Origin of the sequence: Hungatella hominis (assembly GCF_014288005.1) — a bacterium.
Taxonomy (GTDB): Bacteria; Bacillota; Clostridia; order Lachnospirales; family Lachnospiraceae; genus Hungatella; species Hungatella effluvii.
Window position 1 is genome coordinate 692057 of sequence record NZ_JACOPB010000001.1, and the last position, 57671, is coordinate 749727.

At 49.8% G+C, this 57671-nt stretch carries 52 protein-coding genes (2 of these 52 running past the window's edge); 43 read left to right on the plus strand and 9 right to left on the minus strand.

All coding sequences use genetic code 11. The features are described 5' to 3' along the window. Positions 1-489: the 5' end (the start) of an MATE family efflux transporter gene (locus H8S75_RS03215; protein ID WP_187019270.1), read on the minus strand. 1518 nt of this gene lie to the left of the window's left edge; 489 of the gene's 2007 nt are visible here — the first part of the coding sequence; it begins with the start codon at positions 487-489; the stop codon falls past the left edge of the window. Between the two features lie 1244 nt (positions 490-1733). Here H8S75_RS03215 and H8S75_RS03220 point away from each other — a divergent pair. Further along, the gene (locus H8S75_RS03220; RefSeq protein WP_187019271.1) at positions 1734-1961 is read left to right on the plus strand and encodes a hypothetical protein; all 228 of its coding nucleotides are present in this window, start codon (positions 1734-1736) and stop codon (positions 1959-1961) included. A gap of 18 nt (positions 1962-1979) precedes the next feature. Here the strand turns inward: H8S75_RS03220 and H8S75_RS03225 are convergent, their stop codons facing one another. The 4 genes from H8S75_RS03225 to H8S75_RS03240 form a co-directional block, all read right to left on the minus strand. Beyond that, positions 1980-3284, minus strand: a complete 1305-nt coding sequence (locus H8S75_RS03225; RefSeq protein WP_187019273.1) for a M56 family metallopeptidase — start codon at positions 3282-3284, stop codon at positions 1980-1982. Positions 3285-3307: 23 nt separating this feature from the next. Next, entirely contained in the window at positions 3308-3664 is a 357-nt protein-coding gene (locus H8S75_RS03230) for a BlaI/MecI/CopY family transcriptional regulator (RefSeq protein ID WP_002603570.1), read from the minus strand. Between the two features lie 357 nt (positions 3665-4021). After that, the gene (sigG, locus tag H8S75_RS03235) at positions 4022-4798 is read right to left on the minus strand and encodes an RNA polymerase sporulation sigma factor SigG (RefSeq protein WP_002603571.1); all 777 of its coding nucleotides are present in this window, start codon (positions 4796-4798) and stop codon (positions 4022-4024) included. A 199-nt stretch (positions 4799-4997) separates the two neighbouring features. Next, positions 4998-5762, minus strand: a complete 765-nt coding sequence (locus H8S75_RS03240) for a type III pantothenate kinase (protein ID WP_002603572.1) — start codon at positions 5760-5762, stop codon at positions 4998-5000. Between the two features lie 249 nt (positions 5763-6011). Between H8S75_RS03240 and coaBC the strand changes: the two genes are divergently transcribed. From coaBC to H8S75_RS03380, 28 genes are all read left to right on the plus strand, one after another. After that, a complete protein-coding gene (gene coaBC / locus H8S75_RS03245) occupies positions 6012-7211 on the plus strand; it encodes a bifunctional phosphopantothenoylcysteine decarboxylase/phosphopantothenate--cysteine ligase CoaBC (protein ID WP_187019275.1) in 1200 nt (399 codons plus the stop codon). Between the two features lie 28 nt (positions 7212-7239). Next, on the plus strand, positions 7240-8064 hold the full coding sequence (locus tag H8S75_RS03250; RefSeq protein ID WP_187019278.1) for an alpha/beta hydrolase: 825 nt from the start codon (positions 7240-7242) through the stop codon (positions 8062-8064). 93 nt (positions 8065-8157) lie between these two features. Continuing rightward, positions 8158-9750, plus strand: coding sequence for a peptide chain release factor 3 (locus H8S75_RS03255; RefSeq protein WP_117630829.1), 1593 nt, complete (start codon positions 8158-8160; stop codon positions 9748-9750). 27 nt (positions 9751-9777) lie between these two features. After that, a complete protein-coding gene (locus H8S75_RS03260) occupies positions 9778-10230 on the plus strand; it encodes a GatB/YqeY domain-containing protein (RefSeq protein ID WP_187019280.1) in 453 nt (150 codons plus the stop codon). Positions 10231-10264: 34 nt separating this feature from the next. Continuing rightward, on the plus strand, positions 10265-11668 hold the full coding sequence (locus tag H8S75_RS03265) for a Sapep family Mn(2+)-dependent dipeptidase (RefSeq protein WP_187019283.1): 1404 nt from the start codon (positions 10265-10267) through the stop codon (positions 11666-11668). A 458-nt stretch (positions 11669-12126) separates the two neighbouring features. After that, positions 12127-13149 carry a methionine ABC transporter ATP-binding protein gene (locus tag H8S75_RS03270; RefSeq protein ID WP_002603579.1) on the plus strand — a complete coding sequence of 341 codons (1023 nt, stop codon included), beginning with the start codon at positions 12127-12129 and terminating at the stop codon, positions 13147-13149. After that, on the plus strand, positions 13139-13804 hold the full coding sequence (locus H8S75_RS03275) for a methionine ABC transporter permease (RefSeq protein WP_002603580.1): 666 nt from the start codon (positions 13139-13141) through the stop codon (positions 13802-13804). The genes H8S75_RS03270 and H8S75_RS03275 overlap by 11 nt, the downstream gene beginning before the upstream one ends. Positions 13805-13934: 130 nt before the next feature. Next, on the plus strand, positions 13935-14837 hold the full coding sequence (locus H8S75_RS03280) for a MetQ/NlpA family ABC transporter substrate-binding protein (RefSeq protein WP_002603581.1): 903 nt from the start codon (positions 13935-13937) through the stop codon (positions 14835-14837). A 191-nt stretch (positions 14838-15028) separates the two neighbouring features. Continuing rightward, a complete protein-coding gene (locus H8S75_RS03285) occupies positions 15029-16918 on the plus strand; it encodes a sensor histidine kinase (RefSeq protein WP_110325271.1) in 1890 nt (629 codons plus the stop codon). Continuing rightward, entirely contained in the window at positions 16893-18389 is a 1497-nt protein-coding gene (locus tag H8S75_RS03290) for a response regulator transcription factor (protein ID WP_187019285.1), read from the plus strand. The genes H8S75_RS03285 and H8S75_RS03290 overlap by 26 nt, the downstream gene beginning before the upstream one ends. Positions 18390-18534: 145 nt before the next feature. After that, entirely contained in the window at positions 18535-19656 is a 1122-nt protein-coding gene (locus H8S75_RS03295) for a BMP family lipoprotein (protein ID WP_110325267.1), read from the plus strand. Positions 19657-19682: 26 nt separating this feature from the next. Beyond that, positions 19683-21197 (plus strand): ABC transporter ATP-binding protein, encoded by a 1515-nt coding sequence (locus tag H8S75_RS03300; RefSeq protein WP_187019287.1) that lies wholly within the window; start codon positions 19683-19685, stop codon positions 21195-21197. Continuing rightward, positions 21194-22264 carry an ABC transporter permease gene (locus tag H8S75_RS03305; protein ID WP_002603586.1) on the plus strand — a complete coding sequence of 357 codons (1071 nt, stop codon included), beginning with the start codon at positions 21194-21196 and terminating at the stop codon, positions 22262-22264. The genes H8S75_RS03300 and H8S75_RS03305 overlap by 4 nt, the downstream gene beginning before the upstream one ends. Further along, entirely contained in the window at positions 22261-23127 is an 867-nt protein-coding gene (locus H8S75_RS03310) for an ABC transporter permease (RefSeq protein WP_002603587.1), read from the plus strand. The genes H8S75_RS03305 and H8S75_RS03310 overlap by 4 nt, the downstream gene beginning before the upstream one ends. Positions 23128-23156: 29 nt before the next feature. Beyond that, positions 23157-24647: a sulfatase gene (locus H8S75_RS03315; RefSeq protein ID WP_187019290.1), complete on the plus strand. Its 1491-nt coding sequence runs from the start codon at positions 23157-23159 to the stop codon at positions 24645-24647. A gap of 22 nt (positions 24648-24669) precedes the next feature. Beyond that, a complete protein-coding gene (locus tag H8S75_RS03320; RefSeq protein WP_002603589.1) occupies positions 24670-25497 on the plus strand; it encodes a purine-nucleoside phosphorylase in 828 nt (275 codons plus the stop codon). Positions 25498-25510: 13 nt separating this feature from the next. Continuing rightward, entirely contained in the window at positions 25511-26179 is a 669-nt protein-coding gene (gene deoC, locus H8S75_RS03325) for a deoxyribose-phosphate aldolase (RefSeq protein WP_187019292.1), read from the plus strand. Positions 26180-26362: 183 nt separating this feature from the next. Continuing rightward, positions 26363-27268 (plus strand): hypothetical protein, encoded by a 906-nt coding sequence (locus tag H8S75_RS03330; protein ID WP_187019294.1) that lies wholly within the window; start codon positions 26363-26365, stop codon positions 27266-27268. Continuing rightward, positions 27268-28101: a DUF975 family protein gene (locus H8S75_RS03335; RefSeq protein ID WP_187019296.1), complete on the plus strand. Its 834-nt coding sequence runs from the start codon at positions 27268-27270 to the stop codon at positions 28099-28101. The genes H8S75_RS03330 and H8S75_RS03335 overlap by 1 nt, the downstream gene beginning before the upstream one ends. A gap of 63 nt (positions 28102-28164) precedes the next feature. Beyond that, on the plus strand, positions 28165-28425 hold the full coding sequence (locus H8S75_RS03340; protein WP_002603593.1) for a PRC-barrel domain-containing protein: 261 nt from the start codon (positions 28165-28167) through the stop codon (positions 28423-28425). A 185-nt stretch (positions 28426-28610) separates the two neighbouring features. Then, positions 28611-29063, plus strand: a complete 453-nt coding sequence (gene nrdR / locus H8S75_RS03345; protein ID WP_002603594.1) for a transcriptional regulator NrdR — start codon at positions 28611-28613, stop codon at positions 29061-29063. 8 nt (positions 29064-29071) lie between these two features. Continuing rightward, entirely contained in the window at positions 29072-29599 is a 528-nt protein-coding gene (locus H8S75_RS03350) for a YqeG family HAD IIIA-type phosphatase (protein ID WP_187019299.1), read from the plus strand. Next, positions 29580-30452 carry a shikimate dehydrogenase gene (gene aroE / locus H8S75_RS03355; protein ID WP_187019301.1) on the plus strand — a complete coding sequence of 291 codons (873 nt, stop codon included), beginning with the start codon at positions 29580-29582 and terminating at the stop codon, positions 30450-30452. Before H8S75_RS03350 ends, aroE begins: the two co-directional genes overlap by 20 nt. Continuing rightward, on the plus strand, positions 30449-30961 hold the full coding sequence (locus H8S75_RS03360; protein ID WP_187019303.1) for a shikimate kinase: 513 nt from the start codon (positions 30449-30451) through the stop codon (positions 30959-30961). The genes aroE and H8S75_RS03360 overlap by 4 nt, the downstream gene beginning before the upstream one ends. After that, positions 30958-31389 (plus strand): type II 3-dehydroquinate dehydratase, encoded by a 432-nt coding sequence (aroQ, locus tag H8S75_RS03365; RefSeq protein ID WP_055653093.1) that lies wholly within the window; start codon positions 30958-30960, stop codon positions 31387-31389. The genes H8S75_RS03360 and aroQ overlap by 4 nt, the downstream gene beginning before the upstream one ends. A 97-nt stretch (positions 31390-31486) precedes the next feature. After that, the gene (gene efp / locus H8S75_RS03370) at positions 31487-32044 is read left to right on the plus strand and encodes an elongation factor P (RefSeq protein WP_002603599.1); all 558 of its coding nucleotides are present in this window, start codon (positions 31487-31489) and stop codon (positions 32042-32044) included. A gap of 296 nt (positions 32045-32340) precedes the next feature. After that, positions 32341-37572 (plus strand): fibronectin type III domain-containing protein, encoded by a 5232-nt coding sequence (locus H8S75_RS03375; protein ID WP_187019305.1) that lies wholly within the window; start codon positions 32341-32343, stop codon positions 37570-37572. A gap of 19 nt (positions 37573-37591) precedes the next feature. After that, positions 37592-38782, plus strand: coding sequence for an N-acetylmuramoyl-L-alanine amidase family protein (locus H8S75_RS03380; RefSeq protein ID WP_187019306.1), 1191 nt, complete (start codon positions 37592-37594; stop codon positions 38780-38782). 98 nt (positions 38783-38880) lie between these two features. Here H8S75_RS03380 and H8S75_RS03385 read toward each other — a convergent pair whose 3' ends face one another. Then, positions 38881-39789, minus strand: a complete 909-nt coding sequence (locus H8S75_RS03385) for a phosphotransferase enzyme family protein (protein WP_187019308.1) — start codon at positions 39787-39789, stop codon at positions 38881-38883. A 410-nt stretch (positions 39790-40199) separates the two neighbouring features. On the opposite strand from H8S75_RS03385, the gene H8S75_RS03390 reads away from it, so the two are divergent. The 5 genes from H8S75_RS03390 to H8S75_RS03405 all read left to right on the plus strand — a co-directional run bounded on the left by H8S75_RS03390 (position 40200) and on the right by H8S75_RS03405 (position 42774). Continuing rightward, positions 40200-41522, plus strand: coding sequence for a replication-associated recombination protein A (locus H8S75_RS03390; RefSeq protein ID WP_187019631.1), 1323 nt, complete (start codon positions 40200-40202; stop codon positions 41520-41522). Between the two features lie 116 nt (positions 41523-41638). After that, positions 41639-41998 (plus strand): hypothetical protein, encoded by a 360-nt coding sequence (locus tag H8S75_RS03395; RefSeq protein ID WP_187019310.1) that lies wholly within the window; start codon positions 41639-41641, stop codon positions 41996-41998. A gap of 68 nt (positions 41999-42066) precedes the next feature. Next, the gene (locus tag H8S75_RS33040; protein WP_279288621.1) at positions 42067-42201 is read left to right on the plus strand and encodes a hypothetical protein; all 135 of its coding nucleotides are present in this window, start codon (positions 42067-42069) and stop codon (positions 42199-42201) included. After that, a complete protein-coding gene (locus tag H8S75_RS03400; protein WP_187019311.1) occupies positions 42198-42470 on the plus strand; it encodes a hypothetical protein in 273 nt (90 codons plus the stop codon). Before H8S75_RS33040 ends, H8S75_RS03400 begins: the two co-directional genes overlap by 4 nt. A 100-nt stretch (positions 42471-42570) precedes the next feature. Beyond that, on the plus strand, positions 42571-42774 hold the full coding sequence (locus H8S75_RS03405) for a hypothetical protein (RefSeq protein WP_187019313.1): 204 nt from the start codon (positions 42571-42573) through the stop codon (positions 42772-42774). 52 nt (positions 42775-42826) lie between these two features. Here H8S75_RS03405 and H8S75_RS03410 read toward each other — a convergent pair whose 3' ends face one another. Beyond that, positions 42827-43663 (minus strand): hypothetical protein, encoded by an 837-nt coding sequence (locus tag H8S75_RS03410; protein ID WP_187019315.1) that lies wholly within the window; start codon positions 43661-43663, stop codon positions 42827-42829. A 277-nt stretch (positions 43664-43940) separates the two neighbouring features. Between H8S75_RS03410 and argS the strand changes: the two genes are divergently transcribed. From argS to dcd, 9 genes are all read left to right on the plus strand, one after another. After that, on the plus strand, positions 43941-45710 hold the full coding sequence (argS, locus tag H8S75_RS03415) for an arginine--tRNA ligase (RefSeq protein ID WP_187019317.1): 1770 nt from the start codon (positions 43941-43943) through the stop codon (positions 45708-45710). A gap of 24 nt (positions 45711-45734) precedes the next feature. Further along, positions 45735-48878 (plus strand): DEAD/DEAH box helicase, encoded by a 3144-nt coding sequence (locus tag H8S75_RS03420; RefSeq protein ID WP_187019319.1) that lies wholly within the window; start codon positions 45735-45737, stop codon positions 48876-48878. 116 nt (positions 48879-48994) lie between these two features. Next, positions 48995-49615: a flavodoxin family protein gene (locus H8S75_RS03425; RefSeq protein WP_187019321.1), complete on the plus strand. Its 621-nt coding sequence runs from the start codon at positions 48995-48997 to the stop codon at positions 49613-49615. 65 nt (positions 49616-49680) lie between these two features. Continuing rightward, positions 49681-51225 carry an ATP-binding protein gene (locus H8S75_RS03430; protein ID WP_187019323.1) on the plus strand — a complete coding sequence of 515 codons (1545 nt, stop codon included), beginning with the start codon at positions 49681-49683 and terminating at the stop codon, positions 51223-51225. A gap of 169 nt (positions 51226-51394) precedes the next feature. Further along, entirely contained in the window at positions 51395-53524 is a 2130-nt protein-coding gene (gene nrdD / locus H8S75_RS03435) for an anaerobic ribonucleoside-triphosphate reductase (RefSeq protein WP_187019325.1), read from the plus strand. Positions 53525-53543: 19 nt separating this feature from the next. Continuing rightward, a complete protein-coding gene (nrdG, locus tag H8S75_RS03440) occupies positions 53544-54068 on the plus strand; it encodes an anaerobic ribonucleoside-triphosphate reductase activating protein (RefSeq protein ID WP_187019326.1) in 525 nt (174 codons plus the stop codon). Between the two features lie 16 nt (positions 54069-54084). After that, positions 54085-54816 carry a YkgJ family cysteine cluster protein gene (locus H8S75_RS03445; protein ID WP_187019328.1) on the plus strand — a complete coding sequence of 244 codons (732 nt, stop codon included), beginning with the start codon at positions 54085-54087 and terminating at the stop codon, positions 54814-54816. Positions 54817-54947: 131 nt separating this feature from the next. Further along, positions 54948-55181 (plus strand): hypothetical protein, encoded by a 234-nt coding sequence (locus H8S75_RS03450; RefSeq protein ID WP_002603638.1) that lies wholly within the window; start codon positions 54948-54950, stop codon positions 55179-55181. Between the two features lie 12 nt (positions 55182-55193). Further along, positions 55194-55712, plus strand: coding sequence for a dCTP deaminase (gene dcd, locus H8S75_RS03455; RefSeq protein ID WP_187019330.1), 519 nt, complete (start codon positions 55194-55196; stop codon positions 55710-55712). Between the two features lie 147 nt (positions 55713-55859). Here the strand turns inward: dcd and H8S75_RS03460 are convergent, their stop codons facing one another. Together H8S75_RS03460 and H8S75_RS03465 are read right to left on the minus strand one after the other, a co-directional pair. Beyond that, positions 55860-56756 (minus strand): DUF4261 domain-containing protein, encoded by an 897-nt coding sequence (locus H8S75_RS03460; protein WP_187019332.1) that lies wholly within the window; start codon positions 56754-56756, stop codon positions 55860-55862. A 94-nt stretch (positions 56757-56850) separates the two neighbouring features. Continuing rightward, a protein-coding gene (locus tag H8S75_RS03465) for an MATE family efflux transporter (protein ID WP_187019334.1) crosses the window boundary here: on the minus strand, positions 56851-57671 show its 3' portion. Its footprint extends 628 nt past the window's final position; only the last 821 of its 1449 coding nucleotides appear in the window; the start codon falls outside the window, past its right edge — the gene reads right to left on this strand; its stop codon occupies positions 56851-56853.

The window sequence follows — 57671 nt, forward strand, 5'->3', positions numbered from 1 at the left end:
AGCGCGGATCACGGCGTTCATCATGTTCATCAGCATAAAGGCCGGGAAGAAACAAAGCACGATGGTGAAGTATTCCATTGCCATACCAACCGTCTGGTCAGATGCGCCGAATAGACGGAGCAACGGCTCTTTCCATATCGCGCACAGAGCCAGCATAATTACACTGAGGATCAGCGTAATGGTGATGCCTGTGCCAATACAGCGGTGTGCATTTTGTGTGTCCTTTTTCCCTTGGCAAATGCTGAGATAGGCGGCGCAACCATCTCCGATACACCATGCGAATGCCTGTGCGATAATGAGGATGGGGAATACAATCCCCGTGGCGGCGTTGCCGAGATACCCTAACGCGCTGTTGCCGACAAAAATTTGGTCAACAATGTTATAAAGCGCACTGATGAGCAGCGAGAGGATGCAGGGGATTGAGAATTTTATTAGCAGTTTTGAAATCTTCTCCTCGCCCAGCATACGGTTTTGATTTGTTTGTTCCATGATTCTCCTCCTAATTCAGATATACTTTTGGAGTCTTTATCAGAGAAAAGCTACCTAAAAACTGCGGAGGACAAAAAAATAGTGCATAGAATCCGTTCGGAATTCTACGCACTTAGCTGTCCAACTAGTTTAGGATATCATATTTTTCTTATTAAAGTCAAGAAAGCTTTTTTAATTTTTTCATTATGGGGAAACAAACGCCCGCGAAAAGTACCCGTTTTCCGTGAGCGCACTATTGGCAAGCAGGGCAAGCGTTATACGCTTGCTATTTTTGCGGCCCCGCCGGGGCCGCAAAAATGCTTGTTGGGGTTGCTCCCCAAACCCGCCACTTCAGGACAAAATGTCCAGAAGTGATGACTGCGTCCCCGGCGCTATCGCGCCTGCTCCTTATCCCTGCCGGGGGCCGTGATTCCCAACAGATGGTTGATGTTCGTCCTGACGGCCAGAGCCTCCCGCATATCACGCTGGGCCGCGTGGTACTCGGCATAGAGGGCCTTTTTCTCCGCCGCAAGTAATCATAAGTGTGGACAGTATCAAGGCAAAACTGGGGCGGGACATAGAAACATACCGCTTTCCCCGAAACAGGCCCCGAAAAGGCTTAAAACAAGCAGGTTTTCAGGAGCCTAATTGTCCACGCTCCGGCTCTAAATGTTACGCCTTAAAGTCCAAAACAGGGGCAGTCCATAGAAAGATACCAGCCCCTCCAAACCGAGCCCCACAAAGCCTTGATACAAGCGGCTTTTTTAGGGCTAAAAGCTAACAGACCAGCCCTCGCGTTTTGTGTATTTTCCGTTTTCAACACTCCGCCTTTGATATGCGGGTTCAACCTTATCCCCCCGCCCTTTTCCAATCATGGAAAAGGGGGCGGCTCTGGAGGATATATCCCCCGCCGCGCCTCTGGTGGATAGCACAGCCAGGGCCGCCCGTCAAGGGTAAACCGCCGCAAGCGGCGGCGCTTTCGCGCCCTTGACAGACGACCCCGCCTATGCTTTTTGTGATGCGGCGACGGGGGATATATACCCACAGGAGCCATGTTGACGTATCTCGTCAACCTCTGGACAAAATGTCCAGAAGTAAGCGGGGTTAGTCAACAATAGGCCGCGTCTCGCCTCACGAAAAAACGCCGTCCATTGTCTCCAATGGCGGCATTTTATTGTAGGTTGGCCCCTGTGTTTTCAGTTGTTTTATTATGCCCTTGTCAAGAACCTTTACTGGAACTGCAGTATTATAATACAGAAGGCGAAATGAGAGAGAGTTTTCTTTCAGAAGCACGCAATTCCGTAATTGATGTAGAACTGGTACGGGGAAAGACAACTTGGGGAATTGGAAGTTCTTTCACTCCGTATGAAGACCCTGATGCGGCTGCGCCGAGAAAAACAACAAATATTTCATCTAAAAAGACGGGAAACCTAAAATATATAAAAACACAGGATCTTGTTGGGGAATGCAAGATCCTGTGTTTTTATATATAGAGCAAAAGTTAGATGTAATCAATGTGGACAAACTTCATGTGTTTCGGTATCAATTAATGATCCCAGTATTATCTTGCCACACTTGGAACAGCGCTGGGCGTCATAATATTTGGTGATACAGCCGCCATTGCTTTTCTTTGAGTGTTTGGATATCGTTCCTTCAACATAATCATGATTGCAGGCAGCATACTCGGAACGGTCGGAAGTATCAATTTTATATATGTTTCCGTCAGTATCGGTGAACTGGTAATCATAAAAAATGGGACTGGAACTATTTGTGAGCTTAAAATCTCCACTTTGAAAAACGATAGTGTCAGAGGAACGAATGTTTAATAGAGGATTATTCGAACTATTGCAAACCATATCCAGTTCCGTTGGGGATTGGTAAGCAAAAGCAGTAAAACTGCTGCACAAAACCATACAGGAAGCTAGTAATACAGATAATCTTTTTCCGTGTTTCTTTTGTTTATCAGGAATCATAATTAAATCCATCCTTTCTTTGAGACCATTGGTCGAGTTACTGAATGAAGATGCATAGGTGGTTCGATACTGCACGTCATTAGCTGCCATATCTATGATTAGCGAGGCATAATTTTTCCGATCCTTTTGATTCATTCCCAGTGTGATTATTTCATCACAGGAGGCCTCCACCGTTTTATTTAATTGAAGTTCAAGAAGATAGACCAACGGGTTAAACCAGTAGATGCAAGTGACAAGATGTCGTAGAAATAAAAATAATGTATCACAACGACGGATGTGAGTCAGCTCGTGTTTTAAAATAAGTCTTTGTTTTTCAGATGACAGGTTAGCAGGCAACACGATAAGAGGTGAAAGTATCCCCGCTGTAAATGGACTTATACAATTTGATTGATATAGGCGGACTTTTCTTTTGATTCTCACAGTTTGACGATAATGATCGACATAATCTATAATATCTAGATCAGTGATTTCCGTCATAGACAACTGAATCAGTTTTTTAAATCGAAAATATTTTAACTGTTGCCAGACAAATGCGGCAATGGCCATGACAATCCAAACAAGCACAATCGTGAGATTTATCTGATAAGCAGAGTTTGTATAGGTACTGTGAGGAGTGGATACCATAATTGGAATATTTCCGGCAAGTTTAAAATCGGTCTGAGTTGGTGCTTGGTGCAGAATCAGTTTTAGAAATCCTAACGGAGTCAGAAAAAAGAATAGCACGAGCTTCAATATGATATATTTCCAGCGATTGCTCAAACTATTTTTAAAAATTCTGACAGCAATTAAGTATAATAAAAATAAAATACTTCCAGTGAAGCACATTGTAAAAATAATATTCAATGTATTGTGTCCCTCCTTAAAAATTATAATTGATCCAGATATTCCTTTAATTCTTTAATATCTTCGGATTTTAAAGAGTGACTATCGGATAAGGCCGCTACAAATTTTTTTAAAGATCCACCGTAAAGAGCGTTAAGAACTTCAGAAGCCTTTTGTGCTTCATATTCTTCTTTCGTATACGCATAAATATATTTTCGCCCGTTTTTTACTACGAGACCTTTTTCAATCAGCCGGGTTAAATAAGTATTCACCGTCTGACGTTTCCATTCTTTGCCTAAGTGCTCAAAATATTCAATTAATTCATTGATAGTTATCCAGTGTTTACTTTCCCATAAGACGTTCATAATGGCCTGCTCAGCAGGTGTAATATCTTGCTTCATTCAACTCACTCCCAATGGTATGATATATACGACTAATGTTATTAGTCGTATATATCATACCATTTACACAGGTTTTTGTCAATAAAAGAGCTGAATTGAGCTGAAAATTATAATATAACAGCATCCGATGGCAATTTTGAAAAAATGATCAGCATCTTAGATATGACTACGCATAGTAGTCTAATTAAAAATGCGTTTTAAAAGCTAACGGCTGGCAACCTTTGAAGAAAAAATATTTCTATAGAATAAATAAAAGTAGGAAGGAAATTCATAATTATTGAATTTCCTTCCTATTTATAAGCTCATAACGGAAATGCAGTTCGATGCTTCTATCTGATTACGTATTTCTCTCTATTTTTACGAAAGGTATCCCTTCATGCTTTTGAGTGCGTTTTTTTCCAGACGGCTGACCTGGGCCTGGCTGATGTGAATCTCCTCGGCTACCTCAGTCTGGGTCTTTCCCTCGAAGAAGCGCATGTCGATAATGTGGCGTTCCCGTTCGGGAAGGCGTTTCATGGCTTCATTTAAGGAGATGTCCTCCACCCAGTTTTCCTCCAGATTCTTTTTGTCACTGATCTGGTCCATGACGAAGAGTGGATCGCCGCCGTCGGAATATACAGGCTCGTACAGGCTGACAGGGCTCTGAATGGCATCCAGAGCATAGGTGATGTCCTCCTTGCTGACGCCGATTTCATTGGCGATTTCCATGATGGTAGGCTCTTTTAAGTTTTTCTTCATGAGATTTTCTTTTGCATAGATGGCTTTATAGGCGGTGTCGCGTAAGGAACGGCTGACACGGATCGAATTGTTATCCCGAAGATAGCGGCGTACCTCGCCCAGTATCATGGGAACGGCATACGTTGAAAAGCGTACGTTCTGTGTAATGTCAAAATTGTCAATGGCTTTGATCAGGCCGATGCAGCCAATCTGGAACAAGTCGTCCACATTTTCGTTACTGCCTGAAAAACGCTGTATGACGCTGAGAACCAGTCTTAAGTTACCCTTAATATATTCCTCTCTGGCTTCCATATCGCCATCCAGGATCCTCTTAAATAAGGCTTCTTTTTCTTCGTTGTTTAAAAGGGGCAGCTTTGAAGTGTTAACGCCGCAGATCTCTACTTTGTATACAGGCATGTCTTTCCCTCCGCATCATTCTTTTTAGTCATAAAGGAATGATGTACTTATTCGGAGGCTTTTATACGATGCCAGATTTAAATTTTATTTCCATTTTCTGGCGGCGGTCCGCAAAGTGCCTGTTTATCGCATTGGCTCATACATCAGGTGCGCAGATGAGCCAGTGAATGTTTGCAGTCCGCCGCGTGAGCTGCGGATTTTATTTGTTTTTTTCGTAAAGAATGAGGAGACCTTTTAATAAAAGCGCCTCATCGTAATTGATTTTATGACGGCAGAGAGGGAGGACGGAAGGGGCAAGACCGCCCGTGGCTACGAGGCTTGCGGCCTGTCCCAGCTCTTCTTCCATGCGGTCGATGATGCCGTCAATCATGGCGGCATTGCCATAGAGAATACCGTTTTTCATGCAGTCGATGGTGTTCTTGCCGATGACCCGGGTCGGTCTGTTTAAACCGATGTAGGGAAGCTGGGCCGCGCGGCTGCTCAAAGAATCCAGAGAAACCCGGAGCCCCGGGAAAATGATGCCGCCTGTATAGTTGCCCGCCCTGTCAATGACGGACATGGTGGTGGCGGTTCCCATGTCGATGATAATAATGGGAGACGGGTAATCCTTAAGCGCGGCCACGGCATCAACAATTAAGTCACTCCCCACGGTCTTCGGATTATCCATGATGATATTAAGTCCCGTTTTCATGCCGGAGCCAACCAGCATGGGCGTCTTTCCGGTGATTTTCTTAACTGCAGAGAGCACCACGTCCGTCAGCGGCGGAACGACGGAAGAGACCACGGCCCCTTCAATCGAGGAAAGCGGCAGGTTATGGATTGCCATAATGTCTTTGATATTAACTGCGTATTCCAGGTCTGTCTTCCCCAGGTTCGTGGTGACACGCTCCACAAACCAGGTGCGGCTGTCATCAATACCGCCGATTACAATATTGCTGTTTCCCATGTCAATTGCTAAAATCATAAAGGGAACTCCTTTCCAAAATTTAGAGGTTATGGTATACTATGAGCACTTAGTGAGGTTTTTCACGAACTTAGTGCGAGTCATACCTGAGTACTTAATGAGGTCTTTCACGAATTTAGTACGAATGGTATACTATGAGCACTTAGTGAGGTTTTTCATGAACTTAGTTAGGTTTTTCACGAGTTTACCACATTTTAGGCAAAATAACAATGTAAGCAGAAATAAAAAGAAGCGAGGCAGGAGACGTTTATGCTGAAAGGAAAACATGTTGTTCTGGGAATTACGGGAAGTATCGCGGCATACAAGACGGCCGGACTGGCCAGCATGCTGGTGAAAAAGGGCTGCCATGTCCATGTACTGATGACAGAGAATGCGACTAATTTTATCAATCCGATCACGTTTGAGACACTGACAGGAAATAAATGCCTTGTAGATACCTTTGACCGGAATTTTGAATTCAGCGTGGAGCATGTGGCGCTCGCCAAGCAGGCGGACGTGGTGATGATTGCCCCGGCTTCCGCCAACGTGGTCGCAAAGCTGGCTCACGGGCTGGCCGATGATATGCTGACGACGACCGTGCTGGCCTGCCGCTGCAAGAAGATCATTGCACCGGCCATGAACACGAATATGTATGAAAACCCGATTGTTCAGGATAATATAAAGATTTGTGAAAAGTATGGGATGGAAGTCATAAAACCGTCGGTGGGCTACTTGGCCTGCGGTGATACGGGAGCGGGAAAGATGCCGGAGCCGGCCGAGCTGTTCGACTACATTGAACAGGAGATCGGGGCGCAGAAGGATTTGAAGGGAAAGAAGATTCTCGTCACAGCGGGTCCTACGAGAGAGGCGATAGATCCGGTCCGTTATATCACCAACCATTCTACCGGCAAGATGGGCTATGCCGTCGCTAAGGCCGCGGCTCTGCGAGGGGCTGATGTGACGCTGGTGACCGGAAAGACAGGCACGCCCAAACCGCGTTTCGTAAAGCTGATCGAGATCCAAAGTGCCGCAGACATGTTCGAGGCGGTGACGGCAGCGGCGGCGGAACAGGATATTATCATTAAGGCGGCGGCCGTGGCGGATTACCGGCCTAAATCAGTGGGCACGGAAAAGACGAAGAAGACGGACGGAGATATGGCGATCGAGCTGGAGCGGACCGATGACATTTTAAAATGGCTGGGCGCGCACCGGAGGGAAGGCCAGTTTCTCTGCGGATTTTCCATGGAAACCCAGAACATGCTGGAGAATTCCAGGGTGAAGCTGGATAAAAAGAATATTGACATGATTGTGGCAAATAATCTGAAGGTGGAAGGCGCCGGCTTCGGCACCGATACGAACGTCGTGACCATCATCACGAGAGAGCGGAACTTGGAGCTGGAAAAGATGACGAAGGAAGAGGTCGCCGACCGGCTGCTGGATGAGATACTTGCCGTATCAGCAGATAAATAAAATGGAATGATAAAGGGGAAAAATCATCATGAATACAGAGAAAAAAGAAATTATAGTTCCGGGGCAGCTGACAGGACCGGCGCTGCTCACCGGATATCTGATAAAAGAAGTGAGTGTGGCGCCGGAGAGAAAGCGGCCGGCTGTGATCGTCTGTGCCGGAGGCGGATACTGGCAGAGATCGGATCGGGAGAGTGAGCCCCTGGCGCTTCAGTTTATGGCCATGGGATGCCATGCCTTTATTCTCGACTACAGCGTTGCCCCGAACCATTTCCCAGCCTCTGTGAGAGAGCTTGGGGAAGCGGTCGCCTATATCAGGGAACACGCGGCAGAGTGGAAGGTCGATCCGGCAAAGATCATCGTGTGCGGTTCTTCCGCTGCGGGCCATCTGGCCTGCAGTCTCGGCGTATTCTGGGACAATGAGCTGGTATATGATGCGATCGGCAGAACACCCGCACAGATTCGTCCGGATGGTCTGATCCTGTGTTATCCGGTCATTACAGGCGGCGAGTACGCGCACGTGAATTCCTTTAAGCGTCTGCTTGGGGACGATGTGACCCAGGAACAGAGAGACGCGGTTTCCCTGGAGAATTTTGTGACGGAACAGACGCCGAGGGCATTTATCTGGCACACGTATACGGACGAAAACGTTCCTGTGGAAAACAGCCTGCTTCTGGCAGCCGCCATGAAACGGAAGAATGTCAACTTTGAACTTCATATCTATCCCACCGGCGGCCACGGACTTTCTCTGGCCGACGAGGAGACAGCCGGGAACGGCTTCCAGGTGGTGGAACAGTGCCAGAGCTGGATTCCTCTCGTGAAAATGTGGCTGAAGCATTTCGAAGCGTCCTGTTAAAGAGGAATGTCCGCTTCACCACATGAATCTTGACTTTGTAATGGAATAATAATACAATAAAAAAGATTGACACGTAAAATTGGAGGAAACATTTTGTCGAATATAACTGAAGAAATAAAGAAGAGAAGAACCTTTGCCATCATTTCCCACCCCGATGCCGGTAAGACGACATTGACGGAAAAGTTTCTGCTTTACGGAGGCGCCATTAATCTGGCTGGCTCTGTTAAGGGAAGAAAGGCGGCAAAGCATGCGGTCTCAGACTGGATGGAGATCGAGAAGGAGAGGGGTATTTCCGTTACCTCCTCGGTAATGCAGTTCAATTACGACGGATACTGCATTAATATCCTGGATACCCCGGGGCATCAGGATTTCTCGGAGGACACATACCGGACCCTTATGGCGGCGGATTCCGCGGTCATGGTCATAGACGGTTCCAAGGGTGTTGAGGCGCAGACGATCAAGCTGTTCAAGGTCTGTGTCATGCGACACATCCCCATATTTACCTTTATCAACAAGATGGACCGGGAAGCCAGGGATCCGTTTGAACTGATGGACGAGATCGAGACGGTGCTTGGAATCCGTACCTGTCCGGTCAACTGGCCGATCGGCTGCGGCCATGAGTTTAAGGGTGTCTACGACAGAAACAAGAAGACGATCACCACCTTCCAGGCCGCTATGGGCGGACAGAAGACGGTTGATGCCACCGAGGTACTTTTAGGCGATCCCCAGGTGGACTGGCTGATCGGCGAGGATTACCACCACCAGCTGATGGAGGACATCGAACTGCTGGATGGAGCCAGCGACGAACTGGATATGGATCGTGTCGGGAAAGGGAACTTGTCACCGGTATTTTTCGGATCGGCGCTGACGAATTTCGGCGTGGAGACATTTTTACAGCATTTCCTTCAGATGACGACAACGCCGCTGCCGAGACTGGCGGATAAGGGTGTGATCGATCCGTTTGAAGAGAAATTTTCGGCCTTTGTGTTTAAGATTCAGGCGAATATGAATAAGGCCCACCGCGACAGAATCGCATTTATGCGAATTGTATCCGGAAAGTTTGAGGCCGGCATGGAGGTAAACCACGTGCAGGGCGGCAGGAAACTCCGGCTGTCCCAACCGCAGCAGATGATGGCTCAGGACAGAAAAATCGTGGAGGAAGCGTACGCGGGCGATATTATCGGCGTTTTTGATCCGGGGATTTTCTCCATCGGAGACACGCTGTGCCTGTCCAATGAGAAGTTTGAATACGAGGGAATCCCCACGTTTGCGCCGGAGCATTTTGCCAGAGTGCGCCAGATGGACACCATGAAGCGGAAGCAGTTTATAAAGGGCGTGAACCAGATCGCCCAGGAAGGCGCCATCCAGATTTTCCAGGAGTTCAATACGGGCATGGAGGAGATCATCGTCGGAGTAGTCGGCGAACTGCAGTTCGAGGTTCTCACCTACCGCCTGGAAAATGAGTACAACGTGGAAGTCAAGCTGGAGAAGCTCCCGTATGAATACATCCGCTGGGTAGAGAATAAGGATGAGATTGATGTGGCGAAGATTCAGGGAACCTCCGACATGAAGCGCATCAAGGATTTGAAGGATAATCCGCTTCTGCTGTTTGTCAACAGCTGGAGCGTGGGCATGGTTCTGGACCGCAATCCGGGCCTGAAGCTTAGTGAGTTCGGTAAAAATTAAAGGTAAATCAATAAGGAGGCAGCAGATATGAGTAAGATTGATGTAGTCAGGGCAGCGATGGTAGAAGCCATGAAGGCGAAAGACAAGCAGAGGAAAGATGCATTATCCATGCTTCTTTCTGCACTGAAGAATTTCGAAATCGATAAAAAGGATCACGAGCCGATTACCGAGGACGAGGCGAATACGGTTGTGAAGAAAGAGATCAAGCAGTCCCAGGAGACCTTTGATACAGCGCCTGCGGACCGGGATGATATCCGCGAGGAGGCGGCTTACCGCCTGTCAGTTTATAAGGAATTTGCGCCCGAGGATATGAGCGAGGAGCAGATCCGTGAGGTAGTGACAGCCGTATTGGCTGAGCTGGGGATCGAAAAGCCGGCGCCGTCAGACAAGGGAAAGATTATGAAAGTCCTGATGCCGAAGGTAAAAGGCAAGGCGGACGGCAAGGCTGTTAATGAGATTCTGGCTTCCATGATGAAATAACACGCGGCTTTACCGCCGCAGGAAAGGATAAGACATGTACAGAAAAGAGATTGAAGAGTTTATCGAGGCACACAGACAGGAGATGCTTGATGACATCTGTACTCTGTGCCGCATTAACAGTGAGAAAATGCCGTATAAAGAAGGCATGCCATACGGTCAGGGTGCATTTACCGCACTGGCTGAGGCACTTTCCATGGCTGAGGCCTATGGTTTCTCCATCACCAATTACGATAATTACGTGGGAACCGCAGACCTGAATGATAAAGAACGCCAGCTGGATATTCTGGCCCATCTTGATGTCGTTCCGGCAGGAGAAGGCTGGAAGGAAACAGAACCATTTGAGCCGGTGGTTAAGGGCGATAAGCTCTTTGGACGCGGTACCGCAGATGACAAGGGACCGGCAGTCGCAGCGCTCTACGCCATGAGAGCCGTGAAAGAGCTGGGAGTTCCTCTTAAGAAGAATGCACGCCTGATTCTGGGAACCGACGAGGAGTGCGGAAGCTCTGACATTGCGCATTACTATGCGATTGAAAAAGAGGCTCCGATGACATTTTCACCGGACGGCTCCTACCCGGTGGTCAACACGGAAAAAGGCTCATTAAACGGTCACTTCACCGCTTCCTTCGCTCCGTCTGAGGCACTGCCGAAGCTGGTTTCCGTGGAAGCCGGCTTAAAGGTCAATGTAGTGCCGGGAAAAGCCCGCGCTGTGGTTCAGGGAATCGATGTGGAGGTAATGGAGAAGGCCGCTGAGGCAGTGACCGGAGAAACCGGTATCCGTTTTGAATTCGAAGTGGAGGAAGATTTTGCGACGATCACAGCCATCGGTGAAGGCGCTCATGCGTCCAAACCGGAAGAGGGCAACAACGCGCTGACAGGTCTTCTTGTCCTGATTCAGAGACTGCCGTTTGCGGCCTGCGAGCAGATCAGTACCATCGGACGCCTTCTGGAACTGATTCCTCACGGCGACACCTCCGGTAAGGCTCTGGGAATCGCCATGAGCGATGATATCTCAGGAGATTTAACGCTGGCATTCAGCCTGCTTACCATCTCTGACAGCGAGCTGGATGGTACCTTCGACAGCCGATGCCCGATCTGCGCCACAAAAGAGAATGTACTGGATGTAGCAAAGGCAAAGATGGCGGAAAAAGGATTTACCCTTCTGAATGACTCCATGAGGCCGCCTCATCACGTGGATGGAGATTCCGAATTTATCAGCACGCTTCTTCGCACCTACGAGGAGTACACAGGCCGTAAGGGAGAGTGTATCGCCATCGGAGGCGGTACCTACGTTCACGAGCTGAAGAACGGAGTCGCTTTTGGCGCCGCCATGCCGGAGACGGATAACCGCATGCACGGAGCCGATGAGTTCGCAGTCATCGAGGAACTGATCGTCAGCGCAAAGATGTTTGCACAGGTAATTATCGATCTCTGTTCCTAAAATCCGTCTGTCAGACGAATTAACACTTGACAAATGGTATGATGTAGCGTAAAATACGCCTCATAAGTTAAAATCCTAGTCGAACTATAGGAATAGGCGAAGGGAGAAACCGCTATGAACCAGTTTAAAGCCATGCAGATGAATATGTACATGATGAACGGCATGATGATGTGCCGTATGTCAATGTGCGTAAAAAATCGAAAATGATATTCATTTGTATGGATTGTGATTGAAGTTTATGGCAAACAGGGAGATTGAATCTTGAATCGCTGTGGTCGCAAGTCTGTGCAGGGCTTGCGGCCTTTTTGTGTAATAGGGAAGTTGCTCCTTTATCGGGTATGCGCACTCCGCGCTGAGGAAGCCTGGCCGCTGAAGCGACCGTGCTTCGGCGTGCGGGCCGGCCTGCCGGATTCGGGCATACCCGTTAAACAGTATGGAAAAGAAAGGAAACGAAAGACATGCAGTCATCAGAACCAATTATTCAGCTGGTGGGGCTGGGCAAGGAGTTTAGGACGTCGGGCGGCCCGATCAAGGCGCTGGACGACATCAACCTGACGATCTGCCAGGGAGAAGTTTTTGGAATTATCGGTCTTTCCGGTGCGGGAAAGAGTACGCTGGTACGATGCATCAATTATCTGGAGGTACCGACTTCCGGAGAGGTCCTGTTTGAGAACAGGAGCCTGGCGTCCATGTCCAGACGGGATCAGAGAAAGGCGAGACAGTCCATGGGCATGATCTTCCAGCAGTTTAACCTGCTGGCACAGAGAAATGTCATTCAGAATGTCTGCTTCCCGCTGGAGATCGCAGGCGCACCGAAGAAAGAAGCGAGAGAGCGGGCCATGGAGCTGTTAGGGCTTGTAGGGCTTGCGGACCGCAAGGACGCGTATCCGTCTCAGCTTTCGGGGGGACAGAAGCAGAGGGTGGCGATCGCCAGGGCACTGGCCACCAATCCGAAGATCCTCTTATGTGATGAGGCCACCAGCGCGCTGGACCCCAACACCACGAAGTCGATCCTGGCTCTGTTAAAAGAGATCAACAAAACCATGGGCGTTACGGTAGTCGTGATCACCCATGAGATGACCGTCATCGAAGCGATCTGCGACCGCGTGGCCATCATTGACCAGAGCCACATCGCAGAAGTGGGAAGCGTATCGGAGATATTCTCCGAGCCGAAGTCGAAGATCGGGCGGCAGCTGATCTTAGGAGACGCGGCCGAGCAGGCGGCGAGATTTGGAAAGTCCAGACGGGTGAGAATCTCCTTCGACGGACGTTCCTCCTTCGAACCGGTGTTATCCAATATGATCCTGGCCTGCAAGGTGCCGGTGAATATTATCCACGCGGAGACGCGCGACATAAACGGAACGGCCATGGGACAGATGGTGATCCAGCTTCCCGAGGATGAGGTCGATGCTAACCGGGTGGCCAATTACTTAAAAACAGCCAAAGTACCATTTGAGGAGGTGACGGATTATGACATTTGATGCTGCTACATTCGATATGTTAAAAACAGGAATATGGGAGACACTGTTCATGACATTCACATCTTCCTTCTTTGCCTATTTAATCGGGATTCCGCTGGGAATTATCCTGATTGTGACGGATAAGGACGGAATCCGGCCGGTTCCATGGCTTCAGAAGATTCTCGGCCTGGCCATCAACCTGCTTCGTTCGGTGCCGTTTATCATCCTTCTGATCATGGTGATTCCGCTTACGAAAAAGATCGTCGGAACGACGCTGGGCGCCAAGGCGGTGATCCCGCCGCTGGTAATCGCGGCCGCGCCCTATGTGGCGAGAGTCGTGGAGTCGTCCTTCAAGGAAGTGGATGCGGGAGTTATCGAGGCAGCCAAGTCCATGGGGGCTTCCACCATGCAGATTGTATGGAAGGTGCTCCTTCCGGAAGCGAAGCCTTCCCTGCTTGTGGGAGCCGCGCTGTCGGTGACCACCATCCTGTCCTATTCGGCCATGTCCGGCTTTGTCGGCGGCGGCGGTCTGGGCGATATTGCCATCAAATACGGCTATTACCGCTATCAGACAGAGATGATGTTCGTAACCGTGGCGATTCTTGTTATCATCGTCCAGATCATACAGGAGGCGGGCATGAAGCTGTCCCGCGTCAGCGATAAGCGAATCCGCTAGATCATAGATCATAAAGAAGTAATGGCCGTAAGGCGTTACCATAAAAACGGTCACTCGCACGCTTTGCGCACGAGTCACCGTAGCAATCAAGAGGCGCAGGAAACTGCACAACAAAAAGGAGGAAACAATTATGAAAAAATCACTTTACGTACTGGCTGCCGCGCTGCTTGCAGCGGGAGCACTGACCGCCTGCGGCGGAAACAGCAAGGAGACGAATGCCGAGACGACAACAGCGGCTGTTACAGAGTCCAAGGAGACCGAAAGCGCTGCACCGGCCGATGAGACAACGGCAGCAGCCGGAGAATTAAAGAAGCTGGTGGTGGGAGCTTCCCCGGCACCTCACGCAGAGATATTAAAGGCAGCCAAGGACATTTTAAAGGAAAAGGGTTACGATCTGGTAATCAAGGAGTACACCGATTACGTACAGCCGAATCTGGCGCTGGAATCCGGTGATCTGGATGCCAACTACTTCCAGCACTTCCCATACTTAGAGCAGTTCAATCAGGAAAACGGCACGGATCTCGTATCCGCAGGTGCAATCCACTACGAACCGTTCGGAATCTATGCAGGAAAGACCGCTTCCCTGGCAGATTTAGCGGACGGAGCGCAGGTAGCGGTACCGAACGACGTATCCAACGAAGCGAGAGCGCTTCTCCTCCTGTCTGACAACGGCCTGATCGAGTTAAAGGAAGGCGTTGGTCTGGAAGCAACAAAGAATGACATTGTAAAGAATGACAAGAACTTAAAGATCATGGAAATCGAGGCCGCACAGCTTCCGCGCTCCCTGGGTGATGTGGACATCGCCGTTATCAACGGCAACTACGCCATCGAGGCAGGCTTAAAGGTGACGGATGCTCTGGTTACCGAGGATTCCCAGTCGATCGCAGCCACCACATACGGCAACGTCGTAGCGGTTCGCGCAGGCGAGGAGAAATCCGACGCGACTCTGGCTTTGATTGATGCGCTGACAAGCGATACCGTAAAGAAGTATATTGAAGACACGTATCAGGGTGCAGTAGTTCCGTTATTCTAAGATATGTAAATGGGAACAGTACCGCCGGATTATTGGCGGGCTGTTCTTTTTTTGCAAAATGCGGCGGAGCAGGGGTCTGGCGGGCGGCAATCTTTGCTCAGACGTCATTGAAAATCCATATTCTCTGTGGTAAAGTATAACCATATTAAAATAGAAGAGTATGCAGCCCTGCACGGCTGCCGGAGAACCATATGAGGGGATGGAACGAGATACGAAGCCGGATCAGTGACAGCATCCGGGAGATGAAGCATGCGGCGCCGAAAGGTTCCGGAAGAAGACTCAGCTATATGAAGCGTTATTTCCTGAAGATGCTTCTGCTGATCATCATACTGGTGGGCGTTCTGGTGTTTATGATGACCAGGTTTTCCAAGAGCGTGGTGGGGGATGAGATCATCAGTCTGCACCGTTCGATCTTAAACCAGACGATCCGGCAGCCGGCCGAGACCATCCGGAGTCTTAAGGAAAGTCTGGAAAAGATTACGGAAAACACCCGCGTGATCGACTGGATCGTAGGCGGTGAGGGGGACACGGAAGAGATCGACGCGTATATCCGCGATGAGATTTACGGGAATTATAAGAAAGGCAATAAGTTCCGGATCTATATTTACGATCTGGATGAGCTGCGTTATGCCAGTGACTCTCCGGAGCTGCCGGAGGAGGAGGCCAGGGAGGCGCTTAAGCAGGCGGCGCTTCTGGAGCAGAAAAATCCGAAGGACAATCGATATCTGGGCGGGCCGCTGCAGAGTGGGCAGGAGCAGGGGCTTTACCGCCACAGCTTTTACCTGACCCAGCCAATTAAGGACCTGTTAAGCGGCAGTGTTTGCGGTTATGCCCTGATGCAGTTCAGCGAGGTGGTTCTGTACGATTCCTATTCGGACATGATTGAAAAAGACAGGGATTACTGCATAGTGGACGCGGAAGGCATCGTGCTGTCCGGCAAGAATAAGAACCATATCGGGCTGCCCTACCAGAAAAATGATATCGTCATCCAGAACCGGGAGGCCCTTGGCTCCGGTTATGGGATATCGAAGGCATTTCCGGATAATGTCTATTTCTATGAGAATATCTCAGGAACGGAGTGGTTCCTGCTGGAGAATGCGGATATCCACCATCTCTTTGCGCCGATCGACAGGATGACGTTCTTCTCCTTTCTGCTGCTGGCAGTGTTCGCCGTCTGTTTTCTGCCGGTGACAGCCGTCTCCCTCCGGGTGATATTAAAGCCGATCGACGCCATAAAGAATAAGATGGACATGGTGGCCCGCGGAGAACTTCAGGCCAGGATCGAGGAGGCGGAAAAGGGAAAAGGAGAGCTTTCCGAGATCGCTGATTCCTTCAATTACATGGTCGGGAAGCTGGAGAGCCAGGTCGATGAGATCGGCGTGATGGAGCGGAAAAAACATCTGCTGCAGCTGGACTTTTTACAGACGCAGATCAACCCGCATTTTATCTACAATACGCTCAGCTCTATTCGGTTTTATGTGGAGATGGGAAAAAATGAGGCCGCCGAGAAGATGCTGATTGATTTTTCCAAAATACTGAGAAAGACGCTCTCCAGTTCCGAGAAAATGATTAGCCTGAGAGAGGAGCGGGAGACTCTCCTCTATTATATTGACCTCCAGAAGGCAAGATACCGGGACCGTTTCGAGGTGGAGTTCGACATGCCGGAAAATACGCTTTCCTGTATTGTCCCGGATTTTATACTGCAGCCCATTGTGGAAAATGCAATCTTTTACAGTCTTCAGAAGAAGCAGGTCTGCCATATCGTAATCAGGAGCTATCTCGATGCTGACGTACATCTGACAGAAAGCAATTTTCAAACACGCCCCAGGACGCTCTGTATCAGTGTAAAGGACGACGGAATCGGCATGGATGAGGATAAATTAAGCACTGTCCTGGATAAGGGCATGAATATGAACAAGGTTGGCCTGCGCAATGTGAACGAGAGATTAAAGCTGAATTTCGGCGAAGAATACGGGATCCGGATCTTAAGCGAGGAAGGTGTGGGAACCGAGGTGATCTTAAGTATGCCGGTAAATATGAGAGGAAAGAATTTAGATGAAAATACTGATAGCGGACGATGAAACACCCATCAGAGAATGGATACAATTCAGCATTGAACGCGGTAATCATCCGGATTTTGAGATAGTGGGAGTGGCGGAAAACGGAAACGATGCCCTGGAACTGGCGCTGGAACACCATGTGGATACAGTGATCACCGATATCAAAATGCCGGGGATGGATGGCCTGATGCTGATGAAGAAGCTTCTGGAAAAGATGCCGTACGTCTCGTTTATCATCCTGACAAACTATGCGGAATTTTCTTATGCCCGGGAGGCCATTACCTATGGAGCCAAGAAGTATTTTTTAAAGTCAGAGCTTCGCGGACAGGACATTCTGGAAGCGCTCTTAGAGATCGAGAGCGAGCGGGCGGCCCTTCTGGAAGCGAAGGAGGAGGACTGCTACTCAAACGGCTATCTCGATATCTTCACCTGCTGCCACCGCCTGGACGACGATGCCTTTATCCGGTTGTTCTGGCAGAAACACCATTTTATGGAGGAACTGGACTTCGTCGTCGTGGCGTTGAGAAGCCGGAGCAGTGAAGGACAGAAGGAGAAGCTGGACGGGTTTATCAGGGATCAGAAGCTTCATATTCTGCGGCCGGTGCTGAGAAATGAGAGTATTTACCTGATCCTGCAGGCGGAAAGCGGGGAACTGCTGAAGGAAGCCGTTCAGGCCTTTGTGAGCTACTGGAATGAACGGGAGCCTGGGATCATTGTCTCCAGCCGGAGCCTGCACGGAATCGACCGGGTGATGGAAGGAATCGAAGAGGCGGAGCGGATGCTGCAGTACGATTTCTTCTATAAAAAGGGATTCTTTCCGGCGAAAATAGCGGAAAACGGCGAGCGGCTGGAACGGAATACAATTAAAAAGGAATGCCGGAAGCTCTTAAACCGCGTCATGCACGAGGACAGGGATACGCTGAATCAAGATATTGACCAGTGGTTTTCCTTTTTTGTTCATGTTCCGTGCCAGGACGTGGGCTGGGCCAAGGAGGCCTGTATGAGCTTCGTTATGGGGCTGGAGGAGATTTTCCTGGAATACTGTAAAAACAGCCAGGAGGAGCCGGAGATCGACAGAGGATGGACCCTCGATAAATGCCGGGAATTCTGCACTTATATCATAGAGGAGCTTTACTCTGATAACTATTTGAACTATTCCCAGAGTGTCAGGGAGGCGATACAGTACATCCACGACAACTACGGGAACCAGGATCTCTCCTTAAAGGAGGTGGCCCAGGCGGTCTACCGGTCGCCGGAATATTTAAGCCGCCGGTTTAAATCGGAGACGGGAAAGAATTTCTCCGTTTATCTGATGCTTTACCGGCTGAATCAGGCGAAGGAGCTGCTGCTCTGCACGGATATGCGGATTTATGAGGTTGCGTACGCGGTGGGATATGCCGCGCCGAGCTATTTTTCAAAGGTGTATCACGACTATATGGGAGTGACGCCGGAAATGACGAGATGTCAACAAAGTGACAGAAAGTCAGAATAGTGATAGATAAAAAAGCTGTGGACTGAAAAGAAGTTAAAATACTTCATGACAAAGTACACAGCTTTTATTTATGTTTTAAATGGAAATTAGTACAATATATACATGAAATACAGATGAAAATCTTGAAAAATGAAGGAGAAGAGCAATGAAAAAGAGGATCGCAGCAGCAGCTATGGCAGTGATAATGGCGGTATCCATGACAGGATGCGCCGGAAAGACGGCAGACACGAAGGGGAGCCCGGAGGCCGCCGGAGCACAGGGAGGCACGGAAGCAGCCGGGACACAGGGAGGCACCGGTAAGGAGACTGCAAAAATCGGCGTGATCTTCGGTACCGGAGGACTTGGCGATAAGAACTTCAATGATATGGCATATGCCGGAATCATGAAGGCGCAGGAGGACTTAGGGATCGAGTTCGACTATGTGGAGCCCAATGCCATCAGTGATTTCGTTCCTCTGGGAAGGCAGTTCTCAGAGACGGAAGAATACGATCTGCTGATTGCTGTCGGTTCCGACCAGCAGGAGGCAGTAAAAGAGATCGCGGAAGAGTTCCCGGATCAGAGGATCGCACTGGTCGATGGAACGGAAGAGATTACCGGTGTGAGCACGCTTCAGACAGAGTGGTGTGAGCAGACCTTCCTCGCTGGTGTTATCGCGGGCATGGGGACGAAGAGCAGTATGGACAAGGCGAATGCAGATAACGTCATTGGAGTCATCATCGGTGCGGACCAGCCTAATTTAAGAGAGGGCATCGTTGGGTTCACAGCGGGAGCAAAGTATGTGAATCCGGATGTGGAAGTGCTGGAAGGCGTTGTGGGAGCGTTTAACGATCCTGGAAAAGGCAAAGAGATCGGCCTTTCCATGTACAACAAGGGTGCTGACTTTATCCAGTGTATCGCCGGAGCATCCGGTCTGGGCGTGTTTGGCGCTGCAAAGGAAGCGGGACGCTACGCGTTCGGCGTCGGATCGAATCAGAATGCGGAGGACCCGGACTATATCGTAGCCTCTTCCGTCAGAAGCGTGGAAAACATGGTCTATAATGAAGTGAAAAAGGTGATCGACGGAACCTGGGAGCCGGGCCTCCATATGAGCGGCATCCGGGAGGGCGTCGTAGGATGTGACACGGAAGGCTCCAATGTAGCCATTCCAGAGGAGATTCAGGCGGCACTGAAGGATATCAGGGAAAAAATGGTGGCTGGAGAGCTGGTGCCATGTAAGACGGCAGATGAGCTTAACGCCTGGGTGGCTGAAAACCAGTATACGAAGTAGTCGGAAACGATTGGAGGAGACGGCTGATGGTTGTAGTTGAAATGAAAAATATTACGAAACAGTATCCTCTGGTTTTAGCGCTCGATCATGTGGATTTTTCCCTGAAAAAGGGAGAAATCCTCTCTCTTCTCGGAGAGAACGGGGCCGGGAAATCGACGCTCATGAAGATCCTTTACGGAATCTGCAAAGCGGATGAGGGAGAAATCCTGGTGGAGGGGAAAAAGGTAAACTTAAGGACGCCGAAGCAGGCGATTGATCTTGGAATCGGTATGGTGCACCAGCATTTTATGCTGACTCCGGTCTTGAGCGTCACGGAGAATATCGTAGTCGGACAGGAGCCGGTAAATGGAATTCTGTTTGATAAGGCGGCGGCCGAAAAGGAAGTTCAGGAGATGATCGAGCGGTATGGTTTCCACATATCCGCATCTCAGATCGTGAAGGAGCTTTCTGTGGGGGAACAGCAGAAGGTGGAGATATTAAAGGCCATCTACAGGAACGCGAAGATTCTCATCCTGGATGAGCCCACTGCGGTTCTGACTCCGCAGGAGGTCGAGGAGCTGTTTCATATTTTAAGAAGGTTAAAAGCGGCGGGAACCAGCATTATTATTATCACCCATAAGCTAAAGGAGACACTGGAGATTGCTGACAGCATCAGCGTGCTGAGAGATGGCAGGATGATCGAGTCGGGTGTCTCCACCATAGGAGCGACTCCTGACAGTCTGGCCCAGATGATGGTTGGCCGAGAGGTGGAGCTGGGAATCCGGAGGAAAAGTGAGTGCGTCGGGGATACCAGGCTCACGGTGCTGGATATTACGCTGAAGGAAAAGGGAAGAACCGTACTAAATCATGTGGGCTTTGAACTGAAAAGGGGAGAGATTCTGGGTATTGCGGGAATCGAAGGAAACGGGCAGACGGAGCTGATCGAATGTCTGACAGGGATTCGTAATCCTGACGTTCTGGACATGGAAAAGGACGGGGAGAAGATTTCCGGCAGGCCGAAGGATTTTATCCGGAAAAAGATCGGCCATATCCCGGAGGACCGCATGACCAGGGGGCTGATCCTGGAGCTATCGATTCTGGACAACCTGATACTGGGATATCAGGACCAGTTTCAGAACAGGGGAATTCTGGACAGAAAGAAGATCAGAAGCTTTTCCGAGGGGCTCTTAAAGGAGTTCCTGATCAAATCGCCCAATTCAGGGGTGAAATGCAGCGCCCTTTCCGGAGGAAATCAGCAGAAGGTGATTATCGCAAGGGTGTTCAGTGAAAATCCGGATATTATTATCGTCGCACAGCCGACCCGCGGTGTGGATATCGGTGCGATTGAATACATACACGATCGGCTGCTGAAGCTGAGAGACGAGGGGAAGGCCATCCTTTTGATTTCTGCCGACTTAGATGAGGTGAAGAATTTAAGTGACAGGCTGATGGTCATGTACGACGGCGAGATCGTGGCGGAAGGGGAACCGGCGGATTTTGACGATATGCAGCTGGGACTTCTGATGACAGGCGCAGTGGGGAAGGGGGAACAGAGAGCGTGAAGGCAGCAGGATTGCAGTTCGATAAAAAAGAATTTCTGAATAAAAATATGTCTGCGGTGGCTCTGGTTCTGGCCCTGGTTCTGGGCGGAATCGCCATGCTGGTCTGTGGATACAATCCGTTTGAGGCGTACGGGTCCATTTTAAAGGGGGCGTTTATCGGCAGAAAGGCTATCTGCCAGACGCTGGTGCAGGCGACTCCCTTAATCTTTGCAGGACTTGCCTACACGGTTGCAAAGAAAGCGAATCTGATCAACTTAGGAATTGAAGGGCAGCTTTACATGGGCGCCCTTGGTACCAGCCTGATCGCCCTGATGCCGGTCAATCTGCCTGGTGTGATCTGGATCCCGCTGTCACTTCTGGGCGGAATCATCTTCGGCGGACTGTATGCGGGCCTGGTGGGCTTTATGAAGGTAAAGTTTGGCTCCAACGAGGTGATAGCGACCGTTATGTTAAATACCATAGCACAGAATTTTGTGGCATATGTGGTGAACTATCCGTTAAAGGAAGCGGGAAAGAGCATGGCGCAGACGGCCAGATTTTCCGAATCGGTGTGGATTCCGAAGCTGGTGGATAAGACACAGCTTACGGCGGCGATTATCATCGCAGTGGTTCTCTGCGTCCTGATTAAGCTTCTGTTTGAACGGACTGTGGTTGGTTATGAAATCAAGTGTGTCGGGCTGAATCTGAAGGCTTCCGAGACCGCGGGAATCAAGATCGGGAAAATTATGATCATCGCCATGGTGCTCAGCGGCTCCATTGCCGGTCTTCTGGGAGGAACTCATGTGCTGGGCGTGGATCACCGGCTGATTGCGGATTTCTCCTCGGGCTACGGCTTCGACGGAATCGCGGTAGCGGCTCTGGCGGCAGACAGTCCCCTGGGCGTCATCCTTTCCGGAATCATCTTCGGTGCACTGAGAGCCGGCTGTATGGTCTTAAACCGTACGACCGGAATACCGACAGAATTTATCGATGTCATTCAGGCGTTCATTATTCTGCTTGTGGCAGCGCCGCTTCTCGTTAAGGAAATTCTCAGAATCAAAAATGGCAGTAAGGGGGGAAAGAAATGATGAATCAGTTCATGTCAATCGTTACATCTACCCTCAGCATGTCCGTTCCGCTGGTGCTGGCGGCCCTGGGCGGAGTCCTTTCCGTCAGAAGCGGCGTCATGGCGCTGGGACTGGAAAGTATGATGACCATGGGGGCGTTCTGCGGAGTTCTCGGCTCCTATTATACGGGAAATGTCTTTGCGGGTCTCCTGACCGGTATGGCGGGCGGAGCGCTGTTTGGTCTGGCCCACGCCGTTCTCTGTGTACGGTATAAGGTTAATCAGGTAATCAGCGGAATCGGGCTCAACCTCCTGTCGGTAGCGGCAACCACACTGTTGATGCAGCTCTTATGGGACAACAAGGGATCGTCTCCGCAGGTGGCCTCCATTAACGCCGGTGTGTTCGCATCTCCAATCACTTATATCATGCTTTTTGCCGTAATCGCAGAGTATGTGGTTCTGTTTAAAACACGGTTCGGCTTAAGGCTGCGCATGGTGGGGGAAAACCCGAAGGCTGCGGCCAGCGTGGGGCTGGCGGTACATAAGATCAAGTATATCGGAGTCATTGCCTGCGGCGTACTGGCCGGATTGGGGGGCGCATACCTTTCCATCGACCACCTGGATATGTATGTGCGGGATATGTCGGCCGGACGCGGTTATATTGCGGTGGCAATCATGATCCTCGCAAAGTACAACCCGGTCATGGTCCTGTTCTGCGCCCTGATATTCGGTTTTTCCGACGCGGTACAGATCAATTTTCAGGGGTACGGAGTTCCGCCGCAGATTATGGCGATGATTCCTTACGTGGTGACGCTGTTCGTGCTCGCCTTCGGTGTCCGCCATATCACACCGCCTGCCGGTGTCGGAAAGCATGATGATGAATAAATACTATGAGGAAGAAAGAGGATAAAAATATGAAAGCGATAATGGTAATGTTCGATTCCCTGAACCGTCATATGCTGCCTCCCTATGGCTGCGATGACGTGATAGCGCCGAATTTTAAACGGCTGGCAGAAAGAAGCGTGACCTTTGACAACTGCTACGCAGGCAGCCTTCCGTGTATGCCGGCGAGAAGAGAGATCCATACGGGACGCTACAATTTCCTGCACAGAAGCTGGGGACCGCTGGAGCCTTACGACGATTCCATGCCGGGTATTTTAAAGGCAAACGGAATTTATACCCATCTGACTACGGATCACTGGCATTACTGGGAAGAGGGCGGCGGAAACTATGTAAATAAGTACAATTCCTACGAGTTTGTCAGAGGACAGGAGGGGGACCCCTGGAAGGGCAGAGTGGAATGGGAGGTTCCGGAGCACCTGGGCGGAAGAAAGGACTTCTGCGGAAGGCAGGAGTACATCAACCGTTATTACATGCAGGATGAGGCCAATCAGTCGATTGCCCAGAATTTCTCCAACGGGCTTGATTTTATCCGGGATAATCACGGAGCCGACAACTGGTACCTTCAGCTGGAGAATTACGATCCCCATGAACCGTATTTCACACCGGAAAGCTACAAAGAGCCGTATAAAGACGGATACCAGGGCGTGATGTTTGACTGGCCGGGATACCATGAGGTGGTGGAGACACCGGAACAGGTGGAGCACTGTATCAATGAGTACCGGGCGCTTGTGACCATGTGTGATACGTATCTGGGAAAGGTGCTGGATATGATGGACGAGTATGACCTGTGGAAAGACACCATGCTGATTGTCAATACGGATCATGGCTTCATGCTGAGCCAGCATAACTGGTGGGGAAAGATGATGATGCCGTATTATAATGAGCTGGCGCATACGCCGCTTTTCGTCTGGGATCCGAGAACCGGAGTCTGCGGGGAACGCCGTCAGGCGCTGGTACAGACTATCGATCTTGCCCCAACCTTATTGGAGTATTTCGGGCTTCCAATTCCGGCGGATATGGAGGGACGTCCGCTCCGTGAGACGATTGAGAGCGATAAAAAGATCAGAGATTATGCGCTCTTTGGCCAGCATGGAATTCATGTAAATATCACAGACGGCAGATACGTGTATATGAGATGTCCGATGCCGGATAAGGAACAGGAGCTCTTTAACTATGTGGTGGAACCGACCAGCTATCCGGGGGCAATCACGGTGGAGGAACTGAAAACGGCGGTTCTCCACGAGGGATTTTCCTTTACAAAGGGCTGTCCCATGCTGAGAATAGAGGGCGGCTACGGTATCCGTACGCTGGGATTTCCGCCGAGATCGCTGATGGAATACGGAACTTTACTTTATGATACGGAGACAGATCCGGGCCAGGAGCATCCGCTGGAGGACAAGGCGACTGAGGAGCGGATGCTCCGGAACATGGTGCGTATGATGAAGGAAAATGACGCGCCGGACGAGCAGTATGTAAGACTCGGATTGGAGCAGTGGGTCTAAAAGAAGGATTGGGGATACAGATATGTTAAATGAAAGAGAGATCATCGAAAATAGTATTGGGATTATCAGGGGAAAGACAGATTTTGTGCCTGAGATCGGCCTGATTCTTGGAAGCGGCCTGGGTGACTACGCGGAGCAGATTGAGAATCCGGTGGTGATACCGTACGGGGAGATTCCGGATTTTCCGGTCTCCACGGTGGCGGGGCATGCAGGACAGTTTGTGCTGGGAACCTGCAAAGGAAAGAACGTCATTGCGATGCAGGGCAGAGTCCACTATTATGAAGGCTACAGCCAGAGAATGATAACGCTTCCGGTGCGAATTATGAAGCGGCTGGGGGTTCAGTACATGGTGCTGACCAATGCCGCAGGGGGCGTAAACCGGAATTTTGATCCGGGTACACTGATGATGATTCGGGATCACATCAATTATTCGGGCGGAAATCCGCTGATGGGAGCGAACTGGGAAGACGACGGACCGCGCTTTCCCGATATGACCCGGGTATATGCGGCAGAACTGCGGACTCGTCTGCGGAGCGCTGCTGCGAAGAAGGGCATTAAGCTGGAGGAAGGCGTCTATATGATGTTTTCAGGGCCATGCTATGAAACTCCGGCCGAGGTTCGGCTGGCCGGAATCCTGGGCGCCGACGCGGTCGGAATGTCAACTGTGCCGGAAGCGATCGTCTGCGCGCACTGCGGGATTCCGGTGATTGGAATCTCCTGCATTACCAACTTTGGTGCCGGAATTCTGGAACAGCCGCTGAATCATAAGGAAGTGGTGGAGACCGCAGCGAGAGTGAAGAAGACGTTTGTGGAGCTGCTGGATACGATTCTGGAGGAAGTGATCGGATAGAAAGGAAGAACGGATGGATCAGAAAATTTTAAGCGCGGTGGATCATACCCTGCTGACACAGACAGCAGCATGGGCAGAGGTAAAACAGATTTGTGACGATGCAGTGGAGTACCGGACCGCATCCGTCTGTATTCCGCCTTCCTATGTGAAACGGGCAAAGGAGTATGTGGGAGACCGGATGAAGGTCTGCACGGTTATCGGGTTTCCCAACGGATACCAGACAGCGGAAGTGAAGGTGTTTGAGACGGAGGATGCGGTAAGGAACGGAGCGGATGAGATTGATATGGTGATTTCAATCGGTGCGTTAAAGGATGGCGATTATGAGACCGTGAAGTCCGAGATTCAGGCTGTGAAGGGGGCGTGTAAGGGACGGATTTTAAAGGTAATCATAGAAACCTGCCTGCTGACAGAGGATGAAAAGATTACCATGTGCCGGATCGTATCGGAATCCGGAGCCGATTTTATCAAGACCTCCACCGGATTTTCAAAAGCGGGTGCGACCTTCGGGGATATCGCATTGTTTAAAGCCCATGTGGACGCTGGCGTGAAGATTAAGGCGGCAGGAGGAATCGGAAGCGAAGCGGATGCAGAAAAGTTCCTGGCATTGGGAGCAGACCGGCTTGGAACCAGCCGGATCGTGAAGCTGGCCAAGCAGGAGCATGTGGAGAGCGATTCCTATTAAAAGCAGCCTGATAACAGGGATTCATATAGGAGCAGAAAGAAACGAACCAGGCGTTTTAAACGCCTGGTTTTTCGTATACAGATAGACGAGTGCAAGAAAAACTTAATTTTACAGAAACTCGTTCGTGCTGTATAATAGGTAAATATATACAGATTTACAAACAGACAGAATGGGAGGCAGGATATGGAAGAAGACAGGCTGTATGGATATGATGGTCCTGATACCAGAAGGGAACCGGTGGAGGAAGGGCTGACACCAGCGGAAGGGCTGGCCGGCGCGGGAGAAAGACCGGTGAATACAGAGGAAGGACCGGCGAATATAGAAGAGAGTCCGGCAGCTGCAGAAGAGGGGCAGGCAACTGCAGAAGAGAGTCCGGTAAATGCAGAAGAGGGGCAGGCAACTGCAGAAGAGGGTCCGGCAACTGCAGAAGAGGGTCCGGTAAATGCAGAAGAGAGTCCGGCAACTGCAGAAAAGGGTCCGGCAAATGCAGAGAAAGAACTGGCGAATGCAGAAGAACCAGCAGCAGAAGACGCAGCTGACTGTTACGACACGCAGAACAGCGGAACGGGATCGGATTTCCATGAGTTGAATGGATATCCGGATACCGGAAGCAGACAGTATGAGAGCTGGGGCAGAGAAGAATACAGGCAGAACGATAACTGGCAGCAGGACAACCGTGAGAGGGGCGACTGGCAGCAGGACAACTGGCAGCAGGACAACCGTCAGCAAAACAACTACCAGCAGCCCAACTACCAGCAGCCCACTCCCCAGAACAGCTATTACCGGGACGAATACCGGCAGGCGGCTAATCCTGCGTATACACAGCCTCAAAAGCAGAGCAGCATGGCGCTGGCTTCCCTGATCATGGGGATCATCGGGATCGTTACCTCCTGCTGCTGTTACGGCGGGGTGATTTTTGGCAGCCTGGGAATCCTGTTTGCGCTGTTGTCCAAAATGGGAGATACGATGGAGGGATATGCGAAGGCAGGTCTCATTACCTCGATTATCGCGCTGTTTCTGGCGGCCATGGCAATGATATTTCTATTTGGAATGATGAGTTCATCCCTTCTGTCAGGAGGTGCTTTTTAATGAAGACAACGTCAACGGAACTGAAAAAACGTGCGAAGCTTACGCTGTCAGGCAACTATGGAACAGCCGTGGGCGCCATGCTGATTGTGTACGTCCTTCTGATCGTCGTTATTATGATTTTTATCGGTATATCTGCAGTCAGCACACTCTCCTGGATCGGCGAACCCGGCTTCAACCGGGGAGGCTGGATGCGCTCACTGGCAATCGATATGGTGATTTATTTCATCGCGGTCCTTTTGGTTTACCTCATAATGGTCGGAATACGAAGGATGTTCTACCATATGTGTACAGGTCAGCCGTATTCACTGGGAGATATGTTGTTTGCCTTTACTCACAGGCCTCAAAGATTTTTAGGCGTATACTTTATCAACCTGGTATTTGGTATGATCATTGGAATCCCATATTTTGTGGTAAGCGTTTCTTCACGTATTACGGGTTATATCCCCATACTGGCAGCGCTTCAGTTTCTGATGTATCTGCTTCAGATAGTCGGAATCGTCGTGTATAGCCTGCATTTTAAGATGGCGGTTTACCTTCTGATGGAAGACCCCGAACGGACGGTGATCAGCTGCTTCCGGGAGAGCGCGGCGCTCATGAAAGGGAACAAGGGCCGCCTGTTTTATCTGGGAATCAGCCTGATCGGGATGTATTTGCTGGGGTTCGGATCGTTTGGAATCGGGTTTTTATGGATTTTACCGTATATAGAGACGACCATGATTCACTTCTATCTCGATATGAGAGATGGACCTCGCCGGGAAGAAGCATATGATTACGAGGAATCGGTTTATGACGGCAGAAGCTGTGACGGCCTTTACGGAAATGTACCGGAGTAATAATTTGTATCACACATAGGAAATGCGCATAGAATACACTAAGGAATATAGAAGGTGCAGGCTATGCGCATTTCAGATCTTAAACAAAAAGAAGTGATTAACATCTGCGACTGCAAACGCCTTGGCTATGTGGGCGACGTGGATTTTGATATGGATACGGGCTGTCTTCTGGCGATCATCGTTCCCGGGCCGGGCTGCTTCTGTGGATTTCTGGTCAGAGAAAAAGAGTACATCATTCCCTTCTGTGACATCTGTCAGGTGGGGAGAGATATTATCCTGGTGAAAGTAGATCTGGAAAAAGCTGAGGAAAAATGCAAGATATAGTGTAATATGTGCTTGCGAATCTACGGATTGTGGGGTATGATATACATAATTAAAAAGTAACGGATCCGGAGCCGCGAAAAACTGTGTATTCTTTTTTCGCGGTTTTGGGTCCTGCACAAAAAACAGTGGGATTTTTCATTTCTGAAAAGAAGGTAAGAGAAATCGCCCAACAGGAGGATAGCGACGTGAAATGTCCATTTTGTAATGAAGCAGATACAAAGGTCATTGATTCAAGACCGGCGGATGACAACAGCTCCATCAGGCGCCGCAGGCAGTGTGAGAAATGCGGAAAGAGATTTACAACGTATGAAAAACTGGAGACTCTGCCGCTGATGGTTATTAAGAAGGACGAGTCCAGAGAAGTCTATGAACGTTCCAAGCTGGAAAAAGGAATCCTTCATTCCTGCCACAAGCGTCCCGTTTCTTCCCAACAGATTGATTCCATGGTGGACGAGATCGAGACACAGATATTTAATATGGAAGAGAAGGAAGTCTCCAGCTCCGCGATCGGAGAGCTTGTCATGAAAAAGCTGCAGGAGGTCGATGAGGTCGCATATGTCCGTTTCGCCTCCGTATATCGTGAGTTCAAGGACGTGAATACGTTCATGGAAGAGATCGGAAAATTATTGAAAAAGTAGGAAGATGTATGTTTAACAGATTTTATCCGGATGAAGACGTGGCCTCTGCGTATGACATTCCGTATGACGACCTTTATAAAAAGGGAATCAGAGGCGTAATCTTTGATGTAGACAACACCCTGGTGCCCCATGACGCGCCGGCGGATGAGAGAGCGAAGAACTTGTTTTCTCAACTGCGGGCGCTTGGCATGGACACCTGCCTGCTTTCCAATAACAAAGAGCCGCGGGTGGCAGCTTTTGCAGAAGCTGTCGGCGGCTCTAACTATATCTATAAGGGTGGAAAGCCGGGCGTGAAGAATTATAAGAAGGCGATGGAGCTCATGGGGACGAGCTTAAACAGCACGATATTCGTGGGAGATCAGCTGTTTACCGATGTCTACGGGGCCAAACGGACGGGAATCAGGAGCTTTCTGGTGAAGCCGATCAATCCGAAGGAAGAGATTCAGATCGTATTAAAACGGTATCCGGAGGCACTTATCTTATTTTTTTATCGCAGGGACAAAAAGAGGAGACAGTATGATAAGCGGAAAAAGTAAAGTATGCGGAGTCATGGCGTATCCGGTGGAGCACTCCATGTCACCGCTCATGCATAATTATTACTCGGAAAAGACAGGAACAGATCTCGTCTATGTACCGCTTAAGGTGGAGCCGGGACGTGTAGAGGAAGCGGTAAAAGGAGCCTACGCCCTTAATTTTACCGGCATGAACGTCACGGTTCCTCACAAGCAGGAGGTTATGAAATACCTGGTGGATATCGACGAGGATGCAAAAGCCATCGGCGCCGTCAACACGCTGGTACGGACAGACGGCGGCTACAAGGGCTATAACACGGACGCGGCAGGACTGAAACGAGCCATGACAGAGGCGGGAATCGAAATCCGGGACCGCACCTGCATCCTGTTCGGAGCGGGCGGCGCGGCCAGGGCGGCAGCCTGCGTGCTGGCGAAGGAAGGCGCGTCTGTGATTTATGTTCTGAACCGGAGTTTGGAAAAGGCGGAGGCCCTTTCTGAGATCGTCAATGAGCGGTTCGGCCGCAGAATCATGCTTCCCATGGCCCTGGACGATTACGGAAAGCTGGAGTGCAGCTCCTGCCTGGCGGTTCAGACCACCAGCGTAGGGATGCATCCGAACGTGGATCACGCCCCGGTGGAGGATGCGGAATTCTATAAAAAGATCGATACGGCGGTAGACATTGTGTATACGCCGATGGAGACGAAATTTATGAAATACGTCCGGGCAGCCGGCGGCAAGGCCGTGGGAGGGCTCGATATGCTGATTTACCAGGGCGTTATCGCCTACGAGCTGTGGAATCCGGAGACCGTGTTTACCAGAGAGATGATCGACGGTGCGAGAGTGCTGATGCGGGAAGAACTGGAGGCGGCGCGATGAAGAACGTGATTTTGATCGGCTTCATGGGGGCCGGTAAGACAACGGTCGGGGAACGGTATGCAAAGAAGCATGGTCTCCCTATGGTGGATACGGACTGGCTGATCGAAGAGCGGGCAGGCATGACGATATCGGAGATATTTGCGCAGAAGGGCGAGGATGAGTTTCGTAGGACGGAGACGGCGGTTCTCCAGACGCTTCTTTCCGATACACAGGAAAAGGTCATTTCCGTCGGAGGCGGGCTTCCCCTGCGGGAAGAGAATAGAAGGCTGCTGAAACAGCTCGGGACCGTGATCTATCTGGAGGTGAATCCGGATACCGTGCTGAAACGGCTGAAGGGAGATACGACAAGACCGCTGCTTCAGGGCGGAGACGTGACGCGGCGTGTGGAAGAGTTGATCGCGGCCCGCGGCCCCATATACAGGGAGGCTGCTGGACTGATTGTGGATGTGAATGGACGGAGTGTCGGTGAGATTGTGACGGAGCTGGAAGAAAGGATGGGATTGGAATGAAGCTGCTTCTTTTAAATGGACCGAATTTAAATTTTCTTGGAATCAGGGAAAAAGGTGTATACGGCACTGAGGATTACGGATATCTTGTCCGTATGATGAAAGAGAAGGCGGAGAGAGAAGGACATGAACTGGATATTTACCAGAGTAACTTCGAGGGCGGCTTAATCGATAAGATCCAGGAAGCGTATTATAACGGAACGGAAGGCATTATCATCAATCCGGGCGCGTTTACCCATTACAGCTACGCGTTGAGAGACGCCCTTTCCTCGGTGGAGATTCCGAAGGTGGAGGTACATATTTCCAACGTGCATAAAAGGGAAGAATTCAGGCATACTTCTGTTACGGCGCCTGTCTGCGACGGCCAGGTTCTGGGGCTGGGACTGAAGGGTTATGCCCTTGCCATGGACTATTTGACAGGCCGTGAATAACGGCGTGTATACAGAAAATGAAAAAAATAGTTGAAAAAGGTATTATTATAGTATAGAATAAAAAGGATTAAGAGAATTTCAAGGAGGAATATCATTTATGATATCAGCGGGCGATTTTAGAAACGGTATCACATTAGAGATTGATGGTAATGTTTATCAGATTATGGAGTTCCAGCATGTAAAACCTGGTAAGGGTGCTGCATTTGTTAGAACTAAAATTAAAGATGTAGTGAACGGCGGTGTAGTAGAGCGTACTTTCCGTCCTACAGAGAAGTTCCCGGCTGCCAGAATTGACCGTGTGGACATGCAGTATTTATATGCGGATGGCGATCTTCATAACTTTATGGATACGAACACTTACGAGCAGATCGCACTGAGCCCGGAAGTAATCGGAGACGCATTAAAGTTCGTGAAGGAGAACGACATTTTAAAGGTTTGTTCTTACAATGGAAAGGTGTTCTCTGTTGAGCCTCCGTTATTCGTAGAGCTGGAGATCACTGATACAGAGCCAGGCTTCAAGGGTGATACGGCACAGGGCGCTACAAAGCCGGCTACCGTAGAGACCGGAGCAGTCGTTTACGTTCCGCTGTTTGTGGATCAGGGCGATAAGATTAAGATTGATACACGTACTGGGGAGTATTTATCCAGAGTATAAGAACAGGATACGCCGCAGACTAAAGCAAAAGACGGTAAAAGAGTGTGGTAAATGTTGGCCTGGAGGCCAGGATTTACTACCCTCTTTTACCGTCTTTTTTGATTTGATTTAAAGTACGTTTAAAACAGGTGATAAAAATATTTTTAAAACGAAGTTACAGAAATATTGATAAAATTCGATAAAAATGTTAAAATGTAACTTCAATGGAAAATAAAAGAAAAAAAGAGAATGATATCGCAGATAAGAGAAAACAGAACGGGATATCAAAAGTGAAACACAGAGGAGGAAAAACACGTATGAAGAGAGCAGCCGCATGTCTGCTTGCATTGTGCCTGGTCGTACAGGGACCGGCAAGTCTGATGACCAGCTTTGCTGATTTCGGGCAGAGAGGAGTGGCGTCACCGTCGAACAGCGTATCGGCGAGTCCTTCTGATGCCTGGAAAGAGAGTGACAGCGACAGTAAGAATGGGGAATTAAAGGTAGAAATTCGTGGAGTCCTTCCTGTGCAGAAGGCTGCGGAGTGGGAATTGTTTCTGACAAAGGACGAGGAACTGACCGATCAGGGTTCGGTGCAGTATGAGGCCGTGGAATCGGCCGGGGTCTATTCCTCCGGCAGTTACACATTTACAGACCTTCCGAAGGGGAAGTATCAGCTTCAGGTGAAGGCGGTAAATGGCGGTTATGAGGACTACATACAGAAAAATATTTCAATTAACGGTGACCGGGCGTCGATTCTGCTTTTAAACGACTACCCGGACAAATACGGCTATGCCGGGGATAAAATGCCCGGTGTAATCCGGATGGGTGATGTGAATGATGATGGAACGATCGACAGCGATGATATGGAGGCTTTCATTGACGCCATTGATGAAGCAGACGGTAATTTCGCAGATTCCAGGTTCGATTTTAATGGAGACGGGCAGATAGATCTTGTAGACCTTCAGTATTTTACCATCTTCTATAAAAATAAGAGCAATACAAAGGCGACTGTGACGAGGCAGGCCCTGGTGGATCCCGCTGCTGTTGGTGTTGCGTCATCCAGCAATGCGACGTTCTCCGAGGAGACGCTGAAGGAAGTGTTTGCAGGAAATGGCAGCGAGGCTTTGACACTTACAGCGGAGACTGCGATCACACCGAAAACACCAATTGAGATCACCGCAGACTTGGGACAGAGCTTAAAGGCGGAAGGATTTACAATCCAGCCGGTTACAGGTTCCGGAAACACCATCAAAGACGGCTGGGTCGAGGTTGAATTGGAAGGCGAAGAGAAGCCTGTCGTATTCAGGATTGAGAATGGCGTGGCGGAAAGACAGACAGGGACAAGGATGCGCGCGGCCTTTAGAAGCGCGCCTGAGGATTCCGCCGCTGGTAAGACCATTGTCATCGATTTGGGCAAACAGGTGGCGATCAAGAAGGTGACGATCAAAGTGACGGCTACATTAGAAAAGGAGGCCACTCTGGTCGAGATATCCAAGGTGGAATTCTTAAATGATATGGAGAGCAGAATTCCGGAGCCGGAGATGAACATCCCGGAGGACTTAAAGGCTGTGGCAGGCAACGAATCCTTTGATTTAACCTGGAAGCGCGCGGTAAATGTAACCGGCTATGAGGTCGAGATTACCGGTGAGGTAAAAGGCGGAGTCAAGTCTGAGGTTCTGTCGGTATCGGAAAACCGTTTAAGCGTTAAGTCAATAAAAAATGAGGACCTGATAAACGGAAAAGAGTATACCGTGCGGGTGCAGTCTGTAAACGGGGCGTGGAGAAGCGGTTACAGCACGGCTATGAAGGTGACGCCGGAAGCCTCCAAACGGCCTGATCCGCCGGAGGGAATTACGGTAAAGGGCAGTTACCGCAGTCTCGATGTGTCCTGGAAAAAGATGAAGGATACGGATACGTATTCTCTGTTTTACCGGGAATACGATGATGCCGACGGTAAATACACCAGAATCGACAACATTGAAAATACCAGCCAGATGATCCCGAATCTAAAGGATGAAACAAAGTACGATATCTATCTGACCGGTACGAACAAAATGGGGGAAAGTGCGCCTTCCATGCACTACAGTGGAACGACCGAGAGCGTCAATGCCCCCATAACGCCAAACTACAAACTGATCAATGTGGCAGGGGAGAACGGCGGAACCGAACATATCAAAGCGGTAAACAACCACGGCGGAAATGCAGACAGTGAATTTGCAATTGTGGACAACGATATGGTATCCGCGTGGGTGCGCAACGACTGGGATGCGGGCTGCGTTTATCCGGGTGAATCAAAATCACCAACGGTGACCCTCGACGACAGCTATACGATGGACACCGTGGTCCTTATTCCGGATCCGGCTCAGAAGTTTGCATATACCGATGCGACCTTCTTCTACTGGCCGGAGGGAAGCAGCACACCGGTGCAGGCATCAGGCACCTTCAGCAGAAAAACCAGCTCTAACGGGAAAGTATATTATGAGTTCCAGACGAAACAGCCGGTAACGACAGACCGGATTCAGGTCAGACTGACGGCAGGATATGGCTCTTCCAACAGAATCAGCATTGCGGAGATGAAATTCTATCACTACGATCCGATTGAGCATGAGGTATACGATCTGTTTGCAGATGATATGCACATTTCTTTGAAGGAAGGGGTGACTCAGGAACTTATTAGCAGTCTGAGGGCGCGTCTGGATGAGAAGGATGAGGTAAGCGGGGAATTCCATCCGAAGAAAGAGATTCTGGAGAGAGAACTGGATACGGCAGAACAGCTTTTAACGGATGAGGCTCTGGCTGGAATTCTTACCATAGATAATCACGTAACGAAAAATGCGGATGGCAATATTACTTTTAAAGGCGGATTAAACGCCTGGCAGCCGCTAGGCATTACAGCCATGGCCGGAGACACGGTGCTGGTCTATGTGGGCAGCCCGTCCAGGAAGACTGGAGACAGCACGAACCTGCGCCTTATAGCGACTCAGTATCACGGGGAATCCAGCGCATGGTCGAACACGATCGGCATGCTGAAAGCGGGAGTTAATGAGATAACCATACCCCAGATCACTGCCCTCGACGTGGAGCAGGGCGGACAGCTTTACATCGAATATACCGGTGATCAGGATAAGGAGACCTACAGTGTGAGAGTCAGCGGAGGAAATCACATTCCAACGCTGGATATAACGAGAGCTTCCGATTCCAATGCGAAGAGAGCACTGGTGACGAAGTATGTGGAAGATCTGGAGGCCAGCACAGCGGAGCTGGAGGCAGACCATGAGAACCATAAAAAAACGCATGACGGAGAGTGGAGCACTGCGCGGAAAAACTGTATTCTGGGCGCCACGGATATCGTGACGAGATATATGATGTATTCCGTTTCCTCCCAGCAGATACTCGCCGGTTTATCAGGCGGAACTACGGAGGAAAAAGCGGAGCAGCTGTATCAGGCGCTGACGGCGGCCGATGAGATGGTAAATCTCTTCTACCAGCACAAGGGACTGAGCAGCGATCCCGATGCCGGAGTGAAAAATAAACTGCCGGTCAGCCGGCTGAATCTGCGTTACCAGAGGATGTTTGCAGGCGCATTTATGTATGCGGGCGGACTGCATATCGGAATCGAGTGGGGATCCGTACCGGGCCTTACCAAGTCCGTACCGGTGAAGACAACGCCGGAAGGCAAATACGAAAGCGGCCAGTACTTTGGCTGGGGCATCGCTCATGAGATCGGCCATGAAATCAATGAAGGCGCATATGCCATAGCCGAAATCACCAATAACTACTTCTCTGTGCTGGCGCAGGCCCGTGATACGAATGACAGCGTGCGGTTCCAGTATCCGGAGGTTTATAAGAAGGTGACGTCGGGCGTAACGGGGCGGTCCTCCAATGTATTTACACAGCTGGGATTATACTGGCAGCTTCATCTTGCATACGATATGGGCGGTTATAACTATAAAACGTACGATACGTATAAGGAACAGTTCAACAATCTGTTCTTTGCCAGAGTAGATTCCTACGTAAGAAATCCGGGATCGGCGCCGAAGCCGGGCAACGTGGCGTTAAGCGTAAGCGGAGATGTGGACAACAAGCTCATGCGTCTGGCTTGTGCGGCGGCTGAAAAGAATATTCTGGAGTTTTTCGAACGCTGGGGTATGGTGCCGGATGAGAACACAAGAAAGTACGCGGAGCAGTTTGAGAAAGAAACAAGAGCGATCTGGTTTGTAAACGATGAGGCAAGGGCTTACGTGCTGGAAAACGGCAAAAATGGTTCTGTCGCAGCCAGCGCCACGGTCGAGGCTGACTTAAGCTACAGGCCGAATTCCAACGAGGTGACAATTCATCTCGGAAGCCAGTCGAAGCAGCCGGAGGCAATGCTGGGATACGAAATCTACCGTTCCGAAACCATCAAGAGCCATGTAGAGAAGAAACCGGTCGGCTTTGTGACCGCAGACCAGACAGAATTTGTCGATTCCATTTCTACTATTAACAACAGAGTTTTCACCTACGAAGTGGTAGGCTACGACAAGTACTTAAATGCCACAAAACCGGTGGTACTGGAGCCTGTTAAAGTCTCCCACGGCGGTGTGATTGATAAGTCAGACTGGACCGTGACCACGAACATGGTCTCTGCAGAGGACAAAGTGGATGAGGAGATAAATCCGGATGTGGTAACCATGGAGGCCATCGGAAAGGTCATCGACAACGATGCAGGAACTACCTATACAGGAAAAACGGTAGCCGGAAGTAATGGAAAAGTACCTGCGGCCTCTGTTACCATTCACTTAAACAGAGAAGAGACTATCACTGGTTTCACGTATAAGCTGAGTAAAGCGGATAACGCGGCCGGAAGTCCGATCGGCAATTTTAAAGTGGAGATCAGCGATACCGGCGCAGATGATTCCTGGACCCAGGTCAAGGCCGGAACCTTCGCTGTAGCGCAGGGACAGCTGGCGAACGGCAGTCAGACTGTCTACTTCAACAAGAATGACGACACATGGCTGTATGCCTATGACACCTCATACGTAAGGATTACGGCGGTGGACCAGAAGGGAACCGATATTTCCATTTCGGAGATTGATCTGCTGGGTCAGACCGGAGACGACATCGACTTTGGTCAGACAGATTCCATTGGCCTTTTGAAAGAGGATTACCATGCCGGAAATGGAGAGAGCGGCGAAGCCGTTATTCCGGCGGGCTCCCTCCTGTTCACAGGAACGTATAAAGGGAATCCGGCGTACAATGTGGTCCTGCTGTATGATGAGCAGGGAAAGATTGTGGGCGGTACCGATGCAGGAGGAAATATATTGGCAGCACAGATGATCTTTGCGGAAGTGCCGGAGCACGGAGAGCTGGGTGAGACCAGCAGCGGAACGTGGATCTATTACATCGAACCCGAAAACCTTAAAAATGCCGCTCTTCCAAAACGTGTGAGAGCGGAGCTCTACCGGGTAGACAACGCACATGACAACAGGGGAGAACGTCTTGTCAGCAACACTCTGTTTGTCGATGTGCCGGAGACACTGCCGGAGATCGAGATAAAAGCACAGGACTGAACGTACAGGAGGAGAAAATATGTTGCAGCGACTTATGAATAAGAAAGTAATAATTGGCCTGCTGGGAATCCTGATCCTGCTTGCAGCGTTTGGCCGTATTATGACAACACCGGCGGAGGAATACCGGTTTGTCACATGGGAAAAGGGAACCAATGATCATGAAGTAAAAGTGAGTATCATGCTTTCTGCACGGGAGGACGTGCAGAAAGCGGGAACCTTTCAGGTTCAGCTCGGAGTTGCCTCCGATGATTCGGATGGGATAGAGAGCATAGATTTTAAGTTCGACAGCACCATAAAAAACAATTCCGATATTACGGTGCAGTCGTATCGCTATAACCGGGATAAGGGAACATTTACGATCTACGTATCGGGTACAGCGGATAATATCTTGAAAAAGGGTACTGCATTGAATCTTGGAACGATTGTGGTAACCGCGGACAGTGATGTGACGTTTTCGGTTGAGACGGAAGGCTGCAAAGTAGCCGATGAATCGTTTACGGAAAGGACGCTCACTGTGTTCGGAAGTCAGGACGATTATACGGTTAAGCAGGATGCGGCAGATGACGAGACGCCGGATGGCACGGCACCGGATGAGACGCCGGACGGAACGACGCCGGACGAGACGCCGGATGGAACGATACCGGACGAGACACCGGATGGAACGACGCCGGACGAGACGCCGGATGGAATGGCACCGGACGAGACGCCGGACGGCAATGTACCGGAAGAAAAGCCAGAGCGGGAAGATTCCTCAAACAGTGTGTGGAATGATCCGGAAGAAACGAGCGGAAGCTGGAAGGCAAAGGACGGAATCTGGAACTTCGAAAAGGAGGACGGTACCTATGCGCAGAGCGAGTGGATCAAAGTCGGCGGAGAATGGTACTGGATCGGTGCTGACGGCCGGATGATTACCGGTTGGATTCATTTAAACAATGTCTGGTATTTCTGCAGCCCGTCAGGGGCAATGAAGACCGGATGGGTCAATACCGGAGACCACTGGTTCTATTTCAACCCGTCCGGAGCGATGAAGACCGGCTGGGTTCAGGAAAAAGGCTATTGGTATTATATGGGAGAATCCGGAGCGATGAAGACCGGATGGGTTCAGACAGACGGAAAGTGGTACTACCTGGATGAATCTGGCCATATGCTGGCAGATACAGTGACACCGGACGGCGGCAGAGTCGATAAAAATGGTGTCAGGGTCGATTGAACAGCAGAATATATGGAATAACAGTATATATGGAATAATAGAATAAAAATGCGAGGGACTGTTTTAGGAGTATTCTTAAAACAGTCCCTCTTCTGGTATTAAACGCTTACAATTTTGAGCACATCTGTTATCGCTGTTTCATTTTCCTGCACAAAATGAAACAGTTTTGTTGCATCCTCCGCGCACCGCACGTCGGAAATTCCAGTGTACCAGGCGGCGAAGAGAAGCTCGATATTTTCCATTACCCAGGGAAATGCCTCCTTTTCCACGGCGGTCAGTGAAATCTGGCTCTCATATCCGGCCACCGTTTCAGCGATCATCTGAAGCCATTCATTTTTGCCGGGTCGGAGAGCTTCCTCCCCTGCCAGCAGCCCCATCAGGAAATAGCAGAGATCGAAAATCCTGATATTTTTCTGGCTTAAGTCGAAATCGATGTAACCGGTAAATTCGCCTTCCTGGAAAAGGAAGTTTCCAAAATGGACATCTCTGTGAATCAGCTGGAATGGAAGCCTGTCATACACGTGTTCCAGGCTGGAAACGGCGGTCTCATAATCAGACTGTGCAATTACCGACCAGCCATATTTGTTCAGTTCATCCTTTACCCAGCCCTTCATCTCGCTTAACAGGCTGTTGTCCCAGAAGTCCAGCTCCTCCTCACATGTCTGGAAGGCCAGATGAAGCCTGCCGATTATTTGACCCATCTGACAGGCCAGCTTTTTCACCTCTTTGATATCCTTTACTGGTGCTCCGGGAAGTTTCCTTGTCACCATATAACAGCGCTCATCGCTGCATAAGTAATCCGTGCCCTCGCTGGTGGAAATCACTTCGGCTGCCGGTATGTCCATGGAGCGCAGCACCTTCATAATCTGTACATTCCGCTCCAAATCACTGAACCTTTCATATGCCTTTAAGATATAGGTTTCTGAGACTTCCCATACGCAGTCCTGGATCTGCCGGATTTCCCCGGATTCCAGACCCCAGTGTCCGATCAATGCAGATAGTTTCATTTTCTCCTCCTCAAACTGTTTTCGTTCTCCGGCGATAATCCGGTTAATCAGGTATCTTGTCCGCAATGCAGTGCTATGATGCCAGTATACCATATAAAGAAGTCGGGAGGCTGCTCATTCACTATTCTGCCAGGAAAATAATCACGGCTTCCCTCGGACTCCCCTGCTTGCTTATATACAAATAAGCATAAGTTTGCCTGGTATGGAGTTTGATATTTCATTCAGGCCATGGTAAAATAGAAGCTAAGTCAAATACCCCGCAGCAAGCCACAGGGCATCAAATTTGAGGCGCAGCAAGCTGCGGGGTATTTGATCCTCGCGGCAGTCGCCGGATGGACATGCCAGCATGTCCATCCGGCTCGTTGCTCGCGGGAATTAATGGATCGAATGAAAAAGGTGGTTGAGATATGATGGAGCAATTATCGCTTTTTGATGACCGGGCTGCCGTGGGGCCGCTGGCAAGCAGGTTGAGACCGAGTGGGCTGGAAGAGTTTGTAGGCCAGAGGCACCTCCTGGGCGAGGGGAAGGTGCTGCGCCGGATCATTGATCAGGACATGGTGTGTTCCATGATCTTCTGGGGACCGCCGGGAGTGGGAAAGACCACGCTGGCGAGAATTATCGCCAACCGGACCAGGGCTTCCTTCGTGGATTTTTCCGCCGTCACAAGCGGAATAAAGGAAATAAAGGAAGTGATGGCCCAGGCGGAGCGGGACCGTCATATAGGTCTGCGTACGCTCGTATTTGTGGACGAGATCCACCGCTTTAATAAGGCCCAGCAGGATGCATTTCTTCCCTATGTGGAAAAGGGAAGTATCATCCTGATCGGAGCAACAACGGAGAATCCCTCGTTCGAGATTAACGCGGCTCTTCTTTCGAGATGCAAGGTTTTCGTACTCCAGGCACTCCAGACCGATGACCTGGTAATGCTTCTGCACCATGCCTTGACGAGTCCTCTCGGGCTGGGCGATCAGAGAATCGGGATTACGGAGGACATGCTCCGGATGATCGCTCAGTTTGCCAATGGCGACGCGAGAACGGCACTCAATACGCTGGAGATGGCAGTCTTAAACGGGGAGATCAGCGCGGAGGAAACCACGGTGACAGCCGAGGTGCTGGAGCAGTGCATCAGCCGTAAGTCCCTTCTGTACGATAAAAATGGCGAAGAGCACTACAACCTGATTTCCGCCCTTCACAAATCCATGAGAAACAGCGATCCGGACGCGGCGCTTTACTGGCTCGCCCGTATGCTGGAGGCCGGAGAAGATCCACTCTATGTGGCAAGGCGGCTGATCCGTTTTGCCAGCGAGGATATCGGCATGGCGGACAGTCAGGCGCTTACTCTGGCGGTCTCTGCCTATCAGGCCTGCCATTTTAACGGGATGCCTGAGTGCAACGTAAATTTGGCACACACGGTGATCTACCTGTCCATGGCGCCGAAATCCAACTCCGCCTACGCGGGCTACGAACACTGCAAGGAGGACGCCCTGCATACGCTGGCAGAGCCGGTTCCCTTAGTGATCCGCAACGCGCCGACGGGACTGATGAAGGAGCTGCATTACGGAGAAGGCTACCAGTACGCCCACCAGACAGAGGACAAGATCGCCGCCATGCAGTGTATGCCTGACTCCCTGAAAGACAGGAGGTATTATGTCCCCACGGAAGAGGGGAATGAGAAGGCGGCGAAGAAGCGGCTGGAGGAAGTGAAGGCATGGAGAGAGGCGCATGGGATGTAAGGGCAGGCAGTAAAGAATTATTTTCTGCGGATTGAAGCTGGGGTTGAGAATTGAAATTTATCTTACGTGGAAACTAATCTGCAAATTTTATTGAGGGTATCCAGGGGGATAAGGAGATGTCGTATATTGCTAAAATTACTGAGAGTACTCATTATGAAGTATATAAGGAATATGAGGCAGTTCTTCTAAAAATAAAATCATCGGAGCGAATTGTAATAATTGGCGATTTTTATGGCGATGTTGAAAAAGTAATTATTTCGCCGAAGGAAGAGTACTGCATCATGGCAGGCTGTGGAGTGATTGTCTATTACTTAAAAGAACCATTTGCTCCTTATGACTATAAGAAGAAAACTAGACAATGGAAGGAGTGGTATAGAACCGGAGACATATGGACCGAGTCGGTGATGTTAGACAGTAATGATCATTTAGTTGTAAAAATGGAAAATGGAGATATTAGCAAAATTAAATTGATTTGACTTGGAAAAATGACTTAGGAAAAGAGAGCAAACGCCTGGCTTTGTATAGAAAAGGGGGAGATGTGGTAATGGCAGAAGACAGCGGAGGAGCCAAAGTAAAGGTAGGAAAAGTTTTAATGAAAGTGTCCCTGGAGACAGATGTTAGGAGGTGGGAATCTTCCACCAGCTACGCAAATTTTTTGTATACCACAGAAATGCTATGAAAGTATATGTAAGACAAGAAGAAAGCCGCATACATAACGATGACATTAAGTGGTATTTAGCGGATGAATCATTATGGATTACTAAATATGACAATTATGCGGATATAGAAAAAAGCATGGGAAATTCGTATTTTACAGCATTAAAACTATGGGAAGAGGATGAAAATAAAACGTTTGCACTAATCAAACTTCTGGAAGAGATGCAAAAATATAATGATGCCAACAGTTTGGCAATAAAAGAAAGTTTGACCAACACTCTATCTTTTTAAATGAAATTAATGTATGTTTTAATTGGAGTCTGAGTCTGTGCACTACAGCATTGCTGTGGGACAGTTCAGGCAAGATTTTGATTGAGAAGGTGTGTATAAAGTGAATGAATTAAAATACCCATCAAAAGAAACAATAAAACGATTAACATTAGAATTAAGACTGAAAGATACTGATGAGTATACTCAAGATTGGGATTATGAAGTAACAAACGTTAATCAATTACCAGATTATATTGATTTTTATAAAAATAATCAGTTGAATTTGAACGAAAAATCAAGCATGACAAAAACGGCCATAAAATAATTTTTATCGGCCGTTTCTGTCATAGTGCCATATACAAATGCAGGTTCAGGCTCTACTCCCCATCCCTTTCGTCATTCCCATCTTTCCCCAGATCAACCATCGGCCCTTCTGTGCCTTCCGGTGCCGTTGCCCCTCTCGTTTGGGCGTCATCCGTCTGCTCTAATTCCTCCTGGGATTTCCGGAGTTGTTCTCCCTGACGAAGCGCCAGCTCCGATGCTTTGTCATGCAGCTGTCCGGCTTCCTGCTCGGAACGTCCGATGGAGTCCATCTCATTTTCTATGAGGGCGCCTACCGTGTCGCCGCCGAGTCCCTTGCTCACTAAGGCGTCGACGTGAGCCGCTCCAAGATCAATTTCCGATTCTTTGATTCTGGCTTCACCCTCTATGTGGCTTTGAACTGCGGAAATCTTTTCCGCATGGCGGAGATCCTGGGAGACTGCGGCCAGAGTTGTAAGGTGTTCGGTCGTCAGCTGATCGTCGGTTTTACTTTTGTCTTTTTTGTCAGAACTCTTTTTGTCTTCCGGCTCTATGCACTGTTTGGCCTGCTGGGTGTAGGCGTTAGAGATCTGTTTATCAATGGCTTCGATCTGCTTCTTGTACGATTTGAGCTGATCCTTGATGTCCTCCATCTTTCCGCCGTCGCCTAATGTCGTTTCCACCAGACTGTTTCTTTGATCCACAAGCGCCTGTTTCTGCTTGGTCAGATTCTCAATCATGTTTATTAATTTACCCTGAGGGGAGAGGGTGAAACGGTCGTTTTTCGGACGGTTTCCCAGTATGCCCCCGCTCTTCTTATCCTGCCCTGACTGGTATTTGGCGAATGATGCATTTACCCGTGCGGTATTGATAAGCGTATTCTTATGCAGGTTGAAATTCAAATTTACTCTCATTCCATTTCCTCCGATCTTTGATGTCCGTTACTATCCTTATCGTACAGGCGGTGAAAATGTTTAGCTTTTTCAAAAAAAACTGTCTGTATTCGTTTTCTGCTGTGAACTGCAGCCCGGTGTGTTTTTGGATTTCAGGAGATATGGAAAAAATGTTGATTTTTCAACCTGGTTGTAATATAATTAACTTTTAGCCTGGAAGTATTTTGAAATTAGTGAAATAGGAATGCATAGGAAAAAGAGAAACAGGAAGAATATTCAAAAAGGAGAACAGGAACCGATGAAAAAGATTCTTGATTTAATCACATCAGAGGTAAAAGAGGCATTCGCAGCCTGTGGTTACGATGAGAGCTTTGCGAAGGTTACACTGTCCAACCGGCCGGACCTCTGTGAGTACCAGTGTAATGGCGCCATGGCAGCCGCGAAGGCATATAAGAAGAAACCGATCGACATTGCGAACGAAGTTGTGGAGAAGCTGGCTGGCGGCGATATGTTTTCAGAAGTAAACGCCGTGATGCCGGGTTTCATTAATATAAAACTGGAGGCCGGATATCTGGCAACCTACATGAATAACATGAGAGAGGGAGAACACTGCGGCTGTGAAAAGGCAAAAACGCCTCTCACGATTATTGTGGATTACGGCGGAGCCAATGTGGCAAAGCCGCTGCACGTGGGCCATCTCCGTTCTGCTGTGATCGGGGAGAGCATTAAGCGGATGGGACGTTTCCTGGGACATAAGGTGATCGGCGACGTTCATCTGGGAGACTGGGGACTTCAGATGGGCCTGATCATTGAGGAACTCCGCGACAGAAAGCCGGAGCTTGCCTATTTTGACCAGAACTATACCGGAGAGTATCCGAAGGAGGCGCCGTTTACCATCGGTGAGCTGGAAGAGATCTACCCGGCGGCCAGCGCAAAGTCTAAGACTGACGAGGAATTCAGCGCGCGAGCCCACGAGGCGACACTGAAGCTGCAGAACGGATACGCACCTTACCGTGCGATCTGGAATCATATCATCGATGTTTCCGTAACGGATTTAAAGAAGAACTACGGTAACTTAAATGTAACCTTCGATTTATGGAAGGGAGAGAGCGACGCGCAGGACTATATTCCGGGTCTGATTAAGGAGCTGGAAGACAGGAAACTGGCGTATGAGAGCCAGGGAGCGCTGGTGGTCGATATCGCCGAGCCTGGCGATTCCAAGGAACTTCCGCCCTGCATCATCCGCAAATCCGACGGCGCGGCCCTCTATTCTACCTCAGATCTGGGAACCATTCTGGAGCGTGAGAAGGAATACTGCCCGGACTGGTATATTTATATAACAGACAAGCGTCAGGAGCTTCATTTTACCCAGGTGTTCCGCGTGGCCAAGAAGGCCGGATTCGTACCGGAAGATCGCAAGATGTCCCATTTAGGCTTCGGCACCATGAATGGAAAGGACGGCAAGCCGTTTAAGACAAGAGACGGCGGTGTGATGCGTCTGGAGACCCTGATTTCCGATATTGACACAGCGGCATATGATAAGATCATGGAGAACCGCTCCGTGTCCGAGGAAGAGGCGTTAAAGACCTCGAAGATCGTCGGTATGGCGGCTCTCAAGTACGGCGACTTATCGAATCAGGCTTCCAAGGACTACATTTTCGATATGGACCGTTTCGTCTCCTTTGAGGGAAACACAGGTCCCTATATCCTGTATACGATTGTGCGTATCAAGTCCATCCTTGCTAAGGCTTCCGAGCTGGAAGTGCAGAGCGTAGGCACGGGAGATATCCTTCCGGCCGCCTCCGGTGTGGAAAAAGATTTGATGCTTCAGCTTTCGAAATATAATGAGGTGATCGAGACCAGTTTTCTGGAACTGGCTCCCCATAAGATCTGCCAGTACGTATATGAACTGGCTAACGCGTTCAACCGGTTCTATCACGACACGAAGATCATTGCCGAGGAAAACGAAAAACAGCGTGCTTCCTGGCTCAGTCTGATCAGTCTGGCGAAGGATGTACTTACCGCCTGTATCGATCTGCTTGGAATTGAGGCTCCGGAACGTATGTAATGTGTGAACGGATGTGAAAAACTTATGAAAGTATCACAGATGACAACAAGCGCCTTCTGGAAAGGCGAATCGGGCGTAAAAGGCCTGGTTGAAGACCAGGGAAAACAGTATAAAGCTAATTTATATATCAAGGGTAGTCAGGTTTATGACTACTCTTGTTCCTGTGTGCAGGGAAATTCCTATAAGGGGATGTGTCCGCACTGTCAGGAGCTCTACAGGGAGTACCGGGAAAAGGCGGCTGAGAATTCTGGACGGCCCGTCACCACCTCCCAGCAGGCCAGAACCATGATCCGGGAGTACACCAACCGGGAAGTGGCTCAGATCATTATTGAGGGAGAAGAAAAGCAGGTGCAGCTGGCTGTCCGTATCATTGCGGACCGGAGCGATGTGAAGCTGGAATTCCGTCTGGGGCGGGAACGTTTCTATGTGCTCAAGGATCTTGTGGCGTTTACGAGAGCGGTAGAGAGCGGTTCAATGGTGGAATATGGGAAGAACCTGGCCTTCCACCACAATCTGTCCGTCTTTGCAAAGGAGAGCAGGCCGCTGGTGGAATTCATCATGGAGCTGGTCAACACTTACTGCGAGCACTATGAACAGTTTCAGAAGAGCTCTTTTTCGACCCTGCCGACCCTGCGGGGCTTAAATTTGAGTCGGGGCAACCGGGACCGCTTCTTCAGCCTGATGATGGGCGAGACGCTGGAACTGGAGGACTACCGTGCTCACAAGAGAATGGTGACGGTGACGGATCATAATCCCGATCTGGCGGTCAAAGTCAGAAGAAAGGGACGGGATGGCATCCTGGTATCCATCGACAAGGGTCTTCTGATCTTCGAGGGGGAGCGCCATCTCTATGTGGTGGACAAGGAACGGATATTTCGCTGTGACGAAGCATGCAGTGCCACACTGCACGTCTTCCTGGAGCAGATGATAAAGAGCTTCGGCTCCAACTGTGAGGCGGAAGTGAATGACAAGGATATGCCGCTTTTCTATGAGCGCGTGCTGAAAAAGATCGCTGCGTACAGTACGATCGACGCAGGCAACGTGGAACTGGAGGCATACAAGCCGGAGGAACTGAAAGCGAGATTCGAGTTTGACAGCCAGGGACCGAACGACCTGGTCTTAAAGCCGGTTCTGTCTTATGGGGAATACTCGTTTCAGCCGGTGGAGGATGAGAAGCTCCCCAGAACCGTTTGCCGGGATGTGCCGGGAGAATTCCGGGTCAGCCAGCTGATTACAAAGTACTTTAAATACAAGGAACACGATACCGAATATCCGGCGATCCGCGACGACGAGGAGGCCATCTACCGCCTTTTAACGGAGGGCATGAGCGAGTTCATGGCTCAGGGTGAGGTATATTTGTCGGAGTCCTTTAAAAAACTGAAGGTTCTTCCGCCCCCGAAGATTTCCATCGGTGTGAAGAGCAGCGGCAGCTGGCTGGAGCTGACGGTGGATACGGACGGAATGTCGGGGGCCGAGCTCACGAGGCTGCTCTCGGAGTACAGCCAGAAAAAACGGTACTACCGCATGAAAAACGGCGAGTTTCTGGCTCTGGACGATAACGGCCTGATGACGGTGGCGAAGCTGGTGGAGGGCCTCGCAGTCAACAAGTCGGATTTACAGAGTCAGAAAATCCGTCTTCCCAAATACCGGGCGCTCTATCTGGATGGTATTTTAAAAGAGGGCACAGGCATTACGCTTTACCGCGATGCGCTGTTTAAGGCTGTGGTCCGCGGCATGAAATCCGTGGAAGACAGTGATTTTGAGATACCGCTGACGCTCCGTCCTGTTCTGAGAGAATACCAGAAAACGGGCTTCCGGTGGCTTAAGACCCTGGATTCCTACGGGTTTGGCGGAATTCTGGCGGATGATATGGGCCTTGGAAAGACGCTTCAGGTTATCGCGCTCCTCCTGGATGAGAGGAACCGCGAGCCGGACACGTCCGCGTTGATCGTATGCCCGGCGTCCCTGGTGTACAACTGGGAAAATGAGATTCACCAGTTCGCACCGACTCTGAAAGTCCGTACAATAAGCGGTACTGCACAGGAGCGGGAAGAACTTCTGAATACGGCCTCGGAGGGGGAGATCTTAGTTACCTCCTACGATCTGCTGAAGCGGGATATCACCTTTTACGAGGAAAAGGAATTCCGTTTTCAGATCATCGACGAGGCGCAGTATATCAAGAATGCCTCGACCCAAAGCGCGAAGGCGGTTAAATCGGTGAATGCCAGAACGAGATTCGCCCTGACGGGAACGCCGATTGAAAACCGGCTCAGCGAGCTGTGGAGTATATTTGACTTCCTCATGCCCGGCTTCCTGTTTTCCTATCAGAGATTCAAGAAGGAGTATGAGCTTCCCATCGTGCGGGATCAGGATGAAGCCTGTCTAAAGGGGCTGCACCGTATGATCGGTCCGTTTATCATGCGCCGCTTAAAGAAGGATGTGCTGAAGGAACTTCCCGATAAGCTGGAGAATGTTATCTATTCCGGCTTCGAGAAGGAACAGAAGGATTTGTACACCGCCAATACATGGCAGGTCAGACAGCAGCTGGAGCAGGCCGGAGACGGCGGCTCCGACAGGATTCAGATCCTTGCTCAGCTGACGAAGCTGCGCCAGATCTGCTGCGATCCGCATCTCTGCTACAGCAACTATAACGGCAGCTCTGCCAAACTCGAGACGTGTATCGATCTGATCCGGAACGGCGTGGAGGGCGGCCATAAGATTCTGCTCTTTTCCCAGTTTACATCGATGCTGGAAATCATTGAAAAACGGCTGAAAAAAGAGGGGATGGCATATTATATTCTGACGGGTGCGACACCCAAGGAAGAGCGCCTTCACATGGTCAACTCCTTTAAGGACGACGGCGTGCCGGTATTCCTGATCTCCCTGAAAGCCGGGGGAACGGGATTAAACCTAACGGCCGCGGACGTGGTCATCCATTACGATCCATGGTGGAACGTGGCGGCGCAGAATCAGGCGACGGACCGCACCCACCGGATCGGCCAGGAAAAGCAGGTAACCGTGTTTAAGCTGATTACGAAGGGAACCATTGAAGAAAATATCTTAAAGCTTCAGGAATCAAAGAAGAATCTGGCGGAACAGATCATAACAGAAAGCACCGTCTCGTTAGGCAGCCTGACGAAGGATGATCTCATCGGCCTGCTAGTATAACGTATTGTAAGTCCTTGTGATACGTTATACTAGATCAGGGTGTGCCGGAAAAATGCTTTCTGTCACACCCTGGCCGGGATGCTTATTTTTAGTTGAAAAAGAAAGGATGGATTAAGATGAAAGTACTGCTGTTAAACGGAAGCCCTCACGAAAAGGGCTGTACATACCGTGCGCTCACGGAAGTGGCGGGAGCTCTTACGAAAGAGGGAATCGAGGCGGAGATCGTCCATATTGGCAATCAGGCCGTTCATGGATGTATCGGATGCGGCAAATGCGCCGCGACGGGCCGCTGTGTCTTCAAGGGAGATCCGGTCAATGCATTTTTGGATAAGATGGAGCACGCGGATGGACTGATCGTCGGATCTCCGGTCTATTATGCGTCGGCTAACGGCTCCCTCTATTCCTTCCTGGACCGTCTGTTCTACGCGGGAAGCTGTTTTGCGTTCAAGCCGGCTGCTGCGGTGGCCTCTGCACGGCGCGCGGGAACGACGGCTACGCTCGATACCCTGAACAAATACTTTACCATTTCCCAGATGCCGGTCGTATCGTCCCAGTACTGGAACATGGTTCACGGCAATTCGCCGGAGGACGTGGAGCAGGATTTGGAGGGGCTGCAGATCATGCGCACGTTGGGGAAGAATATGGCGTGGATGCTTCGCTGCATCGAGGCTGGGAAAAAGGCTGGAGTCGCGCTGCCTGAGAAGGAAGCCGGAGTGAGGACGAATTTTATCCGGTAATGCGGCTGGTACTGTGCTGCAGACTGGCAAAAGGGCAGACAGATCATGCACAGGAGGTGAATTCTTTGACGATAGAAGAAATTTTGCTTGGTGAAACAAAGGATATTGAATTTAAGGAAGATATTCCGCCTAAGAGTGAAAGATACATGAAAACGGTAGTTGCATTTACCAATTGCAGCGGCGGCAGAATTGTCTTTGGTATCGAGAATAACACATGGAGGATTACCGGATTTAACAAAGAAGAGGTGTTCCGGAAAATGGATGCCATTACCAATGCAATCTTTGACAGCTGTGAACCCAAAATCACTCCTAATGTCAATATTCAGGAAATAGAGGGTAAATACATCATCATCGTCGATCTGGTTGAGGGGATGCAGAAGCCTTACTATATTAAGAAACAGGGAATGGTGGCAGGCGCTTATATCCGTGTTTCAGGAACTACCAGAAGTGCGGAAAAGTATCAGATTCAGGAGATGATTCTGGATTCAGGAAATCGAAGCTACGACCAGGGAAAAGTGGATCGCGAGCTTTCAGATACAGATATAGAATTGCTGTGCGAACGGTTCTATCACCATGCACTGGAGCTATGCCAGACAGAAGAAGCCCGCAGGAATCTAAAAAGAATTGGTAAAAATCAATTAATTTCCTATAAACTGGTCATCGAAGAAGGCGATAAGTGTTATGCAACACATGGGTATCAACTACTGGACGGCAAGCTGGATGAATATCCGGATGCTGTCATTCAGTGTGCGGTTTTTAAAGGAACTGTCAGGGATTTGTTCATAACGCGCAAAGAATTCCGGGGCTGCATTGATGAAGAAATTGAGTCTGCATACGCTTTTGTCCTGGAGCATATTGATTTGGGTGCGCGAATAGATGGACTCGCCCGACAGGATATTTATGAGCTTCCAATTCGCTCGATTCGGGAGATGATCTCGAATGCGGTATGCCATCGCTCATACCTGACGCCGGGAAAGGTTCAGGTTGCCCTTTTTGATGACAGACTGGAAGTGACTTCTCCGGGGATGCTGGACTCGGACTTAACACTGGAAAAAATTCGGCAGGGCCGGTCTAAGATTCGAAATAAGGGTATTGCAGAGTTATTTTCTTATATGAATATGATTGAAGCCTGGGGAAGCGGGATACCGAGAATTTATGAGGACTCTGAAAAGTATGGACTGCCCGAACCGGAATTGCTTGATATGGGAAACGATTTTCGGGTGAATCTGTTTCGTAAAAAAACAGAAGTGGATCATTATGGTGTGGTAGATCCCAGATTCCTGGCAGATAGTTCAGTGAAATATATGACTGACTATGCAGTTAAAACTGCGACTAAAACAGCGGCTAAAATTGAGACTAATGCAACTGATGCGACTAATGCGACCAAACACATAGCCAAAGAGAATAAAATTAGAAACACACCGAGTTCTGATGAATTTAAAATATTAAATGCTGTCAGGGCAGATGGATACGCCACCCAAAAGCAATTACATGAAATGACTGGTATTTCTCTGGGAACGATAAAACGGCTGCTGCCGAAAATGCAGGAAAAGGGTCTGCTGATAAGAATCGGAAATCGCAGATCGGGGTCATGGAAGATAAATGAATGATGCTGTCTGGTCAATTTAAAGAACCTTAAGAGCTGCTTAAAGAGCCGGTACAGAATTAAACTGCATTGGCTCTTTACTTTTGCCGCATTTGTTGTATAATAAATAAGCACTACATATAGTAAATAAATATTTCAATGCGCAAAATATAGAAGCTATGAAGGAGACAGCGATGATTAAGGTACAGAAACGTGACGGCAGAATTGTAAATTATGACAGAGAGAAGATTGTAAGGGCTATTCAGAAGGCGAATGCGGAAGTGGACGCGGCGGAACGCGCCGGGGAGGCATTGATTGACGGAATTCTGGATGATGTGGAGAAAGAATGTGAGGATGTTGTCCATGTCGAGAGCATTCAGGATATGATTGAGAGCCGCCTGGTTAAGCAGAACAAGTACACTCTCTCGAAAAAATATATGATTTACCGGTATCAGAGGGCGCTTCTGAGAAAAGCGAACACGACGGATGAATCGATCCTGAAGCTGATCCGGAATGAAAACAAGGAGCTGGCGGAGGAAAATTCCAATAAGAATACGATTCTGGCATCCACACAGAGGGATTACATCGCCGGAGAGGTATCCAGGGATTTGACGAAGCGTATGCTTCTGCCGGAACGCATTTCCATGGCCCATGAACAGGGAGCGATTCATTTCCATGACGCGGATTACTTTGTTCAGCCGATCTTTAACTGCTGTCTCATCAATATCGCGGACATGCTGGATAACGGCACTGTGATGAACGAGAAGATGATCGAGAGCCCTAAGAGCTTTCAGGTAGCCTGTACGGTTATGACCCAGATCATCGCGGCGGTGGCCAGCAACCAGTATGGCGGCCAGTCCGTGGATATGAGACATCTTGGAAAGTATTTAAGGAAGAGCAGCAATAAATTCCACAGACAGATCCGGGAAGAGTTTGGCGACAGCCTGGATAACGAGGCGGTGGAAAAGATGGCGCGGATTCGTCTGAGAGATGAACTGAAATCAGGCGTTCAGACGATCCAGTATCAAATCAACACCCTGATGACGACCAACGGCCAGGCGCCGTTTGTGACGCTGTTCCTTCGCCTGGACGACGAGGATGAGTACATCGATGAGAACGCGCTGATCGTGGAAGAGATTCTGCGCCAGAGACTGGAAGGGATCAAGAATGAGGCGGGCGTCTATGTGACACCGGCATTTCCAAAGCTCATCTACGTTCTGGACGAGAATAACTGCTTAAAGGGCGGAAAATATGATTACATCACGAAGCTTGCGGTGCGCTGCTCTTCTAAGCGCATGTATCCCGATTATATTTCCGCGAAGAAGATGAAGGAAAACTATGAGGGCAACGTGTTCAGCTGTATGGGCTGCCGCAGCTTCTTATCTCCCTGGAAGGATGAGAACGGGGAATATAAGTTTGAAGGCCGTTTCAATCAGGGCGTTGTGAGCCTGAACCTTCCGCAGATCGGAATCCTGGCAAAGGGCGACGAGGAGGTATTCTGGAAGCTATTAGACGAACGTCTTGCCATCTGCTTCGAGGCGCTTATGTGCAGGCATAAGGCACTGGAAGGCACATTATCCGATGTGAGCCCGATTCACTGGCAGTACGGAGCGATCGCCAGACTCCCGAAGGGGGCGAAGATCGATCCGCTGCTTCATGACGGATACTCCACGATCTCTTTAGGATATATCGGTATCTACGAGATGACGAAGCTGATGAAAGGGGTCAGCCACACGGACCCGGTGGGAGAGGAGTTTGCCCTCCGCGTTATGAACCGCATGAAAGAGGCAGTTGAATGCTGGAAAGAGGAGACCGGTCTGGGATTCGGCCTTTACGGAACTCCGGCTGAGTCTCTCTGCTACCGTTTCGCCAGAATCGACAGAGAGCGTTTCGGCCTGATTGAAAATGTGACGGACAAGGGCTACTACACGAATTCCTACCACGTGGACGTGAGAGAGAAGATCGACGCGTTCAGCAAGTTTACATTTGAGAGCCAGTTCCAGAAGATTTCTTCCGGCGGCGCCATCTCTTACGTGGAGGTTCCGAACATGGCCAAGAATCTGGAGGCCATGGAAGAAGTGGTCAAATTTATCTATGACAATATCCAGTACGCGGAGTTCAATACCAAATCCGACTACTGCCAGGAATGCGGCTTCGACGGTGAGATCATCATCAATGAGGACATGGAGTGGGAATGCCCGCAGTGTCATAATAAGGACAAGGACAAGATGAATGTGACCAGAAGAACCTGCGGTTACCTGGGCGAGAATTTCTGGAATGCCGGAAAGACGAAGGAAATCAAGTCCAGAGTGCTTCATCTGTAGTCTGGGGAGCGATAATATCATGAAATACGCCGATATCAAACATTGCGATGTTGCCAACGGCACCGGAGTGCGGACGAGCCTTTTTGTGTCCGGCTGCACTCACCGGTGCCGGGGCTGTTTTAATGAGATCGCATGGGATTTTAATTATGGAAATGAGTTCACGGACGAGACGGTACAGGAGATCCTCGATTCCTGTGGAAAAAGCTATATATCCGGTCTGTCCCTGCTGGGCGGAGAGCCGATGGAGCCGCAGAACCAGCGGGTGCTTCTGCCTTTGGTCCTCCGGTTTAAGGAGCTGTATCCGGAGAAGACGATCTGGTGCTACACCGGTTATACGTACGAGACGGATCTATTGGCGCCGGAGGGACGGGCACACTGCGAGGTGACGCCCGAATTTCTTGCGTGCATTGATATCCTGGTGGATGGCGAATTCGACCAGGAGCTTTACGATCTCAAACTGAAATTCCGGGGCAGCAGCAATCAGCGCGTGCTGCAGATTCACGAGCCGGGCTGCCCGGAGCTGTTTGCGGAAATGGATAGGTAAAGGGGGGATACGGCCGATGAAACGGGACATCAGCCTGGAAGAGATATCAGATGGGAAACTGTATGGCAGCGGCGACATGGTGAAGGTGGGCTGTGACGACTGCCGCGGCTGTTCCGCCTGCTGCCGGGGCATGGGAAGTTCCATTGTTTTAGATCCCTATGACGTCTTTCGGCTGGAGACGGGCCTTGGCCTGCCCTTTGAGGGGCTGCTGGCGGAGGCAGTGGAGCTGAATCTGGTAGATGGCATAATTCTGCCAAACCTTAAGATGTCCGGAGAGGGGGAGGCCTGCACCTTTTTAAACGAGGAGGGTCGCTGCCGGATTCATCCCTTCAGACCGGGAATCTGCCGGATGTTTCCGCTTGGACGAATCTATGAGGACCACGGCTTCCGTTATTTTAACCAGATTCACGAATGCCGGAAAGAGCAGAAGACGAAGGTCAAGATCCGCAAGTGGATGGATACTCCGGATATGGGCCGTTATGAGAGCTATATTGTGGAGTGGCATTACTTCCTTAAGGAGCTGGAAGAAAGGCTGGAGCAGAAACCGGAGCAAAAACCGGAGAAGAAACCGAAGCAGAAACTGGAAGAGGGATCAGAACCGACCGGTGGGGAAGATGCGAGGAAGCGGACTGCTATGGGGGTGCTTAAGTTTTTCTATCTGATTCCGTTTCAAAAGGAGTTGGATTTCTATCAGCAGTTTGAGGCGCGCATGGCGGCTGCGCGGGAGGAATTTATTAATTTTCTGTAAAAATACTTAAGGTTCCCAAATCCCTGTTTGCCTGCCGGCGGTCTCTGTGATATACTTAAAGCAATGGAATCGGCAAGGCATAAACAGGTGTAAAGTATCAGGACGGTTGTCCGAAGGGGAGGAATACCTTTATGGCGAAGGTAAAGAGGTTTAGCACAAAAATTAACAGTTTTTTCGTGGAGTGGAGTGCGCTGAATCATTATTTGTCATCCTATGAATGTGAGAAAAACGGCGTTCCCTACATCGGTTTTAAGGACCCGAGGGTTCAGAAGCTCTGGAACAGCTTAAGTTCCGCAGAAAAGCGGGATCTGATGAAGCATTATGGGAAGAAGAATGAGGCGGAGCTGGGCGACTATCTGGGTTGAGAGGGATAAATCATGATTCTTTCGGGAAAAGAAATATTAAAGCACATGGGGAAAGAGATCATCATCACTCCATTTGATGAAAAGAGAATTAATCCTAACAGCTATAATTTGTCTCTGGCGGATGAACTTCTGGTTTACGAGCAGGATGAGCTGGATATGAAAAAGCCCAATCCGACTAAGCGGATCGTGATTCCGGAGGAAGGGCTTCTTCTGGAACCAAACAGGCTGTATCTGGGAAGGACCAACGAGTTTACGAGGACGGATCGGTACGTCCCCATGCTGGAGGGCCGTTCTTCCACGGGCAGGCTGGGACTCTTTATCCATGTGACCGCGGGCTTTGGAGATATCGGCTTCGCCGGGTACTGGACGCTGGAGATTTTCTGTGTGCAGCCGGTCAGAATATATCCGAATGTGGAGATCTGCCAGATCTATTACCACGATATTGATGGGGAATACGATCTCTACAGCAGTGGAAAGTATCAGAATAACAGCGGGATTCAGGCCAGTCTCTTGTATAAGGACTTTGAGTGAGAGCGGTCTTCTGATAAGAGAGCGGTATAAGAGATGATGTTAGAGATAGTATAAGAGATAATATAAGAAAACCGGATAATAAAAAGAGGAAGATGCAGAGTCAGGAGTCCCTGAAGCTGTATCTTCCTTTTTTATGGTCACAACCGCTTATTCCCTATGCCCCGCCGCGTATTCCCCGGGACAGATGTCCATGACGACCCGGACTGGCTGTATTAAGGCGTCCTCGTACTGGCATCTCCACTGGACCTCCCGGCTCATCCGGCCGTCTGCGATTCCGTCGATGGTCTCGCCGGACTTGACCGGCGCGTCGGCCGCGTAGAGATAGGAGGCCACATTGTATGCATGGTTTACGACGGCCTGCGGCTCCAGACCCCGGAAATGGTACTGGACGTCAGGGAGTCCGATTGCATAGAGCCCCAGGGTATCCACAACCTTGTCGTCGCTGCCGGAGATGTTGAAAAGGCGGGCGTTGACGCCAAAGTATATGAAACGGTCTTCACGCGGTATTTTGTGTTCCCTGATCTGATCTGCGGTAAACAGCTTCCCGGCCGGCTTGATCCAGACCGCAGTGCAGTCAGGAAACAGTCTGACCGCCGTCTCCATCCAGTCCATCATCATCTCACAGCGCTCCTTGTATTCCAACACGGCAGCCATCATGTCAAAAAGAAAAATCTCATACCGGCACCGCTCCAAAAGAGCGTCTCCGTCGGCCACATCCCAGAGCTGGCTCCGGGAAAATGCGTCAATGGAGTCCTGCTTGAATTCCTGAACGTCCCCCATGACGACCTGGGGCGGCAGGGCGCCGTCTTTAAACTGTGCCAGATATTTTTTAACGGCAAAAGAGGTCAGAGCCGGTGAAGGGGACACGATGTCGATCGCGCCGAAGGTTTCTTCCAGAGCCGTGCGTATGATCCCGGCCTCCGGCTTGACCGGTTTTTCTTCAAACAGAAGGTAGATCTGATAAAGGTTCTGAAATTCTGCTTTTTCCTCAAGGTTTTGCTTCAGCTCTTCTTTCGCTTCTCTTTTCTTTTTAAATAATCCCATATGCGTTCTCCTTTGTATCTGTCGGCAGGAGGCGGATTCCTCCGCCGTTACCTCCAGTATACCGTATTTTGAAAAAAAGGCCATTACGATTTGCTTAAGATTTCCCCCAGGCTTTCTGAAAACCGGAGAAAGGAAATGGGGCAGACAGTGGGATTTCGTAACGGCGGCAGATACGCACAATCTCATACACACCGATGATTAAGGCGAAGACGCCGGTGGCAATGTTGCTGACGGCCATGACGACCCCGACGCTTAAGCTTCCCATGGAAGTAAAACTCTGCAGAAACCAGAGCACGGGAACCCGGAAGACGAAGACGCGGCAGAAGTTGATGGCCAGCGTCAGTTTCGTCTTTCCGAAGCCATACAACAGGGCCATGACGGACGCGGTGACGCCCAGCGGAATCGCCCCCAGCGCCTCGAAGCGGTAGATGGAGATAATCATCTTTTGAAACGACGGATCATTGCCGGCAAAGAGATGGCTGAGCGTATCCAGAAAATACAGCGAGCAGGACATGAGCACGATACCGATCACCAGGTTGACAGCGAGAACGCATCCAAAGGCCTTCAGCGCGCGGCGGGGCTTTCCTGCGCCCACACTCTGGCTGATAATGGCCGATCCGCCTTCCTGGAAGCCATTCTGGGGCATGGTGGTGATGCCGCCGATGTTGTTGGAGATTCCCAGCGCTCCCACGGTCAGCGCGCTGTAGATCGTACTCATGGAATTGATGATAACCTTGCCGAAGGAGAAGGCCATCTTCTCTGCAATGACCGGAATGGAGAGTCCGATCATGGGAAATGTGACAGCGGGCTTTAAGGAGACCGCTGTCATGGAAAAGCCGAATGCGTTGTCCTTTTGATTCATGTTTCGCACAGCCGCAGCCAGCAAAAACAGCTGGGAAAGGATTGTAGCCGTGG

Bases quoted from the DNA above. Each gene is read 5' to 3' on its own strand.
- H8S75_RS03220 (WP_187019271.1), top strand. From the start codon at position 1,734: ATGAGAGAGAGTTTTCTTTCAGAAGCACGCAATTCCGTAATTGATGTA.
- H8S75_RS03230 (WP_002603570.1), bottom strand. From the start codon at position 3,664: ATGAAGCAAGATATTACACCTGCTGAGCAGGCCATTATGAACGTCTTA.
- sigG (WP_002603571.1), bottom strand. From the start codon at position 4,798: ATGCCTGTATACAAAGTAGAGATCTGCGGCGTTAACACTTCAAAGCTG.
- H8S75_RS03240 (WP_002603572.1), bottom strand. From the start codon at position 5,762: ATGATTTTAGCAATTGACATGGGAAACAGCAATATTGTAATCGGCGGT.
- coaBC (WP_187019275.1), top strand. From the start codon at position 6,012: ATGCTGAAAGGAAAACATGTTGTTCTGGGAATTACGGGAAGTATCGCG.
- H8S75_RS03250 (WP_187019278.1), top strand. From the start codon at position 7,240: ATGAATACAGAGAAAAAAGAAATTATAGTTCCGGGGCAGCTGACAGGA.
- H8S75_RS03260 (WP_187019280.1), top strand. From the start codon at position 9,778: ATGAGTAAGATTGATGTAGTCAGGGCAGCGATGGTAGAAGCCATGAAG.
- H8S75_RS03265 (WP_187019283.1), top strand. From the start codon at position 10,265: ATGTACAGAAAAGAGATTGAAGAGTTTATCGAGGCACACAGACAGGAG.
- H8S75_RS03270 (WP_002603579.1), top strand. From the start codon at position 12,127: ATGCAGTCATCAGAACCAATTATTCAGCTGGTGGGGCTGGGCAAGGAG.
- H8S75_RS03275 (WP_002603580.1), top strand. From the start codon at position 13,139: ATGACATTTGATGCTGCTACATTCGATATGTTAAAAACAGGAATATGG.
- H8S75_RS03280 (WP_002603581.1), top strand. From the start codon at position 13,935: ATGAAAAAATCACTTTACGTACTGGCTGCCGCGCTGCTTGCAGCGGGA.
- H8S75_RS03285 (WP_110325271.1), top strand. From the start codon at position 15,029: ATGAGGGGATGGAACGAGATACGAAGCCGGATCAGTGACAGCATCCGG.
- H8S75_RS03290 (WP_187019285.1), top strand. From the start codon at position 16,893: ATGAAAATACTGATAGCGGACGATGAAACACCCATCAGAGAATGGATA.
- H8S75_RS03295 (WP_110325267.1), top strand. From the start codon at position 18,535: ATGAAAAAGAGGATCGCAGCAGCAGCTATGGCAGTGATAATGGCGGTA.
- H8S75_RS03300 (WP_187019287.1), top strand. From the start codon at position 19,683: ATGGTTGTAGTTGAAATGAAAAATATTACGAAACAGTATCCTCTGGTT.
- H8S75_RS03310 (WP_002603587.1), top strand. From the start codon at position 22,261: ATGATGAATCAGTTCATGTCAATCGTTACATCTACCCTCAGCATGTCC.
- H8S75_RS03315 (WP_187019290.1), top strand. From the start codon at position 23,157: ATGAAAGCGATAATGGTAATGTTCGATTCCCTGAACCGTCATATGCTG.
- H8S75_RS03320 (WP_002603589.1), top strand. From the start codon at position 24,670: ATGTTAAATGAAAGAGAGATCATCGAAAATAGTATTGGGATTATCAGG.
- deoC (WP_187019292.1), top strand. From the start codon at position 25,511: ATGGATCAGAAAATTTTAAGCGCGGTGGATCATACCCTGCTGACACAG.
- H8S75_RS03330 (WP_187019294.1), top strand. From the start codon at position 26,363: ATGGAAGAAGACAGGCTGTATGGATATGATGGTCCTGATACCAGAAGG.
- H8S75_RS03335 (WP_187019296.1), top strand. From the start codon at position 27,268: ATGAAGACAACGTCAACGGAACTGAAAAAACGTGCGAAGCTTACGCTG.
- H8S75_RS03340 (WP_002603593.1), top strand. From the start codon at position 28,165: ATGCGCATTTCAGATCTTAAACAAAAAGAAGTGATTAACATCTGCGAC.
- H8S75_RS03350 (WP_187019299.1), top strand. From the start codon at position 29,072: ATGTTTAACAGATTTTATCCGGATGAAGACGTGGCCTCTGCGTATGAC.
- aroE (WP_187019301.1), top strand. From the start codon at position 29,580: ATGATAAGCGGAAAAAGTAAAGTATGCGGAGTCATGGCGTATCCGGTG.
- H8S75_RS03360 (WP_187019303.1), top strand. From the start codon at position 30,449: ATGAAGAACGTGATTTTGATCGGCTTCATGGGGGCCGGTAAGACAACG.
- aroQ (WP_055653093.1), top strand. From the start codon at position 30,958: ATGAAGCTGCTTCTTTTAAATGGACCGAATTTAAATTTTCTTGGAATC.
- efp (WP_002603599.1), top strand. From the start codon at position 31,487: ATGATATCAGCGGGCGATTTTAGAAACGGTATCACATTAGAGATTGAT.
- H8S75_RS03375 (WP_187019305.1), top strand. From the start codon at position 32,341: ATGAAGAGAGCAGCCGCATGTCTGCTTGCATTGTGCCTGGTCGTACAG.
- H8S75_RS03380 (WP_187019306.1), top strand. From the start codon at position 37,592: ATGTTGCAGCGACTTATGAATAAGAAAGTAATAATTGGCCTGCTGGGA.
- H8S75_RS03385 (WP_187019308.1), bottom strand. From the start codon at position 39,789: ATGAAACTATCTGCATTGATCGGACACTGGGGTCTGGAATCCGGGGAA.
- H8S75_RS03390 (WP_187019631.1), top strand. From the start codon at position 40,200: ATGGAGCAATTATCGCTTTTTGATGACCGGGCTGCCGTGGGGCCGCTG.
- H8S75_RS03395 (WP_187019310.1), top strand. From the start codon at position 41,639: ATGTCGTATATTGCTAAAATTACTGAGAGTACTCATTATGAAGTATAT.
- H8S75_RS33040 (WP_279288621.1), top strand. From the start codon at position 42,067: ATGGCAGAAGACAGCGGAGGAGCCAAAGTAAAGGTAGGAAAAGTTTTA.
- H8S75_RS03400 (WP_187019311.1), top strand. From the start codon at position 42,198: ATGAAAGTATATGTAAGACAAGAAGAAAGCCGCATACATAACGATGAC.
- H8S75_RS03410 (WP_187019315.1), bottom strand. From the start codon at position 43,663: ATGAGAGTAAATTTGAATTTCAACCTGCATAAGAATACGCTTATCAAT.
- argS (WP_187019317.1), top strand. From the start codon at position 43,941: ATGAAAAAGATTCTTGATTTAATCACATCAGAGGTAAAAGAGGCATTC.
- H8S75_RS03420 (WP_187019319.1), top strand. From the start codon at position 45,735: ATGAAAGTATCACAGATGACAACAAGCGCCTTCTGGAAAGGCGAATCG.
- H8S75_RS03425 (WP_187019321.1), top strand. From the start codon at position 48,995: ATGAAAGTACTGCTGTTAAACGGAAGCCCTCACGAAAAGGGCTGTACA.
- nrdD (WP_187019325.1), top strand. From the start codon at position 51,395: ATGATTAAGGTACAGAAACGTGACGGCAGAATTGTAAATTATGACAGA.
- nrdG (WP_187019326.1), top strand. From the start codon at position 53,544: ATGAAATACGCCGATATCAAACATTGCGATGTTGCCAACGGCACCGGA.
- H8S75_RS03445 (WP_187019328.1), top strand. From the start codon at position 54,085: ATGAAACGGGACATCAGCCTGGAAGAGATATCAGATGGGAAACTGTAT.
- H8S75_RS03450 (WP_002603638.1), top strand. From the start codon at position 54,948: ATGGCGAAGGTAAAGAGGTTTAGCACAAAAATTAACAGTTTTTTCGTG.
- dcd (WP_187019330.1), top strand. From the start codon at position 55,194: ATGATTCTTTCGGGAAAAGAAATATTAAAGCACATGGGGAAAGAGATC.
- H8S75_RS03460 (WP_187019332.1), bottom strand. From the start codon at position 56,756: ATGGGATTATTTAAAAAGAAAAGAGAAGCGAAAGAAGAGCTGAAGCAA.